Source organism: Sphingopyxis sp. Geo48 (genome assembly GCF_949769155.1).
Classification (GTDB): Bacteria; Pseudomonadota; Alphaproteobacteria; order Sphingomonadales; family Sphingomonadaceae; genus Sphingopyxis.
In genome coordinates, this window is sequence record NZ_CATKPA010000002.1 from 671,968 (window position 1) to 726,053 (window position 54,086).

59 protein-coding genes (2 of these 59 only partly in view) are annotated in these 54,086 nt (G+C 65.7%); 30 read left to right on the forward strand and 29 right to left on the reverse strand.

Annotation, left to right across the window (positions count from 1 at the left end; translation table 11 throughout):
* On the forward strand, window positions 1–4 hold the 3' end of the coding sequence (locus tag QOL79_RS10000) for an anthranilate synthase component II (protein ID WP_204992970.1). It extends 587 nt beyond the left edge of the window; 4 of the gene's 591 nt are visible here — the last part of the coding sequence; its start codon lies beyond the left edge, outside the window; its stop codon occupies window positions 2–4.
* A complete protein-coding gene (gene trpD, locus QOL79_RS10005; RefSeq protein WP_283419508.1) occupies window positions 1–999 on the forward strand; it encodes an anthranilate phosphoribosyltransferase in 999 nt (332 codons plus the stop codon). The genes QOL79_RS10000 and trpD overlap by 4 nt, the downstream gene beginning before the upstream one ends.
* On the forward strand, window positions 996–1,781 hold the full coding sequence (trpC, locus tag QOL79_RS10010) for an indole-3-glycerol phosphate synthase TrpC (protein ID WP_283419509.1): 786 nt from the start codon (window positions 996–998) through the stop codon (window positions 1,779–1,781). The genes trpD and trpC overlap by 4 nt, the downstream gene beginning before the upstream one ends.
* A gap of 329 nt (window positions 1,782–2,110) precedes the next feature.
* Complete coding sequence (gene moaC / locus QOL79_RS10015) at window positions 2,111–2,584, forward strand: cyclic pyranopterin monophosphate synthase MoaC (protein ID WP_283419510.1); 474 nt, start codon at window positions 2,111–2,113, stop codon at window positions 2,582–2,584.
* Entirely contained in the window at window positions 2,581–3,771 is a 1,191-nt protein-coding gene (locus QOL79_RS10020; protein WP_283419511.1) for a molybdopterin molybdotransferase MoeA, read from the forward strand. Before moaC ends, QOL79_RS10020 begins: the two co-directional genes overlap by 4 nt.
* 65 nt (window positions 3,772–3,836) lie before the next feature.
* Window positions 3,837–4,514 (forward strand): transcriptional repressor LexA, encoded by a 678-nt coding sequence (gene lexA / locus QOL79_RS10025; protein ID WP_058456071.1) that lies wholly within the window; start codon window positions 3,837–3,839, stop codon window positions 4,512–4,514.
* Here the strand turns inward: lexA and QOL79_RS10030 are convergent.
* Complete coding sequence (locus QOL79_RS10030) at window positions 4,468–6,570, reverse strand: ComEC/Rec2 family competence protein (RefSeq protein WP_283419512.1); 2,103 nt, start codon at window positions 6,568–6,570, stop codon at window positions 4,468–4,470. The two genes, lexA and QOL79_RS10030, sit on opposite strands and share 47 nt — an antisense overlap.
* Before the next feature lie 105 nt (window positions 6,571–6,675).
* Here QOL79_RS10030 and gltX point away from each other — a divergent pair, with 105 nt between their 5' ends.
* Window positions 6,676–8,130, forward strand: a complete 1,455-nt coding sequence (gltX, locus tag QOL79_RS10035; RefSeq protein WP_283419513.1) for a glutamate--tRNA ligase — start codon at window positions 6,676–6,678, stop codon at window positions 8,128–8,130.
* A gap of 35 nt (window positions 8,131–8,165) precedes the next feature.
* Window positions 8,166–9,449, forward strand: coding sequence for a citrate synthase (locus QOL79_RS10040; RefSeq protein WP_058456069.1), 1,284 nt, complete (start codon window positions 8,166–8,168; stop codon window positions 9,447–9,449).
* Between the two features lie 137 nt (window positions 9,450–9,586).
* Here QOL79_RS10040 and QOL79_RS10045 read toward each other — a convergent pair whose 3' ends face one another.
* Window positions 9,587–10,492, reverse strand: a complete 906-nt coding sequence (locus QOL79_RS10045; protein WP_058456068.1) for a hydrogen peroxide-inducible genes activator — start codon at window positions 10,490–10,492, stop codon at window positions 9,587–9,589.
* A 131-nt stretch (window positions 10,493–10,623) separates the two neighbouring features.
* On the opposite strand from QOL79_RS10045, the gene QOL79_RS10050 reads away from it, so the two are divergent.
* On the forward strand, window positions 10,624–11,094 hold the full coding sequence (locus QOL79_RS10050) for an EF-hand domain-containing protein (RefSeq protein ID WP_283419514.1): 471 nt from the start codon (window positions 10,624–10,626) through the stop codon (window positions 11,092–11,094).
* 238 nt (window positions 11,095–11,332) lie between these two features.
* Here QOL79_RS10050 and trmFO read toward each other — a convergent pair whose 3' ends face one another.
* Window positions 11,333–12,679: a methylenetetrahydrofolate--tRNA-(uracil(54)-C(5))-methyltransferase (FADH(2)-oxidizing) TrmFO gene (gene trmFO, locus QOL79_RS10055; protein WP_283419515.1), complete on the reverse strand. Its 1,347-nt coding sequence runs from the start codon at window positions 12,677–12,679 to the stop codon at window positions 11,333–11,335.
* A 74-nt stretch (window positions 12,680–12,753) separates the two neighbouring features.
* On the opposite strand from trmFO, the gene QOL79_RS10060 reads away from it, so the two are divergent.
* Window positions 12,754–13,410 (forward strand): lysoplasmalogenase, encoded by a 657-nt coding sequence (locus QOL79_RS10060; RefSeq protein WP_058456065.1) that lies wholly within the window; start codon window positions 12,754–12,756, stop codon window positions 13,408–13,410.
* A 2-nt stretch (window positions 13,411–13,412) separates the two neighbouring features.
* Here the strand turns inward: QOL79_RS10060 and QOL79_RS10065 are convergent, their stop codons facing one another.
* Complete coding sequence (locus QOL79_RS10065; protein WP_058456064.1) at window positions 13,413–13,874, reverse strand: host attachment family protein; 462 nt, start codon at window positions 13,872–13,874, stop codon at window positions 13,413–13,415.
* A 292-nt stretch (window positions 13,875–14,166) separates the two neighbouring features.
* Between QOL79_RS10065 and QOL79_RS10070 the strand changes: the two genes are divergently transcribed.
* Window positions 14,167–14,343 (forward strand): hypothetical protein, encoded by a 177-nt coding sequence (locus tag QOL79_RS10070; protein ID WP_283419516.1) that lies wholly within the window; start codon window positions 14,167–14,169, stop codon window positions 14,341–14,343.
* Between the two features lie 57 nt (window positions 14,344–14,400).
* Here the strand turns inward: QOL79_RS10070 and QOL79_RS10075 are convergent, their stop codons facing one another.
* On the reverse strand, window positions 14,401–15,270 hold the full coding sequence (locus QOL79_RS10075; protein ID WP_058456197.1) for a TauD/TfdA dioxygenase family protein: 870 nt from the start codon (window positions 15,268–15,270) through the stop codon (window positions 14,401–14,403).
* Between the two features lie 185 nt (window positions 15,271–15,455).
* Between QOL79_RS10075 and QOL79_RS10080 the strand changes: the two genes are divergently transcribed.
* Complete coding sequence (locus QOL79_RS10080) at window positions 15,456–15,806, forward strand: glycine zipper 2TM domain-containing protein (RefSeq protein WP_167541765.1); 351 nt, start codon at window positions 15,456–15,458, stop codon at window positions 15,804–15,806.
* A 159-nt stretch (window positions 15,807–15,965) separates the two neighbouring features.
* Window positions 15,966–16,526 carry a peroxiredoxin gene (locus tag QOL79_RS10085; RefSeq protein WP_283419517.1) on the forward strand — a complete coding sequence of 187 codons (561 nt, stop codon included), beginning with the start codon at window positions 15,966–15,968 and terminating at the stop codon, window positions 16,524–16,526.
* A gap of 367 nt (window positions 16,527–16,893) precedes the next feature.
* Here the strand turns inward: QOL79_RS10085 and QOL79_RS10090 are convergent, their stop codons facing one another.
* The 3 genes from QOL79_RS10090 to QOL79_RS10100 are packed head-to-tail and all read right to left on the reverse strand — an operon-like array spanning window position 16,894 to window position 20,429.
* Window positions 16,894–18,267 (reverse strand): sensor histidine kinase, encoded by a 1,374-nt coding sequence (locus QOL79_RS10090; protein WP_283419518.1) that lies wholly within the window; start codon window positions 18,265–18,267, stop codon window positions 16,894–16,896.
* Entirely contained in the window at window positions 18,264–19,157 is an 894-nt protein-coding gene (locus tag QOL79_RS10095; protein ID WP_283419519.1) for a hypothetical protein, read from the reverse strand. The genes QOL79_RS10090 and QOL79_RS10095 overlap by 4 nt, the downstream gene beginning before the upstream one ends.
* 57 nt (window positions 19,158–19,214) lie before the next feature.
* On the reverse strand, window positions 19,215–20,429 hold the full coding sequence (locus QOL79_RS10100; protein ID WP_283419520.1) for a hypothetical protein: 1,215 nt from the start codon (window positions 20,427–20,429) through the stop codon (window positions 19,215–19,217).
* A gap of 370 nt (window positions 20,430–20,799) precedes the next feature.
* Between QOL79_RS10100 and gyrA the strand changes: the two genes are divergently transcribed.
* Both gyrA and QOL79_RS10110 read left to right on the forward strand, forming a co-directional pair.
* Complete coding sequence (gene gyrA / locus QOL79_RS10105) at window positions 20,800–23,499, forward strand: DNA gyrase subunit A (protein WP_283419521.1); 2,700 nt, start codon at window positions 20,800–20,802, stop codon at window positions 23,497–23,499.
* On the forward strand, window positions 23,496–23,807 hold the full coding sequence (locus QOL79_RS10110; RefSeq protein WP_058456057.1) for a DUF952 domain-containing protein: 312 nt from the start codon (window positions 23,496–23,498) through the stop codon (window positions 23,805–23,807). The genes gyrA and QOL79_RS10110 overlap by 4 nt, the downstream gene beginning before the upstream one ends.
* A 261-nt stretch (window positions 23,808–24,068) precedes the next feature.
* Here the strand turns inward: QOL79_RS10110 and QOL79_RS10115 are convergent, their stop codons facing one another.
* Genes QOL79_RS10115 through pgsA form a run of 3 tightly spaced genes read right to left on the reverse strand, consistent with a single transcriptional unit; the run spans window position 24,069 to window position 25,334 of the window.
* A complete protein-coding gene (locus tag QOL79_RS10115) occupies window positions 24,069–24,509 on the reverse strand; it encodes a molybdenum cofactor biosynthesis protein MoaE (RefSeq protein WP_058456056.1) in 441 nt (146 codons plus the stop codon).
* The gene (locus QOL79_RS10120) at window positions 24,506–24,757 is read right to left on the reverse strand and encodes a MoaD/ThiS family protein (RefSeq protein WP_197410137.1); all 252 of its coding nucleotides are present in this window, start codon (window positions 24,755–24,757) and stop codon (window positions 24,506–24,508) included. Before QOL79_RS10120 ends, QOL79_RS10115 begins: the two co-directional genes overlap by 4 nt.
* Window positions 24,758–24,761: 4 nt before the next feature.
* Window positions 24,762–25,334, reverse strand: a complete 573-nt coding sequence (pgsA, locus tag QOL79_RS10125; protein ID WP_283419522.1) for a CDP-diacylglycerol--glycerol-3-phosphate 3-phosphatidyltransferase — start codon at window positions 25,332–25,334, stop codon at window positions 24,762–24,764.
* Window positions 25,335–25,493: 159 nt separating this feature from the next.
* On the opposite strand from pgsA, the gene QOL79_RS10130 reads away from it, so the two are divergent.
* On the forward strand, window positions 25,494–26,789 hold the full coding sequence (locus QOL79_RS10130) for an MFS transporter (RefSeq protein ID WP_283419523.1): 1,296 nt from the start codon (window positions 25,494–25,496) through the stop codon (window positions 26,787–26,789).
* On the opposite strand, the gene QOL79_RS10135 is transcribed toward QOL79_RS10130, so the two are convergent.
* The 3 genes from QOL79_RS10135 to nadC form a co-directional block, all read right to left on the reverse strand.
* Window positions 26,786–27,013 (reverse strand): hypothetical protein, encoded by a 228-nt coding sequence (locus QOL79_RS10135; protein WP_058456053.1) that lies wholly within the window; start codon window positions 27,011–27,013, stop codon window positions 26,786–26,788. The two genes, QOL79_RS10130 and QOL79_RS10135, sit on opposite strands and share 4 nt — an antisense overlap.
* A gap of 95 nt (window positions 27,014–27,108) precedes the next feature.
* Window positions 27,109–27,825 carry a ribonuclease T2 family protein gene (locus QOL79_RS10140; RefSeq protein WP_283419524.1) on the reverse strand — a complete coding sequence of 239 codons (717 nt, stop codon included), beginning with the start codon at window positions 27,823–27,825 and terminating at the stop codon, window positions 27,109–27,111.
* Window positions 27,812–28,660: a carboxylating nicotinate-nucleotide diphosphorylase gene (gene nadC, locus QOL79_RS10145; protein ID WP_283419525.1), complete on the reverse strand. Its 849-nt coding sequence runs from the start codon at window positions 28,658–28,660 to the stop codon at window positions 27,812–27,814. The genes QOL79_RS10140 and nadC overlap by 14 nt, the downstream gene beginning before the upstream one ends.
* A gap of 96 nt (window positions 28,661–28,756) precedes the next feature.
* On the opposite strand from nadC, the gene QOL79_RS10150 reads away from it, so the two are divergent.
* Entirely contained in the window at window positions 28,757–29,887 is a 1,131-nt protein-coding gene (locus QOL79_RS10150; protein WP_283419526.1) for an NAD(P)H-dependent flavin oxidoreductase, read from the forward strand.
* A gap of 162 nt (window positions 29,888–30,049) precedes the next feature.
* Here QOL79_RS10150 and QOL79_RS10155 read toward each other — a convergent pair whose 3' ends face one another.
* Window positions 30,050–30,499 (reverse strand): peptidylprolyl isomerase, encoded by a 450-nt coding sequence (locus tag QOL79_RS10155; protein WP_204992993.1) that lies wholly within the window; start codon window positions 30,497–30,499, stop codon window positions 30,050–30,052.
* A gap of 152 nt (window positions 30,500–30,651) precedes the next feature.
* On the opposite strand from QOL79_RS10155, the gene mgtE reads away from it, so the two are divergent.
* Window positions 30,652–32,109, forward strand: coding sequence for a magnesium transporter (mgtE, locus tag QOL79_RS10160; RefSeq protein WP_204992994.1), 1,458 nt, complete (start codon window positions 30,652–30,654; stop codon window positions 32,107–32,109).
* A gap of 227 nt (window positions 32,110–32,336) precedes the next feature.
* Window positions 32,337–32,465 carry an entericidin A/B family lipoprotein gene (locus QOL79_RS10165; RefSeq protein ID WP_058456656.1) on the forward strand — a complete coding sequence of 43 codons (129 nt, stop codon included), beginning with the start codon at window positions 32,337–32,339 and terminating at the stop codon, window positions 32,463–32,465.
* A 17-nt stretch (window positions 32,466–32,482) separates the two neighbouring features.
* On the opposite strand, the gene tatC is transcribed toward QOL79_RS10165, so the two are convergent.
* The 9 genes from tatC to QOL79_RS10210 form a co-directional block, all read right to left on the reverse strand.
* The gene (gene tatC / locus QOL79_RS10170; protein WP_204992995.1) at window positions 32,483–33,289 is read right to left on the reverse strand and encodes a twin-arginine translocase subunit TatC; all 807 of its coding nucleotides are present in this window, start codon (window positions 33,287–33,289) and stop codon (window positions 32,483–32,485) included.
* Window positions 33,286–33,666 carry a Sec-independent protein translocase protein TatB gene (gene tatB, locus QOL79_RS10175; protein WP_204992996.1) on the reverse strand — a complete coding sequence of 127 codons (381 nt, stop codon included), beginning with the start codon at window positions 33,664–33,666 and terminating at the stop codon, window positions 33,286–33,288. Before tatB ends, tatC begins: the two co-directional genes overlap by 4 nt.
* 35 nt (window positions 33,667–33,701) lie before the next feature.
* Window positions 33,702–33,929 carry a twin-arginine translocase TatA/TatE family subunit gene (locus tag QOL79_RS10180; RefSeq protein WP_058456653.1) on the reverse strand — a complete coding sequence of 76 codons (228 nt, stop codon included), beginning with the start codon at window positions 33,927–33,929 and terminating at the stop codon, window positions 33,702–33,704.
* A 25-nt stretch (window positions 33,930–33,954) separates the two neighbouring features.
* Complete coding sequence (gene scpB, locus QOL79_RS10185; protein ID WP_283419527.1) at window positions 33,955–34,548, reverse strand: SMC-Scp complex subunit ScpB; 594 nt, start codon at window positions 34,546–34,548, stop codon at window positions 33,955–33,957.
* Window positions 34,545–35,315 (reverse strand): segregation and condensation protein A, encoded by a 771-nt coding sequence (locus QOL79_RS10190; protein WP_283419528.1) that lies wholly within the window; start codon window positions 35,313–35,315, stop codon window positions 34,545–34,547. The genes scpB and QOL79_RS10190 overlap by 4 nt, the downstream gene beginning before the upstream one ends.
* A gap of 8 nt (window positions 35,316–35,323) precedes the next feature.
* Window positions 35,324–36,331 (reverse strand): beta-N-acetylhexosaminidase, encoded by a 1,008-nt coding sequence (gene nagZ / locus QOL79_RS10195; protein ID WP_283419529.1) that lies wholly within the window; start codon window positions 36,329–36,331, stop codon window positions 35,324–35,326.
* Between the two features lie 106 nt (window positions 36,332–36,437).
* The gene (locus QOL79_RS10200) at window positions 36,438–37,214 is read right to left on the reverse strand and encodes an SPOR domain-containing protein (RefSeq protein ID WP_283419530.1); all 777 of its coding nucleotides are present in this window, start codon (window positions 37,212–37,214) and stop codon (window positions 36,438–36,440) included.
* Complete coding sequence (gene argS / locus QOL79_RS10205; RefSeq protein ID WP_283419531.1) at window positions 37,214–38,941, reverse strand: arginine--tRNA ligase; 1,728 nt, start codon at window positions 38,939–38,941, stop codon at window positions 37,214–37,216. The genes QOL79_RS10200 and argS overlap by 1 nt, the downstream gene beginning before the upstream one ends.
* A gap of 136 nt (window positions 38,942–39,077) precedes the next feature.
* Window positions 39,078–39,749 carry a hypothetical protein gene (locus QOL79_RS10210; protein ID WP_058456647.1) on the reverse strand — a complete coding sequence of 224 codons (672 nt, stop codon included), beginning with the start codon at window positions 39,747–39,749 and terminating at the stop codon, window positions 39,078–39,080.
* Window positions 39,750–39,898: 149 nt separating this feature from the next.
* Here QOL79_RS10210 and ispH point away from each other — a divergent pair, with 149 nt between their 5' ends.
* From ispH to rnhA, 3 genes are read left to right on the forward strand one after another with little or no spacing between them, the layout of a single operon-like run.
* On the forward strand, window positions 39,899–40,885 hold the full coding sequence (gene ispH, locus QOL79_RS10215; protein ID WP_204993003.1) for a 4-hydroxy-3-methylbut-2-enyl diphosphate reductase: 987 nt from the start codon (window positions 39,899–39,901) through the stop codon (window positions 40,883–40,885).
* Window positions 40,885–41,844: a homoserine kinase gene (gene thrB / locus QOL79_RS10220; protein WP_283419532.1), complete on the forward strand. Its 960-nt coding sequence runs from the start codon at window positions 40,885–40,887 to the stop codon at window positions 41,842–41,844. Before ispH ends, thrB begins: the two co-directional genes overlap by 1 nt.
* Window positions 41,841–42,293, forward strand: coding sequence for a ribonuclease HI (gene rnhA, locus QOL79_RS10225; RefSeq protein ID WP_058456644.1), 453 nt, complete (start codon window positions 41,841–41,843; stop codon window positions 42,291–42,293). Before thrB ends, rnhA begins: the two co-directional genes overlap by 4 nt.
* Before the next feature lie 18 nt (window positions 42,294–42,311).
* On the opposite strand, the gene QOL79_RS10230 is transcribed toward rnhA, so the two are convergent.
* Entirely contained in the window at window positions 42,312–42,488 is a 177-nt protein-coding gene (locus QOL79_RS10230) for a YegP family protein (protein ID WP_082657774.1), read from the reverse strand.
* Window positions 42,489–42,577: 89 nt separating this feature from the next.
* Window positions 42,578–43,708 carry an NAD(P)/FAD-dependent oxidoreductase gene (locus QOL79_RS10235; RefSeq protein WP_283419533.1) on the reverse strand — a complete coding sequence of 377 codons (1,131 nt, stop codon included), beginning with the start codon at window positions 43,706–43,708 and terminating at the stop codon, window positions 42,578–42,580.
* Window positions 43,709–43,802: 94 nt separating this feature from the next.
* Here QOL79_RS10235 and QOL79_RS10240 point away from each other — a divergent pair, with 94 nt between their 5' ends.
* The 7 genes from QOL79_RS10240 (at window position 43,803) to QOL79_RS10270 (ending at window position 50,921) form a co-directional block, all read left to right on the forward strand.
* Window positions 43,803–44,291 carry an A24 family peptidase gene (locus tag QOL79_RS10240; RefSeq protein WP_283419534.1) on the forward strand — a complete coding sequence of 163 codons (489 nt, stop codon included), beginning with the start codon at window positions 43,803–43,805 and terminating at the stop codon, window positions 44,289–44,291.
* 47 nt (window positions 44,292–44,338) lie between these two features.
* Window positions 44,339–45,370, forward strand: a complete 1,032-nt coding sequence (gene cpaB, locus QOL79_RS10245; RefSeq protein WP_058456641.1) for a Flp pilus assembly protein CpaB — start codon at window positions 44,339–44,341, stop codon at window positions 45,368–45,370.
* Window position 45,371: 1 nt separating this feature from the next.
* A complete protein-coding gene (locus QOL79_RS10250; RefSeq protein ID WP_204993009.1) occupies window positions 45,372–46,868 on the forward strand; it encodes a type II and III secretion system protein family protein in 1,497 nt (498 codons plus the stop codon).
* 25 nt (window positions 46,869–46,893) lie between these two features.
* The gene (locus QOL79_RS10255) at window positions 46,894–47,541 is read left to right on the forward strand and encodes a CpaD family pilus assembly protein (RefSeq protein WP_058456639.1); all 648 of its coding nucleotides are present in this window, start codon (window positions 46,894–46,896) and stop codon (window positions 47,539–47,541) included.
* A complete protein-coding gene (locus QOL79_RS10260) occupies window positions 47,538–48,818 on the forward strand; it encodes a pilus assembly protein CpaE (protein WP_283419535.1) in 1,281 nt (426 codons plus the stop codon). Before QOL79_RS10255 ends, QOL79_RS10260 begins: the two co-directional genes overlap by 4 nt.
* Before the next feature lie 71 nt (window positions 48,819–48,889).
* A complete protein-coding gene (locus QOL79_RS10265) occupies window positions 48,890–49,858 on the forward strand; it encodes a type II secretion system F family protein (protein WP_058456637.1) in 969 nt (322 codons plus the stop codon).
* Window positions 49,859–49,871: 13 nt separating this feature from the next.
* Window positions 49,872–50,921 (forward strand): type II secretion system F family protein, encoded by a 1,050-nt coding sequence (locus tag QOL79_RS10270; RefSeq protein ID WP_502957484.1) that lies wholly within the window; start codon window positions 49,872–49,874, stop codon window positions 50,919–50,921.
* 57 nt (window positions 50,922–50,978) lie between these two features.
* Here the strand turns inward: QOL79_RS10270 and QOL79_RS10275 are convergent, their stop codons facing one another.
* Together QOL79_RS10275 and QOL79_RS10280 are read right to left on the reverse strand one after the other, a co-directional pair.
* The gene (locus tag QOL79_RS10275; protein ID WP_283419536.1) at window positions 50,979–51,980 is read right to left on the reverse strand and encodes a fumarylacetoacetate hydrolase family protein; all 1,002 of its coding nucleotides are present in this window, start codon (window positions 51,978–51,980) and stop codon (window positions 50,979–50,981) included.
* A 52-nt stretch (window positions 51,981–52,032) separates the two neighbouring features.
* Window positions 52,033–52,446, reverse strand: coding sequence for a hypothetical protein (locus QOL79_RS10280; RefSeq protein WP_283419537.1), 414 nt, complete (start codon window positions 52,444–52,446; stop codon window positions 52,033–52,035).
* A 150-nt stretch (window positions 52,447–52,596) separates the two neighbouring features.
* Between QOL79_RS10280 and QOL79_RS10285 the strand changes: the two genes are divergently transcribed.
* The gene (locus tag QOL79_RS10285; protein WP_283419538.1) at window positions 52,597–53,820 is read left to right on the forward strand and encodes a sensor histidine kinase; all 1,224 of its coding nucleotides are present in this window, start codon (window positions 52,597–52,599) and stop codon (window positions 53,818–53,820) included.
* Here QOL79_RS10285 and aptA read toward each other — a convergent pair.
* Window positions 53,817–54,086, reverse strand: the 3' portion of a protein-coding gene (aptA, locus tag QOL79_RS10290) for an omega-aminotransferase AptA (RefSeq protein ID WP_283419539.1). 1,044 nt of this gene lie beyond the right edge of the window; only the last 270 of its 1,314 coding nucleotides appear in the window; its start codon lies beyond the right edge, outside the window — the gene reads right to left on this strand; the stop codon is at window positions 53,817–53,819. The genes QOL79_RS10285 and aptA overlap by 4 nt on opposite strands.

Sequence of the window (54,086 nt, forward strand, 5' to 3'; positions counted from 1 at the left end):
ATGAGCCGCTTCGGCCCGCTTCCCGATCCCGCCGAACTGCTGGATCATGACGAGGCGGCGGACGCTTTCGCCGCCATTCTCGACAGCACCGCCAGCGACGAGGCGATCACCGAATTCCTGATCGCGCTGGCCGAGCGCGGCGAAACGATGGTCGAAATCGCCGCCGCGGCGCAGGCGATGCGCGACCGGATGATCCCGATCGATGCGCCGGCCGGGGCGATCGACGTCTGCGGCACCGGCGGTGACGGTCACCACACGCTGAATGTCTCGACCGCGGTCGCGATCGTCGTGGCGGCGTGCGAAGTTCCCGTGGCAAAGCACGGAAATCGTGCGGCTTCTTCCAAATCCGGCGCCGCCGACACGCTCGAAGCCCTCGGCCTCGACATGGAACGCGCCGCGCAGATGGCGGAGGCGCAGCTTGCCGACCTCGGCATCTGTTTTCTGTTCGCCGCGCACCACCATCCGGCGATGAAGCACATCATGCCGATCCGCAAGGCGATCGGCCGCCGTACCATCTTCAACCTGATGGGCCCGCTCGCCAACCCGGCGCGCGTCACCCGCCAGCTCGTCGGCATCGCGCGCCCCGCCTATGTCCCCGTCTATGCAGAGGCGCTGCACCGGCTGGGGACGGATCATTCGCGGGTGATTTCCGGCGACGAAGGGCTCGACGAACTCTCGCTCGCCGGCGGCAACGAGGTCGCGATCGTCACGCGCGAGAATGTCCGTATGCAGCGCAGCGTTGCGGCCGACGCGGGGCTTCCCGGCCATCCCATTTCGGCGATCCGCGGCGGCGATGCGCGAGAAAATGCCCGCGCGCTGCGCAGCCTACTGCAAGGCGAACGGAACGCCTATCGCGACGCCGTGCTTTATAATGCCGCCGAGGCGCTCATCGTCGCCGGAGCGGTCGAAAACCGGATCGACGGGGTCGAGGAAGCCGCAGAAGCCATCGACAAGGGGCTTGCCAACGCGCTCCTCAATAGCTGGATCGCCTACAGATGAACAAGCTCACCCAGATTCTCGCCACCAAGGCGGATGAGGTCGCGACCCGGCGGCAGGCCTATTCGATGGCTGACCTCGACCGTGTCGACGCGGGCGCTCCGCGCGGCTTTCAAGCCGCCCTGCAGGCAAGGATCGATGCGGGCGGCTACGCCCTGATCGCCGAAATCAAGAAAGCATCGCCTTCCAAGGGATTGATTCGTAACAATTTCAATCCCGCCGATCATGCCCGCGCCTATGCCGCCGGCGGCGCGGCCTGCCTCTCGGTGCTCACCGACGCCCCTTATTTTCAGGGGCATGAAGAGTTCCTCATCGCCGCGCGCACCGCGTGCGATCTGCCCGTCCTGCGCAAGGATTTCATGATCGACCCCTGGCAGGTCGCCGAGGCGCGCTCGATCGGCGCCGATGCGATCCTGATCATCGTCGCGGCACTCGACGACGGCGCTATGCGCGACATCGAGGCGGCAGCGGTCGAGCGCGGCATGGACGTGCTCGTCGAAGTCCACGACGAAGCCGAACTCGACCGGGCGCTGGCCAAGCTCCAGTCGCGCCTGATCGGCGTCAACAACCGTGACCTGCGCACCTTCGAAACCGATCTCGCCGTCACCGAGCGCCTTGCGAAGCGCGTTCCGGCGGGCACGTTGCTCGTCGGCGAAAGCGGCATCGCGACCCATGCAGACTGCCAACGCCTCGCGGAAAGCGGCGTAAAAACCTTTCTCGTCGGCGAAAGCCTGATGCGCCAGGACGACGTCACCGCGGCAACGAAAGCGCTGCTCGAAGGCTGACGGCCGCTTTGGGGTGTGAAGCGGACGCCACGTTATTCGTCGTCCCGGGCTTGACCCGGGATCCACGGCGGCGGCGAAGTCATGGACCCCGGATCAAGTCCGGGGTGACGAAGAGGGAACCATCCTCCCTGTCGCGAAGCGATGGGGAGGGGGACCGTCGCCGCAGGCGATGGTGGAGGGGCCACGACGTCGCGCCATAAGCCCCTCCGTCAGCCCTTCGGGCTGCCACCTCCCCATCGCTGCGCGACAGGGAGGAGCGAATGGCCGCAACCGGTCGTTTCCTGCCATTCCCCTTGCCTTTCCAGCCCTGCCTTGCTTCGGTCCCGACGATGAAACCCAAACCGACTCATCTCGACGACACCGGCGCCGCGCATATGGTCGATGTCGGGACCAAGCCCGCCACCGGGCGCCGCGCCGTCGCGGGCGGCCGGATCACGATGTCAGCCGATGCGCTCGACGCGATCCGCAGCGGCAACGCGCCCAAGGGCGACGTCCTCTCGACCGCGCGTATCGCCGGGATCATGGCCGCCAAGCGCACGGCCGATCTCATTCCGCTCTGCCACCCGCTCGCGCTCACCAAAGTGTCGGTCGAGTTCGCGTGGGAAAGCAACGGCATCGCCGTGCGCGCAACCGCCGCGACGACCGGCCCGACCGGCGTCGAAATGGAGGCGCTCACGGCTGCATCGGTCGCGCTCCTGACGCTTTACGACATGGCGAAGGCGCTCGACCGCGCGATGATCCTCGGCGATATCCGCCTGCTCGAAAAGAGCGGCGGTCGCTCGGGCGACTGGCGCGCCGAATGAGCGGCCTGCTCCCGGTCGAGGAGGCGCAGGCCCGGCTGCTGGCCCTGCGAGGGCCGCTCTGTAGCGAGAATGTCATCTATTCCCAGTCGCTTGGACGATATCTCTCGCAGGATATCCTCGCCCAGCGGGACCAGCCTTCGGGCGACCTGTCGGCGATGGATGGCTACGCGATCCGTGCCGCCGACCTGTTTGGCCCGTGGGCAGTGACCGGCGAAATCGCGGCGGGCAGCGTGCCGTCCCAGCGTGTCGGCCCCGGCGAGGCGATGCGCATCTTCACCGGCGCGATGCTTCCCGAGGGCGCCGACACGATCGTGATCCAGGAGAATGCCATTGCCGAGGGCACGCATTTGCGCCTCGCCACCGCTGACGAGATCCGGCCGGGCCAGCACGTCCGGTCGCGCGCGAGCGACTTTCCGGCGGGCGCGCGCCTTCTCGCCGCCGGAACCCGCGTCACGCCCGGCGTCATTGCCGCCGCGATCATGAGCGGCGCCGCGCAGTTGACGGTAGGCACCCGTCCGCGCGTCGCGATCATCACCACCGGCGACGAGCTCGTCCAGCCGGGCCACGTGCTCGCGCCCGGCCAGATCCCGGACAGCAACGGCACGATGCTCGCGGCGATGCTCGGGACCGAGCCCGCCGACGTCTCGCTGCCTTTGCACATTCGCGATGACCGGCTGATGATATCGCGTGTTCTCAGGGACCTGGCGCGACGTCACGACGTCATCGTGACCGTCGGCGGCGCCTCGGTCGGCGATCATGATCATGTCCGCGGCGCGCTTGAGGACGCTGGCGGCTCTCTCGATTTCTGGAAGATCGCGATGCGCCCGGGCAAGCCCCTGATTGCCGGCCGTATCGGCGACGCCATATTGCTCGGCCTGCCCGGCAATCCCTCGTCCGCCTTTGTCACCGCGACGCTGTTCCTCCTCCCGCTCGTTCGCCACCTCGCCGGGGCGCACGCGCCGTTACCCGAGGTTCGGCAAGCCCCACTCGCCGCCGCGCTCGGCCCCGGTGGGAAGCGGCGCGACTATCTCCGCGCACGGCTGGAGGGCGGCTTGCTCTCGGTCTTCGACGGACAGGATAGCGGCCGCACCGTGCCGCTCGCCGAAGCGAACGCGCTGGTGATCCGCGACATCGCTGCGCCGGCGCGCTTGGTGGGTGAACAAGCGGACTATATCGCTATCGCTTGACAAGTTCCGGTTTGTTCCACTATCGTTCTCCCTATGTCCGGAACTGACCTCATGGAGAACAAGCGATGTTGACCGCGAAGCAGCACGAACTGCTCCACTTCATCCAGCAGCGCCTTGACGCGAGCGGCATTTCGCCGTCGTTCGAGGAAATGAAGGAAGCGCTGGGCCTGAAGTCGAAATCGGGTATCCATCGCCTGATAAGCGCCTTGGAAGAAAGGGGTTTTCTCCGCCGCCTGCCCAACCGCGCCCGCGCGCTCGAGGTGCTGAAGGTGCCCGAGGCGGCCAAGACGCCCGTGCGCAACGATAATGTGGTTCCGCTCCGCAAGCCCGCCCCCTCGCTCAAACCGATTGCCGCGAACGATATCGTCGAAGTGCCGCTGCACGGAAAGATCGCGGCCGGCGTCCCGATCGAGGCGTTCGAGGATCACAACCAGCTAGCGGTTCCCGCCGCGCTGCTCGGCGCCGGCGAACATTACGCGCTCGAGGTTTCGGGCGATTCGATGGTCGAGGCGGGGATTTTCGACGGCGACTATGCGCTGATTCAGAAGGTCAGCACCGCTCGCGAGGGCGATATCGTCGTCGCGCTCGTCGACGGACAGGATGCGACGCTCAAATTCTTCCGCCGCGAAGGCAAGATGATCCGGCTCGATCCTGCAAACAGTTCGTACGAACCCCAGCGCTACGAAGCTGGGCGCGTCATTGTGCAAGGGCGGCTTTCGGGACTGCTTCGTCGTTACCACTGACCTGCGGCGCATTGCGCCACGGATGGCCGTCGCCCGCCGTCAGCGCGGCGACGGCTTTCGGCTTTTCGCCAAGGTAGATGGCAAGCCCGCCGCTTTCCGCCAGACTGTCGCGGTCGATCGTCAGCCAGCGCCCGACGCATTCGCGCGGTAGCCAACGGTCGCTGATCACCACATCGGCGGCGGCACAGGCGGGCGCCATCACGCTTCCCTCGATCCGGTCGTGGCCGCGGGAGGCGAGGACGATGCGGCCCTCCTGTACCCAGCGGCAGAAATCGACATTGCACTCGACATGGTCGAGCATGGCCAGCGCGCCCAGCGGCGCGTCGCTGCCGGCCGCTTCGTTCATCGTGTCGCGGACGAAGTCGCCCGCGCGATCGCGCAGCAGCGCATAACCGCCGCCGGGCACGGCAGCGGCGATGTTTCGACCATCGGCAGTGATCAGCAAATCGGGGCGCGGCTGCAGGACGAGCACCGCCATGCCCGCGACGAGCGGAGCGAGTCCCCACCAGCGCCATGATCGCTGCCAGACGAGAATCCACAAGCCGCCAGCGACCGCCAGCGCAAACGCCCATGCCGGAAACCGCGGTAGCGTAGCGACTGCACCCGGCGCGTCGGCGACCTGATGCGCGAGCGCAATCAGGACTCGCAGGGCCTGCTCGGCAACCCACCAGAAGGGTGCTCCGAGCCCCAGGCTGTCGAACAGCAACGCGAGCGCCTCGAACGGCATGACAACGAATGTCGTCAGCGGAATCGCGACGACATTTGCCAGCGCGCCGTAAAGTCCGGCCTTGTGAAAATGGAACAACGCGATCGGCGCCAGCGCGACCTCGACCACCAGACCGGTGACCAGCAGGCCGGCGATCCCGCGCGCCCAGCGTCGCACCAGTCCTTCGTCGCGCCACGCCATGAAGCGCTGCATGGCGGGGCTTTCGTGCAGCACGACGATCGCCGTCACCGCCGCGAAGCTCAGCTGAAAGCTCGGCCCGACGAGCGACTCGGGCCGCCAGACGAGGACGATCAAGGCGCCCGCCGCGACCAACCGCAAGGTCAGCGCCTCGCGCCCCATCAGCAAGGCGACGAGCACCAGCAGCGCCGCGATCAGCGATCGCAATGTCGGCACCTCGGCGCCCGCTAGCCACGTATAGCCCGCCCCCGCCAGCGCCCCGGCGGCCGCCGCGACCGGCAGCACATATCCGCCCAGTGCCAGGCGCGGGCTCAGGGCGAACAGCCGCCGCGCAAACAGCATGGCAAACCCGATCACCGCGGTGACGTGCAACCCGCTGATCGACAGCAGGTGCGCCAGCCCGCTTCGTCGCATCGCCTCCTCGTCTTCGGCGGAGATCGCCCCCCGGTCGCCGGTGACCAGCGCCGCCGCGATCCCGCCCGGCGAACCCTCGATCTGGCGGTGGATATGCTCGCTCAGCCGGGCGCGCAGCGGTTGCCCGCCCTGCCCCGCGCCCGGCGCGCGCGAAACATCGCCCAATACAGTTCCCACCGCGCCGATCCGGTCGAACCACGCCCGCTGCGCAAAATCATAGCTTCCGGGCAGGCTTGCCGCGGGCGGCGGCATCAACCGCGCGCGCAGCCCGATCCGCTCGCCCGGCATGATCGTGCCGCGCGCTTCGCCCCGCAGCGTGACGCGAACCCGCGGTGGCAGGTCGTCGCGTCCGCGCGGGCGCAGGATCAGTCGCGTCTCGCCCCGCGCCGGCAGCGGTTCTACGGCCTCGACCTCGGCCGAAAAAGCCGTCGTCGCGGGCTGCGCCAACACCGGCGCACCGACCGATGTCGCGCGCGCCCATATCAGCAGCACCCCGATCGCGATGATGCCGCAGCCCACCATAACCATGCGGCCGATCCGGCTCGACCATCCGATGAGCAACCCGGCCAGCCCGCCGCTCGCGAGCATGAACAGCAAGCCGGTCCAGTGCGCCGCCGCAGGCAAGGCGAACCATGCCGCGATGCCCGTGCCGAGCGCCACGGGCAGCCACAACCCCGTCCGTTCCCGCTCGCTGTCGAGTCGCGCTTCGATGTCGGCCAAAAGCCGGCGCAACGGCACCGCAAAGCGCAGGCCAATGGGCGTTTGAAGCCGCCTTGTCGCCATGCTAGGGGCTGCCCCGACCTCCGACCCTCAAGGGCGGCAGAATGAAAGAAAGAGGCCAAGGTGGCAACCGAAACCCCAACCGATCTGGCAGAAGCGACCGGCGCTGACGTCGTGACGCGCTTCGCCCCCTCACCGACCGGCTATCTCCATATCGGCGGCGCGCGCACGGCGCTGTTCAACTGGCTGTTCGCGCGCCACCACGGCGGCAAATTCCTGCTCCGCATCGAGGATACCGACCGCGCACGCTCGACCGACGCCGCGATCGACGCGATCCTCGATGGGATGCGGTGGCTCGACCTCGATTGGGACGGCGAGACCGTCTATCAATTCGCGCGCGCGCCGCGTCATGCCGAGGTTGCGCACGATCTGCTTGCGAGGGGCGAGGCCTATCGCTGCTACCTGACGCAGGACGAACTCGCCGCGATGCGGGCCGAGGCGCAGGAGAAGCGCATTCCTTTCCGTGTCCGCAGCCCATGGCGCGACCGCGAGGACGGCGATCCGGCGGTCCCGCACGTCATCCGGCTGCGCGCACCACAGGAGGGAGAGGTGACGATCCACGACCGCGTGCAGGGCGCGGTTACCGTCCAGAATGCCGAGCTCGACGACTTCATCCTGCTCCGCAGCGACGGCACGCCGACCTACATGCTCAGCGTCGTCGTCGATGACAATGACATGGGGATCACCCACGTCATCCGCGGCGACGACCATCTCAACAATGCCTTCCGCCAGCTCGCGCTGCTCCGCGCGATGAACTGGCGCGAGCCGATCTATGCCCATGTGCCGCTGATCCACGGCGCCGACGGCGCGAAGCTGTCGAAGCGCCACGGCGCGCTTGGCGTCGACGCCTATCGCGACGAGCTTGGCTATCTGCCCGAGGCTATCAACAACTATCTCCTCCGCCTCGGCTGGGGGCATGGCGACGCCGAGATCATCAGCCGGGAGCAGGCGGTCGAATGGTTCGACCTCGCCAATGTCGGCCGCTCGCCGTCGCGTTTCGACTTCAAGAAGCTCGAAAATCTCAACGGCCACTATATCCGCGAAGCCGATGACGCCCGCCTCGCCGGCCTTGTTGCGCCGCGTGTCGAAACGCTCGTCGGCCGTGCGCTCGGCGATGCCGACCTTGCGCTGCTCACCCGCGCGATGGAGTCGCTGAAGCCGCGCGCGAAGACCCTCGACGAAGTCGCCGAAGGCGCGCTTTTCCTTTTTGAAAACCTGCCGCTGGCGGTGGACGAAAAGGCGGCGCAGGTGCTAAGGGACGCTCCGGAGGGAGTGCTCGCGAGCGTCACCGAAAAGCTGCGCGGCCTGAACGGCTGGACTGGCGAAGATATCGAGGCGGCGGTTCGCGCGACAAGCGAGTCGGCCGGAGTCGGGCTCGGCAAACTCGCGCAGCCGCTGCGCGCCGCGCTCACCGGGCGAACGGTGTCGCCGGGGATTTTTGACGTCTTGCTCCTGCTCGGCCGTGATGCGAGCCTGGCGCGACTTGACGCAGCGCACAATTATCCGGCAGGGGCGTAACGCAACGTCTCCCGCCCTAGCATCAGGGGAAGAAAATGACCGATACTGCAAAGATCACCCTGGGCGACACCACCGTCGAGAATCCCGTGCTCAAGGGCACGGTCGGCCCCGATGTCGTCGATATCCGCAAATTCTACGCCCAGACCGGCGCCTTCACCTATGATCCGGGCTTTACCTCGACCGCGAGTTGCGAGTCGCAGATCACCTACATCGACGGCGACGAGGGCGTGCTCCTCCACCGCGGCTATGCGATCGGCGACCTCGCCGAAAATTCCAGCTTCATGGAAGTCTGCTACCTGCTGCTCAACGGCGAGTTGCCGAACGCGCAGGAACTCAGCGATTTCGACAATACGATCACGCGCCACACGATGCTGCACGAGCAGCTCGCGACCTTCTACCGCGGCTTCCGTCGCGACGCGCACCCGATGGCCGTCATGTGCGGCGTCGTTGGCGCGCTCTCGGCCTTCTATCACGACTCGACCGAGATTCACGACCCGTACCAGCGCATGGTCGCGAGCCACCGGCTGATCGCGAAGATGCCGACGATCGCGGCGATGGCGTATAAATATTCGATCGGTCAGCCCTTCGTCTATCCGCGCAACGACCTCAGCTACACCGGCAATTTCCTCCGCATGACCTTCGGCGTTCCCGCCGAGGAATATGAGGTGGTTCCCGCCGTCGAGCGGGCGCTCGACCGCATCTTCATCCTTCATGCCGATCACGAACAGAACGCGTCGACCTCGACCGTCCGCCTCGCGGGCTCGTCGGGCGCCAATCCCTTCGCGTGCATCGCGGCGGGCATTGCTTGCCTGTGGGGCCCCGCGCATGGCGGCGCGAACGAAGCGGCGCTCAACATGCTGCGCGAAATCGGTCGTCCGGAACGCATTCCCGAATATATCGCGCGCGCGAAGGACAAGGATGATCCGTTTCGCCTGATGGGCTTCGGCCACCGCGTGTACAAAAACTACGACCCGCGTGCGACCGTGATGCAAAAGACGGTGCGCGAGGTATTCGACGCGCTCAAGGTCAACGACCCGGTGTTCGAGGTCGCGCTGCAGCTCGAGGAAATGGCGCTCAACGACAGCTATTTCGTCGAGAAGAAGCTGTTCCCGAACGTCGACTTCTATTCGGGGGTGATCCTCTCGGCGATCGGCTTCCCGACGACGATGTTCACTGCGCTGTTCGCGCTCGCCCGCACCGTCGGCTGGGTCGCGCAGTGGAACGAGATGATCTCGGACCCAGCGCAGAAGATCGGCCGTCCCCGTCAGCTCTACACCGGCCCGACGCACCGTCCGTACGTGCCGGTCGACCAGCGCTAGGCGCGGTCAGGTCAACGGCAATAGCAAAAGGGGCCGTTTTGCGGCCCCTTTTTCGTAAGCGAATAGCGGGCAACGGTCGGTTGCGGTCGTTCGCCGACTCTCCCCTTCATGCCGGATTTGGTCCGGCGTCGATGGGGCTAGTTCGCCTGGTGCTTGCGAAAGATGTCCGCGAGCATCCGGAACTCATCGGCGCGCGGACTGCCCTTGCGCCAGACGAGCGCGATGGTGCGCCAGTCGTGATCCGAATCGAGCGGGCGCGTGTCGATGTCGGTGTGATCGAGGATCCCCGCCTCGATCGCCATCTGCGGCAGCATCGTGATGCCGAGGCCGTTGTCGACCATCTGGACGAGCGTGTGGAGCGATGTGCCCATCATGCGGGCGCCGGCGCGCAGTTCGGGGCGGTTGCACGCGGCGAGCGCGTGATCCTTCAGGCAATGGCCGTCCTCGAGCATCAGCATCTGCGCGGGGTCGAGCTGGTCGGCGCTGACCATCGCTGGGAGATCCTCGGCCTGGTCGCCCGGGAAGGCGACGAACAGCGCGTCGTCGAACAATTTCTCGCTCTCGACGTCGCCGCAGGCATAGGGGAGCGCGAGGAGGACGCAATCGACCATGCCGTGGTGGAGCGACTCGCACGCCTGCGCGCTAGGTTCCTCGCGGAGAAACAGCTTGAGCGAAGGGCGTTCCTTGCGAAGGCGCGGAAGCAGGCCGGGAAGCAGAAAGGGCGCGATCGTGGGGATCACGCTCATGCGCAGCTCGCCGACCAGCGGGGCAGCGGCAGCCGCCGCCATATCGGCCAGTTCCTCGGCCTCGCGCAGCACGCGATGCGCCTTGTCGACGATCGCATTGCCGAGCGTGGTGAAGCGGACGACGCGGCGGGTGCGCTCGACGAGCGTCTGACCGAGAAGGGTCTCAAGCTCGCGTATCCCCGCCGACAGCGTCGACTGCGTCACGTTACACGCGTCAGCGGCACGTCCGAAATGGCCGTGCTCATGGAGCGCGACGAGATATTGCATCTGCTTCAGCGAGGGGAGGTAGTTGTGCATTGATCGGATATAGCCATGGATTTTTCATTTTTGAACAGTTTGCTCGATATATATATTCGCGACCGTATTGGTGGCGTTTTCCGCTGGCGCGCGACGTCCTGTGCTAGCTAAGTCGCAGGACGGAGGGCTTTATGGCGGTTTCGCGATTCCTGATCGGCGGCGTGGCAAGCGCGCTGCTGCTGACCGGCGGGCTCTTCTTGTGGAAGGGCTACAGCCAGATCGCCGAGGAGGAGGAGGAGCTGCCTGAACCGCCGCCAGCCTTGCCTGCGATCCCGGTCGCGGGAGCAGGTGCGCCGAAGCGCGGACCAGCACCGCCCGAACTGCCCGCCGCGAAAGAGGCGTCGCGCGAAGAGCGGCGCTTCAACCGCTTCGATCGCGACCGGAACAACAGGATCAGTCGCGTCGAACTGATGTCGGCGCGCACGGCAGGATTTCGCAAGCTCGACCAGGATGGCAACAATCTGCTGACCTTCGAGGAATGGGCGGCGGCGACGGGCGAGCGCTTCGCGGGGGCCGATGCCGACAAGTCCGGCGACCTGACACGCGCCGAGTTCGCAACGACCGCGCCGAAGCGGGCCCCGAAGGCGAAGTGCAGCTGCTGAGAAGATAGGGCTCGGGCGTAGTGTCTGGAGTCGACCGAAAGCTGCCCTATCCTGCATCGTCTCTTTCATCGTCACCCTGAACTTGTTTCAGGGTCCATGGTCTGCCGTTTCCTTCGGCGCGGCGCCGGATGCAAGGCCCGGCCATGGATGCTGAAACAAGTTCAGCATGACGAGAATTGAAAGGCTGGAAACCACCCCAAAGCCGCCATTCCGACGTCTCAGCCGCCGCAGCCCGCGCCTAGGCCGCAACGCCGTCCGCGACCTTCATCCACTCCGCCAGCGCCTCGCCCGCGCGCCGGGTGTAGCCAAGTTTTCGGTCTTTCTTGCGGACATCCTCGGCGAGCGGCGGGAAAAGGCCGAAATTGACGTTCATGGGCTGGTAGGATGCGGCGTCGGCGCCGCCGGTGATGTGGCCGAGCAGCGCCCCGAGCGCGGTTTCGGGTGGCGGCGCCGCAAGCGTGCGGCCGCCAAGCTCGGCGATGGCGAAGCGCGCGGCGACGAGGCCGATCGCGGCGCTTTCGACATAGCCTTCGCAGCCGGTAATCTGCCCGGCAAAGCGGATGTGCGGCGCCGATTTCAGGCGAAGCTGGCCGTCGAGCAATTCGGGCGATCGGATGAAGCTGTTGCGATGCAGGCCGCCGAGGCGCGCGAACTCGGCCTTTTCGAGGCCGGGGATGGTGCGGAACAGCTCGACCTGCGCGCCATGCTTGAGCTTGGTCTGGAAGCCGACCATGTTCCAGAGCGTGCCGAGCGCATTGTCCTGCCGCAACTGGACCACCGCATAGGGCCATCGCCCGGTGCGCGGATTGTCGAGGCCGACGCCCTTCATCGGGCCGAAGCGCAGCGTTTCGACGCCGCGCTCGGCCATCACCTCGATCGGCATGCAGCCTTCAAAGTAAGGCGTGTCCTTCTCCCAATCCTTGAAGTCGGTCTTGTCGCCGTCGATCAGCCCCTGGACGAAGGCGTGATACTGGTCCTTGTCCATCGGGCAGTTGATATAGTCCTTGCCGTCGCCGATTGGCCCTACCTTGTCCCAGCGGCTCGCCATCCATGCGACGTCCATGTCGATGCTGTCGCGGTAGACGATCGGCGCGATGGCGTCGAAGAAGGCGAGCGCATCCTTGCCCGTCGCGGCGCCGATGCTTTCCGCGAGGCCAGCCGCGGTGAGCGGGCCGGTGGCGACGATCGTCAGACCTTCGCTCGGCAGCGTGTCGATGCGTTCGCGGACGATGGCGATATTGGGATGTTCGGAAAGCGCCCTGGTGACGCCGCCCGAGAAGAGGTCGCGGTCGACCGCGAGCGCCGACCCCGCAGGCACCTTGGTGGCGTCGGCCTCGCGCATGATGATCGAGCCGAGCGTGCGCATCTCGCGGTGGAGCAGGCCGACGGCGTTGCTGTCGCCGTCATCGCTGCGGAAGCTGTTCGAGCAGACCATCTCGGCGAACGTGTCGCCCTGATGCGCCGGGGTCATGTCGCCGCCCCCGCGCATTTCGGAAAGGCGTACGCGATAGCCCGCCTCGGCAAGCTGCCAGGCGGCTTCGGAGCCCGCGAGGCCGCCGCCGATGATGTGAATGTCGTGAGCCATTTACGCTATCCGTTGACTTGTACTTGATGCGCCGCGCACTAGGCCGGTTGCGGGCAAGATGCAAAGGGGACGGGATGAGCGGGCAGCACGGTCGGGATCGGGCGCGGTGGCTTTGGTGGCTGGCGTTGGCCGGCGGCATCAGTTTCATGATAGCGGTGGTGCAGCGGCTCGAGGGTCCCCCGATCTGGGCGTGGAAAACGACAGGGGTCGCATTTCTGGCGCTGTGGGCGGCGGCGAATGCGCGCGAGCGCAGCGGCTGGCTGATCGCGGCGGCGCTTGGCTTCGGCGCGCTCGGCGACTGGATGCTCGATGCCAGGGGGCTGATCGCGGGAGCGGCAGCATTCGCCGTCGGGCATCTGATCGCGATCATCCTGTATCTGACCAATAGGCGGGCGCGGACCACGCCGTCGCAGCGGCTGCTCGGTTGGCTGACGATCCCCGCCACACTGACGATCGTTTGGGCGATGCTGAGCCCTGCGCCGGGCTGGTGGCACGCCGCCGCCTATTCGCTGTTCGTCGCCGCAATGGCGGCGGCGGCCTGGACGAGCCGCTTTCCGCGGTATCGTACCGGGATCGGCGCGATGATGTTCCTCGCGAGCGACCTGTTCATCTTCGCGGGCGAAGGCGAAGTGCTGCCAAAAGACGTCACTATGTGGCTCGTCTGGCCGCTCTATTTTGCGGGGCAGGCGCTGATTGCTTGGGGCGTGGTGCGCACGCTGGGCAAGGAATAGGATCAGGAAGGCGGCGCGGCATCACCGACGAGCAGCGCCTCGATATCCGAAATCGGGCGGTCGGTCATTTCCTTGACATGCTCGCCCGCGATCCGGCTCCGCACCTCCTTGTGCCACAGCGGTCGAAGCTCGCCCATCGTGCGCGCTGGCGCGACGACGACGAGATCGTGGAATTCGCCCGCAAGGGCCATCGCGTTGACCTTTTCGCTGAGGTCGCGCGCGAAGCGGTCCTCTTCCTGCTGATGGAAATCGGGCTCCTCCATCGTGTCCTGAGACGCTCCGGCGCCCGAGGGGCGGGCCGAGCGGCCCGCGGCATCGGTCTTGATGTCGCCGTCCTTGCGATCCGCGCGCTCGCGATGCGATGCGGTGCGCAGGTCGATCTGCTGCTCGTCGCCGCGATTGCGCAGAAACAACGCCTTGCGGCCGTCGGCGACGAGGACGAGCGTGTCGTGGGGGACTGTCATGCCAAGGCTCCTTTTCGGAAAGTCCAACACATGGAACCGAGACTAAGTTTCGCCAATCGGTGATGTTCCTTAGGCGCGTGAACGGCGCGGCGCCGCGCAACGACGTCATCCTGCGGTTCGGCCGGTCGCTCGGTTCAGGAGGTTGGCGATTTTGCAACCGGGCTGCTTCGTAATTGGCTCTGCAATCGATGCGCCGGAGGATAGGCTCTTGAACGTAAGATCCTTTTTCGTGCTGGGGGCCGTTATGACGGCGAGCTCGTCGGCTTATGCCATCCCGTCCAGGCCGCCCTTTATGACGCCCAAGAAAGCGAGCGCCGAGCAGAGCAACTACACCTACCGACAGAGGCTGGAGGCGCTGCGCAGCAAGGTGATCGCAACGCAGGCCCGCGACGCCGGTGTGTTTACCGACGCGCATCGCGCGGTGCTGCAGGACAGGCTCCACCGGATTCACACCGATTTTCGGCGCTAGGTGCGCGACGTCGATATGCATTCGGTGTCCGCGGACGGCCGACGCCTTCCGTAATCTTCACGTCTTGCCGGACGCCCCGTCCCACGCCGCGATCGTCGTGCGATGAAGCAGGCGGTCGTGGCCGTCGTAGCCGCCGGTCGCGCGGTGGAGGACCGAGCGATTGTCCCACATGACAAGCATATCGGGCTCCCATTCGTGGGAGTAGCGAAACTCCTCGCGCCCTTGCCACTGGATGAGCTCGTAGAGCAGAGGAAGCCCCTCGCTGTCGTCGAGCCCGTCGAAACCGATGATGTAGCCCGCGCAGCCGAACAGGCCGAGGCGGCCGGTTTCGGGATGCGTGCGGACGAAGGGATGGAGTTGGGTCTCCAGCGCCGCGTCGTCCGAGCGGATGTCCATGCTGCGGCCCCCCGGGCCCTTTGGGTCGTTCGCGCCGTACATGCCGGTCGGCGCATAGCCGTTGCGTGCGCTGTGGATGGCCTGCAGCCCCTCGACGCGCGCGCGCAATTCGGCCGGCATCGCGTCGAGCGCGGCGTGCTGGTTCGAAAATTCGGTGTTGCCGCCGACGGGCGGAATGGTGATGCCGTAAAGGCAGGTGCCCGCGGGTGGGCGCTCCTGGAAACTCCAGTCGCTATGCCAGTTTTCGGCGAAGAGCGGCGCGGTCTCGTCGGCACGGCGCTTTACCGCGATGATATGATCGTGGCCGGGGATCGGGCGGATGAAAGGATCGTCGCCGAAGCCGCCGAAATAGCCCGTAAAGCGCTCGAGATCCTCCGCACTCAACTTCTGGTCGGGGAAGGACAGGACATGATGGTCGAGCCATGCGGCGCGAATTTCGGCCACGGTTCCGGCATCGAGCGGCTTCGTCAGGTCGACGCCGGTCACGCGGGCACCGCACGCCTGACCGCTGGGGGCGATGGTCAAGGTCATGCGCCGATGCTGCGCCGAATGGCGCGCGGGGTCAATCGGGCGCGGCAGGATGCCCCGAAAGTTCGTCGAGCCGATTCTCGCAGGCGCGCGGGGCGTCGGCAATTCATCCACGCGCCATCTTCGCCGCTCTACCTTGACGGCGTCGGGGGACAGGATGGAGAAAACAGATGTTCGGGTTCAGGAATATGGCGTTGGCTGCGCTCATTGGCGCCAGTGCCTTTCCCGCGTTGCCCGCCGAAGCGGACGCGCACGACCGGCACCACCGCCACGGCTATCACGGCCACCGCGACCATGATCGCTATGGCGATTACCGGCGCGACTACCGCAGGGATTATCGCCGCAACGACTATCGCGACCGCCGCTATTATTGCCGGCGCGGCAGCGGCACGACAGGCCTGATCGTCGGTGGCGCCGCGGGCGCCTTGCTCGGCCGCGAGGTCGATCGCTATGGCGACCGCGTTCCCGGCACGATCATCGGCGGTGCCGCCGGTGCGCTGATCGGACGCGAGATCGATCGCGGCGATCGCCGCTGCTGATCGAGGGTGAGGTCCGGCTGGCACTTGCGCCGCTTAACCGAGGTTGCAGCGGTCCAAGTGTCGGCGGATCGGCACCGGCGTGATTGCGGTCGGCAAATAACGCGGTAGAGTGATCACCCCGGTGGGGCATGATCCCGCAGTTGAAGGTGGAGACCGCAAATGAAAATCGCGACGAAACTGGCGTTTGCGGCCAGCCTCGGCCTTGCTGCCCTGATCCTTCCCGGGCAGGGCATCGCGGCGCTGCAGCAGGGCGCGAAAGCGCCCGATTTTACGCTGAATGCGGCGCAGGCGGGCAAGGAATTCCGCCTGTCGCTGAGACAGACGCTGCGGAACGGGCCGGTCGTGCTCTATTTCTTTCCCGCCGCCTTCACCCCCGGCTGCACGGTTGAGGCGCATCTGTTTGCGGAAGCGAACAGCCAGTTCAACCAGCTGGGCGCGCGGGTGATCGGCGTGACTGCGGGCAATATTCACCGCGTCGCCGAGTTTTCGCGGTCGGAGTGCCGCGACAAATTTGCCATCGCGGCCGACCCCGGCGCGAAGGTCGCGGCGCAATATGATGCAACGATGCAGGGCGCCGACGGGAAGCCGCTCTCCAATCGCACATCCTATGTGATCGCGCCGAACGGGACGATCCTGCTGAGCTACAGCGACAGCAAGCCGCAGGCGCATATCGAAAAGACGATGGCTGCCGTTCGCGCGTGGAATGCGAAGCGCAACTGAACCTGCTGCGACCGGGTTTCGACAACAGTCGCCTTCGGCGGATCGCTGCCATGGCGGATGTGATCCCCGGCTTTCTCAGGCGATCGCGCAGGAAATTGTCCGCCTTCACCCCGAAGCTGTCATCGCCTTCAAAAAGGCCTTTCCTACATTATTCCGCTGTGCCAGCCTTCACCCGGTCGGACAAATGCGGCCGCGGCCCGGTTTGCGGGTGCGGCTGCCATGCGGCGTGCGCGAAGCGTTCGGCAATTTTCCCGGTCCCGGCGGGCGATGCAATGGGCTGAACTTTCCTGAACTTTGAAAGTCCGCCCCGCAACGATCGAGGAAGACATCTGAGCTCCCCGCCACGACATCGCCAATCGCGGCGCCTTCAATCCCGCGCCGGCAAACTCAGCGTAAATCTGGCCCCCTGCCCGGGCGCGCTGTCGACGGTCAGGTCGCCATCCATCGCGCGCGCCAGGCGGCGCGCAATATAAAGGCCGAGCCCCGACCCCCCGCTATCGGTGCGCCCCAATCGTTCGAACTTCTCGAACACGACATCCTGCTGTTCGGCCGAAATGCCCTGCCCCTGATCGGCTACGGTCACCATCGCGCGGTTGCCCTCGCGATCGACGCGGATCCATATCTGCGAATTGTCGGGCGAATAGCGGATCGCGTTGCCAAGCAGGTTCAACAGTACTTGCAGCACGCGCCGGAATTCGCCGGTCGCCGGCATCTTGTCGTCGACGCGCGGCGCGTCGATGCGAATGCCCTTTTCTTCCGCCTTCATGCCGAGCAGGCCGACGGCGCGGCGCGCCAGGTCGCCAAGGTCGATCTGGTCGGCGGCCGCCTTGAACCCCGGACGCTCGATATTCTGGAGGTCGGCCAGATCATCGACGAGCCCGAGCAGGTGCCGTCCCGCGTGCGCGATATCGCCGGCATAGCGCGCATAGTCGGCGCGGATCGGCCCGTCGAACTGCCCATGGATCGTCTCGGCGGTCGCAATGATGCGGCTCAACGGACCGCGCAGCGCACCATCGATCCGCCGTCCGAATTGCGGATCGGACAGTGGCAGCGATCCAAAGGCCGGATCGGGCGGTGGCGCCGGATATTCGCCGGCGTCCGTATCGGCCGGCCCCCTCACCGCGACGCCGCGAAAGCCGGTCAGCCGCCCTGTTGCGTCGAACAGGGGTTCGGCCGCCAGCGTCATCGTAACCGTGCCTTGTTCGGCCTCGACACGCACGCGTTGCCCGTCGAACCGGGTCTGCCCCGCGAGCGCGCGCAGCACCGGGAACCGGCCTTGCTCGTCGGGCTGGAGCTCGAACAACTCGGACAGCGACCGTCCCTCCCAGTCGGCCGGGATCGGCAGCGCATCGCCGTCGGCGTGCAAGGTCAGCAGGCGAAGCCGCTGATCGCATTCCCATGTCCACCCGTCGGCCGACGCCATGCCCGCGCCGTCAGCCGGCGCCTCGGGAAGCAGGATCGGCCGCGTACGCCAGTCGCTGATTTCAAGATTTGCGCCCTCCCCATCGGGCAGGACGCGAACGAGCGCATGAATGTCGCTATGATCGTCAGCGGCATAGAGCGGCCGCGAAATGTCGCGCTGCAGCCGCTGCGCCAGCGCAACGAGCCGCGCGAGATTGGGCAGCGCAAGCGGCTGGCCGATCGCCGCCCCCGCGCGCTGTTGCAGGCGCAGCAGCGGCGCGTCGGCGCTCACCAACCTGCCCGCGCTATCGACGCGGCCGCGAACGATCCGCTCGTTCATCCGCGCGTCTCGACCGTGCGCGATGGCAGCGCGGCGAGCGATGCTTCAAGCGGGGCAAGCGATGCGCGGTCCAGGCTAAGCGGAGCCAGAAGCGCTGGCAAAGCGGCCGCCTCCGCGCTCGTCAACGCAAGCGCCATGTCGGCAAAGGATCGGCGGCTCGCGGCCGCCGCCAGCGCGACGAGCGCCAGCCAGTCGTGGCGATCGATCGCACTCGCCGCGGCCCCTTCGATCGCTGCCCCCTCGCCCAGCGCGGCCAGATATTGCCGCGCCGCTACGTCGATCCCCGGGATCGCCGCACGATATTCGACGACCTTGCGCACCGCTTCACCCAGGCCAGCCGCCAATTGGCCATCTTTCCCTGCCTGCACCATCCGCCAGGCAGCGATGTCGAGCAGCAGCGCACGCAGGAGTTCGGGCTCGACGTCTTCAAGCGCAATCCGGGGACTTCCACGGCCGTCGGCACGCCGGCGGTCGGCAATCCGCAGCGCCAGATAGGCGCGGTCGGCCTCGGGCGTCGTGTCGATCGTCTCGGGCGCGGGCGGCCCGTCACCGTCCACCGGAACCACGACGGGGGCAGCGATCCGCCGCGCCGAATGCTCGCGCCAGCGATGTTCCTCGGCGCGTGCGAAACAGGCAGCGGCGAGTCGCGGGGCAGTCGGCAAGCCGCTTTCCAGCCAGTCGCGCCACAGCGCGCCGACGTCGATGTCCGCCGACAGTTCGCGCGCCGCATCCTCGACCAGCCGGCGCGCGATGCCGAGGGACAGCGCTCGCTGCTCCTCGGTCAGCCGCCCCGCGGCGGGCGCCGCCAGGAAATCGGCCAGCTCGCGCAGGCGCGCCGACAGCGTCGGCGACGGCGGGTCGATGCCGGGCGAGGGAAAGAAGTCAGCCATGCACGCTCGCGATAGCAGCATGTCGTTAATAGGCCTTAAACCTTGGCGAGCTTGGCTTTACCGCGCTTCCGGCCGCCGTGCGAGCCGCATCCACAGCATGATCTGGAACAGGGCGAGCAAGGGCAGGATTGCGAACATCAGCGGCGCGAAACCGAAGATCAGCGCGGGCACCAGCATGATCCACGCTTGGTCGGCGTCGGGGAGCAACCAGTGGAAGCGGCGTTTGTCACCCGAATCCTCATACAAGGTCCGCGCGAGCATGATGATCGCGGCGAGGCAGGGTGCGAGCGCGGCTTGCGAAAAGGGCGGCATCCGATGCTCCGGGCCTGCCAAGGCGAGCAGCCAGGGAAACAGCCCCAGCAGGACGAGCGCAAAGGTGCGGATGGCATTGCGCACGCGGTCCTGCGTCACGCTCTGCGCGCGAAAGGCGGCGAGGAACCGCATCGTGGCGAGGCCAAGCCCGCCGAACAGCGCGACCAGCGCGCCCGCGGCCGCGAGACCATTCGCCGCAAGCAGCCCGACGGAGACCCACAAAAGCGCCGTGATATAAGGCATATAGCGTGCGACTTTCGCGGATCGCACGAGTAGCGGCCCGGCCAGCCGCACGATCGGCATCATGATCGCCGATCGCCCCAGCCCCATCCCGCCATATTCGACCTGCTGCAGGCTCGATTGCTCGATCAGCGCCGCGGTCGGGCGGTCAATAACGACCGCGATCTCGCCCTGCTCGAACAGCGCGGGCTCGCAGTAGAGCCGCCGCGATCCCGCCTGCACTGCGAGCCGCAGCAGCGTCAGCATCATGTCCCACTCGCCCGGCATCGCCGCGAGTTCGGCAACCATCGGCTGCGAGATGGCGGCCAGCCCGCCCCAGCGCCGCGTCGCGTCGATCCGCTCGAACGCCTGCGTCAGCACCGTGTCGCCGGTGACGAGGATCGCCGGCGAACCGGGCTTGGCGATCGCGGCATAATGGGTCCCGCTCGCGCGCAGTCCGTCGGCGACGAGGATGATCCGGTCGTCGCTCTCGACGATCGCGACCAGATCCGCAGCTGCGCGCACAGGCGTCACCTTGATTCCGCGCCGCTGGATGCGGTCGCACGTCGCGATAAGGTCCGCAGGCACCGCCGCGACCACGACAGCGATATGCGTCACCCCGACATCGGCGAGCCGCGCCGCCTGCCGCTCGATCAGCGTCTCGCCAGCCACGGTGACGAGCGCCCGCAAGCCGCCGTCGGGCAGCATTTCGCTCGCGCCGACCAGCGCGATCAGGGCCACCGACACCCCCCTGGCAGTCTCATGGTCATCGGCCCGCAGCTTTAGGGGAGGACGCGCGATTGGCAAGCCTGCAGCGAGGCCGATTCCTCTGCTCGCCCATCCTTCAGAAGGCCCGGTTCTGGGCGGCGGTGCCGGACGGAGAGGCGACATCCCGGCCGTCGCCGGCATAACTGGAGTTCGGATGGCATGACGTCATTCTAGAATAAAGAAAACGCTCCACTTTCCCGGTTCCCGTCCACGCCCGAAGCCCAGCAAAAAATATCCCGAAAAATGACCGAATCGCTGGCCTTTCCTGCCCCCATCGGCTAGTCCGATTTTATCTCCCGATAAGCAGAAAAAAGGCCGGGCTTTGACCGAAGAAAATACGCCTATGCAACCGTCGGACGACGGTGTTTCGCCGATCAACATCGTCGACGAAATGAAGACTTCCTACCTCGATTACGCGATGAGCGTGATCGTCAGCCGGGCGCTTCCCGATGTACGCGACGGCCTGAAGCCGGTCCACCGCCGTATCCTCTACGCGGCGCAGGAAGGCGGCTTTGTTCCCGGCCGCCCGTACAAGAAATCGGCGAAGATCGTCGGCGACGTCATGGGTAACTATCACCCGCACGGTGACAGCGCGATTTACGACGCGCTCGCGCGCATGACGCAGGACTGGTCGCTGCGCGTGCCGTTGATCGACGGTCAGGGCAATTTCGGTTCGATGGACCCCGATCCGCCGGCGTCGATGCGTTATACGGAAGCACGGCTGGCCAAGACCGCTATGGTGCTGCTGAACGACCTCGACAAGGACACGGTCGACTTCCAGCCCAACTATGACGCAAGCCGCGAAGAGCCGACGGTCCTTCCCGCGCGCTTCCCGAACCTGCTCGTCAATGGCGCGGGCGGCATCGCGGTCGGTATGGCGACGAACATTCCGCCGCACAATCTCGGCGAAGTCATCGACGCGACGCTTGCAACGATCGACAACCCCTCGATCTCACTCGAGGATCTGATGGCGATCGTTCCCGGCCCCGACTTTCCGACCGGCGCGCTGATGCTCGGCCAGGGCGGCGCCCGCAACGCCTATTTGACCGGTCGCGGCTCGATCATGATGCGCTCGACGCACATCATTGAGGAAGGCAGGAACGATCGCCAATCGATAGTATTGACTTCGATTCCGTACCAGGTCGGCAAGTCGGGTCTCGTCGAGAAAATTGCCGAAGCCGCACGCGACAAGCGGATCGAGGGCGTCGCCGATATTCGCGACGAATCGAACCGCGAGGGCGTCCGCGTCGTCATCGAACTGAAGCGCGATGCCACCGCCGACGTCGTGCTCAACCAGCTTTGGCGCCACACCCCGGCACAGTCGAGCTTCCCAGCGAACATGCTCGCGATCCGTGGCGGCCGTCCCGAAATGCTCGGGCTCAAGGACATTCTCTCGGCCTTCATCACCTTCCGCGAGGAAGTGATCACGCGCCGCTGCAAGTTCGAACTCGCCAAGGCGCGCGACCGTGCACATATCTTGCTGGGGCTCGTCGTCGCGGTCAGCAATCTCGACGAAGTCGTCCGCATAATCCGCGGCTCGCCCTCGCCCGCTGCCGCCCGCGAGGCGTTGCTAGCGCGCGAATGGCCGATCGGCGAGATCGCACCCTACATCCGACTCGTCGAAGCGATCGAGGGCGAGATGGAGGAGAGCGCCACCTATCGACTGTCGGAGACACAGGTGAAGGCGATCCTCGACCTCCGCCTCCATCGCCTGACCGCGCTCGGACGCGACGAAATCGGCAAGGAACTTGGCGAGTTGGCGACCGAGATTGAGGAACTTCTTTCGATCCTCGCGGACCGCGAAAAGCTCTATGCGGTGATGCGCGAAGAACTCGTCGCGGTGCGCGACGAATTCGCGACGCCGCGCAAGACGCTGGTCGCCCCCGCCGCCGACGGCATCGACGATGAAGATCTGATCGAGCGCGAGGAGATGGTCGTGACCGTCACCCTCGACGGCTATATCAAGCGCACCCCGCTCGAGACCTTCCGCGCCCAGCGCCGCGGCGGCAAGGGCCGCGCCGGCATGGCGACGAAGGACGAGGATGTCGTCACCAACCTGTTCGTCACCTCGACGCACACGCCGGTGCTCTTCTTCTCGACCGCAGGCAAGGTCTACCGCATGAAAGTGTGGCGCCTGCCCGAGGGCGGACCCGCAACGCGCGGCCGCCCGATGATCAACCTGCTGCCGCTCGCGCAGGGCGAGACGATCTCGACCGTGCTCCCGCTGCCCGAGGATGAGGGCGAATGGGGCAAGCTGCACGTCATGTTCGCAACCGCGAAGGGCAATGTGCGCCGCAACAGCATGGACGCCTTCACCAACGTGCCATCGAACGGCAAGATCGCGATGAAGTTCGAGGGCGAGGACGAAGACGACCGGCTTATCGGTGTCGCGCTGCTCGACGAGAGCGACGACGTGTTGCTCGCGACGCGCCAGGGCAAGGCGATCCGGTTTGCCGGTGACGATGTGCGCGAATTCCAGAGCCGCAATTCGACCGGCGTGCGCGGTATGCGTCTCGCCGATGGCGATGAAGTCATCTCGCTCTCGATCCTGCACAAGGTCGGGACGACCAGCGAGGAACGCGAAGCCTATCTCCGCGCCGCGCCGTGGAAGGACAATGAGAACGAACCGACGCTCGATGGCGAACGGATGGCCGAACTCGCCAGCCGCGAGGAGTTCATCCTCACCGTCTGCGCCAATGGCTATGGCAAGCTGTCGTCGGCCTATGAATATCGTCGCACCGGCCGCGGTGGCCAGGGAATCACCAACATCGACAATATCGGCCGCAACGGCCCGGTCGTCGCCAGCTTCCCCGCGACGCAGGCGCACCAGCTGATGCTCGTGACCGATCAGGCGAAGCTCATCCGCATGGGCCTCGACAGCCTGCGCGTCATCGGCCGCGGCAGCGCCGGCGTGCGGCTGTTCGACGTCGCGGCCAACGAACATGTCGTCTCGGCCGCGCTGATCGAGGACAGCGACGAGGAAGAAAGCGAAGGCGTGGAAACCGCCGCCGAAGCCCCGGCCAGCGAAGCCCCCTCAGAATGACGACGCCCGCGACGGCCTTCAAAGTGCTCACCGCGCAGCAATGGACCGATTTCGAGCGCGAGCGGGTATTTCGCGGCGCGCCAGTGGATATCGCCGACGGCTATATCCATCTGTCGACTGCGGAGCAGCTCGAGGCGACGATCGAGAAATATTTCGCCGGCCAAAGCGGCCTCATGATCGCCGAGGTGGACCTCCTCCTCCTCGGCGACGCCGTTCGCTGGGAACCGGCGCGCGGCGGCGACCTGTTCCCGCACATCTACGCCGAACTGCCGATCCACGCGGTCGTGAGCCTGCAGAGGCGGGACTAGATTCCGCCGCTGGTCGCGCGCCCGTCGCGACGAGGCTGGTTTTGGATGTCCGCTTTGGGATAGAGAGCGGACATCAAAAAGCCGTCATGCTGGCTGCGGCGACGGCCTCGCTGTTCCAGCATCCATGGGTTGAGCTCTCATCGGGCGCTAAGCGCTCGGCCTCTCCGTCAGCGCAGCGGGCTTGCAGCCCCGATCGCAGTCGATGGGGAGGATCATGAGATCAGCTCCCTACCCAAAAGCAGTCTTTAGCCTACCGTGGCGCTAATCCCACCGTTCCGCGCGGCCATGATCGCCATCGCGCGGCTCGACCCACGCAACGCGCCCGTCGGCAAACGTCTCGCGCTTCCACAGCATCACATCAGTCTTCAGCCGGTCGATCAGAAACTCGGTGGCGGCCAGCGCCTCTGCACGATGCGCGCTGCTCGCCAGCACCAGCACGATCGTCTCGCCCGTTGCCATTCCGCCGACGCGGTGGACCAGCGTCAGCGCGGATAGCGACCAGCGATCGGCCGCGACATGCGCGAGCTCAGCCAGCCCGGCTTCTGTGAGCGCGGGATGATGTTCGAGGAAAAGTTCGGCAAGCCCGTCGTCGCCGCGCACGCGTCCAACGAAGATCGCGCTTGCCCCATGTCCCCCCGCATCGTGAATATCGAGCTCGGCCGCGACATTGATCGCGTCGGTTTGGACCGCTACGCGGATCATCCTCCGGTCACCGGCGGAAATAGCGCGATCTCGTCGCCGATTGCCGCTTCCGGGCCGACCATCGTACCGCCAACCGCCGCACGAATGCGCCCTGGCTCGGCAAAGGCCAGCGCGCCGCGATCGTCGCGCGCGGCGAGCCAGCCGACCAGATCGGCGATGGTCGTGACATCGGCGGGAGGGTCGATCACTTCCCCGGCAACCCCCATCCGCTCGCGCACCCAGGCGAAGTAGCTGATAGTCAGCGTCACGCGCCTAGTCCATATGCTTCAGGCCGACGCGCAGATAATCCCAGCCGGTGATCAGCGTCAGCACCGCCGCACCCCACAGCGAGGCAAGTCCGACGATCTTGATCCACGCCATCGCGGGTAGCGCCCCGGCCAGAATCAGCGCACCGAAGGCAACGAGCTGAAATGTCGTCTTCCATTTCGCCAGCTGGGTGACCGGCATCGACACCTGCAGCGTCGCGAGAAATTCACGCAATCCAGACACGATGATCTCGCGCAGCAGGATCATCAGCGCCGCGATGACGTGATAACCGTCGATGTCGCGCGTAAAGACCAGCAGCAGGATAACGGCCGCGATCATGATCTTGTCGGCGATCGGATCGAGGAATGCGCCCAGTCGCGAGACGATCCCGCGCGAGCGCGCAACATAGCCGTCAAAATAATCGGTAATGCCCATCAGGCAATAGAGCCCGAAGGCCAGCGCATAGTCGATCGGCTTCGGCTGCAACGACCCCTCGACCACGCCCGGCCACAGGAGAAAAAGCAGGATGGGAACCGCCAGAATGCGCGACAGTGTCAGGATGTTGGGAAGGCTTAGCATGATCCCTGTCGGCGCGTCCGTTCTAGCTTTGCGGCCCAATTGGGCTTTGACCCCGCCTGCCCTAACCGATAAGCCCCCCGTGCGACAACAGCATTGCCCCAAAAGAGACCATCGCGGGTTGGCGCTGTCGCAATGTCGGGCTGTCAAACTGGATTTTCAATGACCGGATCCTTTGCGCTGCTGAAACAACGCAGGTTCCTGCCGCTTTTCGTCACCCAGCTCCTCGGCGCCTTCAACGACAATCTGTTCAAGAATGCGATGGTGCTGTTCGTCGTTTACGGCGTTTTCAACGACGAAGCATCCGAGACTTTGTTCAGCGCGGTCGCGACCGCCCTGTTTATCATCCCCTTCTTCCTCCTGTCCGCGCTCGCCGGCCAACTCGCCGACACGCGGGACAAGGCGCGGATCATCCGCATCGTCAAATTCTGCGAGATACTGATCATGCTTGTCGGCGGCGCAGGCCTCGTGCTCGCGTGGATGGGTTGGGCGGTGCATCTCGTCGCGATACCGCTGATGATGCTCGCGCTCTTCGCGATGGGCATCCACTCCACCTTCTTCGGGCCGATCAAATATGCGATCCTGCCGCAGCACCTGAAAAGCGACGAGGTGCTGGGCGGTACCGGGCTCGTCGAGGCCGGCACCTATATCGCAATTCTCGCGGGCACGATCCTCGCCGGGGTGATCGAGGTCGAATGGGCCGCCCTCGGCGTCGTCCTCGTCGCGATGATCGGCTACTGGACCGGTCGCAAGGTCCCGCCCGCCCCGCCCGAGCATGAGGAAACGGGAATCGACTGGCATATTGTCCGCTCGTCGGTGACGCTCGTGCGCGGCACGATGCACATCCCGCGCCTCTATCTCGCGATCCTCTCGATCAGCTTCTTCTGGACGATCGGCGCGGTCCTGTTCATCCAGTTCCCGCCGCTGGTGAAGAATATCCTCCACGCCGACAAAAGCGTCGCCAGCCTGTTCCTCGCGATCTTCTCGATCGGCATCGCGATCGGTTCGGTCGCCGTGAATCGGCTGCTCAAGGGGCAGGTTTCGGCGCGCTACAGCCCGGCCAGCGTCATCGTCATGGGCGCGTTCGTCGTCGCCTTTTACTGGGTGTGCCGCAATTGGGAGCACGATCCCTCGGGTGTCATGTACGGGATCGACGGCTTCCTGGGCCATGCCGACGTCATTCCCCTGCTCGCCAGCCTGCTCGGCATCGCGATCAGCGGGGGCATGTTCGTCGTTCCGCTGTATGCCTTCCTGACCACCACCGTGCCGAAGGATCAGACCGCACGCACCGTCGCCGCGAACAACATCGTCAATTCGGGGGCGATGGTCGCTGGTTCACTGCTCGCGATGGGATTGGGCTTTGCCGGCGTCGGCGTCGTCGACCAGCTTTTGATGAGCGCCGCGATGTGCCTGATCTCCGCCTGGCTGGCGGTCAAGCTTCACCGCGCCTGCGACTAGATCAAGAACATCATCGTCGCGACGAAGAAGATCGCAAAACTCTCAAGAAACAGCCGCGTATCGCTTCCTCGCGCCCACGGCGACGGGATTGCCCGCTGCGCCGCCAGCGTTTCGCGAAGCTCGTCCTGCCAGTTCGCCGGCGCGCTCATTCGCGCGATGACAAGCTGCCGGGCCGCATAGCCGCGCAGGCGATCGCGGATGTCGATCTGTTCGTCCGAGTCCATGCATGCGAAGCTACGCCCGCGTTAACGAGTCGGTAAGGTTAAAAAAGAGTTAACGGCCCGGCCGTCCCGGCGCGGGACGCCATTGCGCCTGATCGTTAACTGCCGGGCATTGGCGTGATGCGCACCGGCTTGCCGTCGGGAGCGCCGACCTGGAACGGCTTGCATGCCCGCGGACGCATTCGCGGACCGAGGCACAGCCGCACTTCGTCCAGCCACCCGTCACGATTGGTCGACACTGCGACCATCGCGGCGGTCACGCCCTTGTTGCGCGCCGCGAAGGCGCGGCGGATGCTCCCCGCCGTCTGCGGCTCGGCGGCGAGTGCCTTCATGTCGGGAAAGCGGACCGCCCGGAACAGCTTCGACGCCGCCGCAAAATAGGCGGCCGGATGCGGGCTCATGCACGTGCCGTGCTTCGCCCATTCATGCTGCAGCAGCTGCGCCGAGGGTGTCATGCACATATGTTTCTTCAGCACCGGCTGCGGCACGATCTTCGCCGGGCGGCACCATTGCGGATAATCTCTGGTGTCGGTCTCGGGCCACAAACCGTGCAGCACCCAGCCGAAGCGGCCGTTTTCGCCCGAACATTGGAAACGGTCGCGGACATCCTTCGGGTTCCGGACGTCGGCGCAATGCTGCGGCGACCAGCTCATGCTGAGCAAATAGCCTGTCGTCGGCGGCTTGCGCACCGGCTCGTCGCGCGCCGGGCGTTCGAGTCGCGGCACGGAAACGCGGTCAGGCACCGAACAGGAGAGCGCCTGCGCCTGCGCCGTGACCGGCATCAGCGCCAGCGCGACAGCGCTAAGCCAGCGCAAAGTCGAGCCCGATATCGGCTGCGGGCGCCGACTGGGTGAGCCGTCCGACCGACACATAGGTCACTCCGGTCGCGCCGATGTCATGAATGGTGTCTAGTCGAACGCCGCCCGATGCTTCGGTCGGCACCTTGCCGTCGACCAGCGCGACACATTGGCGCAGTTCGTCGAGGCTCATATTGTCGAGCAACAGATGCGTCGCGCCCGCCGCCAGCGCGGGCCTGACCTGCGCGACCCGGTCGACCTCGACGATGATCCGTTCGATCCCGGCATCGACCGCGCGGCGGACGGCTTCCTCGACCGATCCCGCGACCGCGACATGATTGTCCTTGATCATCGCCGCGTCCCACAGGCCCATGCGATGGTTCGTCGCTCCGCCGGTCCGCGTCGCATATTTCTCGAGCACACGCAGGCCAGGAATCGTCTTGCGCGTGTCGAGCAAAGTCGCCCCCGTCCCCGCAAGCGCATCGACATACTGCCGCGTCATCGTCGCGATCCCCGACAGATGTTGCACCGTATTCAGCGCCGAGCGCTCGGCGGTGAGCATCGCGCGCGCGTTGCCCGTCAGCCGCATCAGGTCGCTGCCCGCCGCGACCTGTTCGCCTTCGTCCGCCAGTATCTCGATCTCCATCGCCGGATCGAGCGCGCGGAAGAACATCGCGGCGATCGGCAGACCGGCGACGGTGATCGCGTCGCGGCTGTCCATCACTCCCGAAAAGCGCGCGCCGGCCGGGATCGTCGCCATCGACGTGATATCGCCCCCCGACGCCATATCCTCGGCCAAGGTGCTGCGCACAAAGGCGCCAAGGTCGAAACCGGAAAGGGAAAAATCGCTCATGCGACGAGCGATAGAGGGGCGCCCGCGCAAATCAACTTGACGTTTACGTCAACTAACGCTGACATGGCTGCAAATAGAGAAATGGAGAGAGGCCCCATGCAATCCCCGATCTGCGCGATGCTCGGCATCGAATTTCCTTTGCTCGCCTTCTCGCACTGCCGCGACGTCATCGTCGCAGTGTCGAAGGCCGGCGGCATGGGCGTCTTTGGCGCCGCGTCGCTGCCGCCCGAGCGGCTCGAGGAAGAACTGGCGTGGATCGACGCGCATATCGGCGGCCTGCCCTATGGCGTCGACCTGATCGTCCCGAACAGCTTCGCAGGCAAAGGCGAAGCCCGGAGCGAACTGCCGCCGATCCCCGCCGAGCATAAGGCCTTCGTCGCCGACCTGCTCGTCAAGCACGGCGTCGACGACGGAAATCTGGCGCTTCCCAGCATCGGCGGCGGTCTCGGCGAAAATATGACCGACGATGGTGCCGCGAAACTGCTCGAAGTCGCCTTCCGTCATCCGATCAAGCTGATTGCCAATGCGCTTGGCGTTCCGCCGCCGCTGATGCTCGAACTCGGCAAGCGGCATGGCGTACCGGTGGCCGCGCTGGTCGGCACCCGCGACCATGCGCTGGCGCAGGTTCGCGCGGGCGTCGACATCCTTGTCGTCGCGGGCGGCGAAGCCGGCGGCCACTGCGGCGAAGTTGCGACGATGGTGCTCGTTCCCGAGGTCGCGGCTGCCGTCGAAGCCGTCGGCGCGACGACGCCGATCCTTGCCGCCGGCGGTATCGTCACCGGGCGCCAGATGGCCGCCGCGATGGCGATGGGCGCGCATGGCGCCTGGTGCGGATCGGTCTGGCTGACGACCGCGGAGGCCGAAACCAACCCGGTGGTGAAGGAAAAGATGCTCGCCGCCTCGTCGCGCGATACCGTCCGTTCGAAGAGCCGTACCGGCAAGCCGTCGCGCCAGCTCCGCTCGCCCTGGACCGACGCCTGGGAGGCCGAGGGCGCGCCGAAGCCGCTACCGATGCCGCTCCAGTCGCTGGTCAGCGAACCGGCGTTGCGCAAGGTCGATAAGCTCTCGGAGGGCGGTCACGAAGGTGCGAAAGCGCTCGCGACCTATTGGGTCGGCCAGGGGGTAGGCCTGATGAACGAAGCGATGGGTGCCGGACAGGTCGTGCAGGAATTCAAGGCCGACTGGATCGCTGCCTGCGAGCGATTGAACGGCTTTATCGAGGACTGAGATTTCCGGATCCTCCCTGTCGCGAAGCGATGGGGAGGTGGCAGCCTGCAGGCTGGCGGAGGGGCCGAGCGCAGAGCGCTCACTACGCTCGCCGCCCCACCACCATGCTTCGCATGGTCCCCCTCCCCATGCCTGGGCCACGGGGAGGATTCGTTACGTGACTTACGCCACCGTCGCCTTGACGATCTTGCCGGGTTCGCGCGGCGGCTCGCCCTTGGGGAGGGCGTCGACATTGTCCATGCCTTCGATCACTTCGCCCCAGACGGTGTACTGCTTGTCGAGAAAGCGCGCGTCGTCGAAGCAGATGAAGAACTGGCTGTTCGCGCTGTTCGGGTTCTGCGCGCGCGCCATCGAGCAGACGCCGCGGACATGCGGCTCGGCGCTGAATTCCTGCGGCAGGTCGGGAAGCTTGCTGCCGCCCATGCCGGTGCCCGTCGGGTCGCCGCCCTGCGCCATGAAGCCCGGGATCACGCGGTGGAAGACGACGCCGTCGTAAAAGCCTTCCTTGGCGAGCGACGTGATGCGCTCGACGTGTTGCGGCGCAAGGTCGGGGCGCAGGCGGATGACGACATCGCCGGTCGACAGCGAAAGGGTGAGCGTCTGGTCGGACATGATTTGCTCCTTCATTGGGGATTTGGCGGTGCCATAGCGGGGCCGCGCGGCAATGCACGCACTAAATACGCAAATGGACGGCGCGGCGTTGCCATCGTGTGCCCGCGGGACTAGGGGAGGCTCGGACGCCGCATGATCCAGGGAGGACCGCGATGGACAAACGCGAAGAACCCCTGCCGGACGAAGGCGCCATCCTCACCGACGATCGCGATGCCGGCCGTGACCAGCCTGCGCGCGAAACCGAAACCGAACTCGACGAGGATGATCGCCTGCGTCCTCGCTTCGTCCGCGAGGTCATCGACCTTGCCGAGGAAGGCGAAGGCGAGGCCGCGCGCGAGCGCATAGGCCGTCTCCATCCGGCCGACATCGCCGACCTTTTTGAACTCGCAAGCTCCGACGAGCGCCCGGTCCTTGCCGCCGTGCTGGGCGACATGCTCTCCGCCGACGTGCTGGCGGAAATGAACGATTATGTGCGCGAGGAGCTGATCGACCTCCTCGCGCCAGAGCAGGTCGCCGAACTCGCCTCCGAACTCGATACCGACGATGCCGTCGCGATCATCGAGGATATGGAGGAGGACGATCAGCAGGCCGTTCTCGAGGCGATGGAGCCCGAGGATCGCGCCGCGATCGAGGACGCGCTTTCCTACCCGGAGGAATCCGCCGGACGCCTCATGCAGCGCGAATATGTCGCGGTGCCCGAGCATGTGACCGTCGGCGACGTCATCGACCGGCTGCGCGAGGATGTCGACCTCGCGACCGATTTCTGGGAAATCTTCGTCGTCGATCCGCTGCATCGCCCGGTCGGAACCTGCCAGCTGAGCTGGATTCTCCGCACGCCGCGCGACATTGCCGTCAGCGACGTGATGAAGCGCGAGCAGACGCTGATCCCCGTCGACATGGATCAGGAAGAGGTCGCGCTCCGCTTTCAGAAATATGCGCTGATCTCGGCGGCGGTCGTCGACAAGGCGGGGCGCCTCGTCGGGATGATCACGGTCGATGACGTCGTCCATATCATCCAGGAAGAAGCAGGCGAAGACATCCTCCGCCTCTCGGGCGCCGGCGACGGCGACATCAACGAGCCGATCCGCGAAACCTATGCGGCTCGCGTCCGCTGGCTGATCGCCAACCTTGGCACCGCGCTGGTCGCGTCGAGCATCGTCGGCATCTTCGGCGGCGCGATCGAGCATATGGTCGCGCTCGCGGCGCTGATGCCAATCGTCGCCGGCGTCGGCGGCAATGCGGGAACGCAGACGCTTGCGGTCACCGTCCGCGCGCTCGCGATGAACCAGCTCACCGATTCGAACAGCTATCGCGCCGTGTGGCGCGAAATAAAGATCGCGCTGCTCAATGGCGGTACGATCGCGCTGATCGCCGGGACCGCTACCGCGCTCTGGTTCGGCAATCCGCAATTGGGCGCGGTCATCGCCGCGGCGATGATCGTGAACATATTCGTCGCTGGCGTAGCCGGGGTAGCGATCCCGCTGCTACTGGACCGGCTCGATCAGGACCCTGCCGTTGCGAGCTCGATTTTCGTCACGATGACGACGGATTCGATGGGATTTCTCGCCTTTCTGGGGCTCGCGGTGGCCAGCGGACTGACGTCGCTCTAGGTCAACGCTCTGAAATCCAAGCGATTCAAATGCGCCGCGAAAAAATTTCACCTGTGTGATTTTTTTCGGGAACTTTTGACGGGCACCGTCCGTTTCCCCTTCGAGCAGCGGTCATCGCCCCCCCCGCAGCGCTGCTCAGCAACATTGGCCCGGCCCGCATTCCCTCCCCCCCCTCGAAGCGTGCCGGGCCATTTTGCGTCCAAGAAGACCCGTGAGAGGTGAATCAAATGACGAGTATCCGTGTAATCCTCCTCACCCTGCTTGCTAGCTTTCTGGTCGCTGGCTGCAACACGGTGAAGGGCGTTGGCCGCGACATCGAGTCGGTCGGCCAGGCGGGTAGCGACGCCATTCACTAATCGGCGGGAAGCTTACCCTAAGCCTCTTCGAGAGGCTCGACAGGCGCCGCTTCGGCGCCTGTCTTGCGTTTGCGGCCCGTAAACCAGATCGCAAAGATCGACAGCTCGTAGAGAAAGACGAGCGGAATCGCGAGCAGGAGCTGGCTGAGGATATCGGGCGGCGTGAACACCGCAGCGATCGCAAACGCCGCAACGATCATATAGCGCCGCGCAGAAATGAGCTGCTCGCGCGTCACGAGGCCCGCGCGTTCGATCAGCATCAACAGGATCGGCAACAAGAAGGCGATGCCGAACGCCATGATGAACTGCATCACGAAGCTCAGATAATTGCCGACCGAGGGCAGCGCCTCCTGCGTCACTCCGCCGACTTCGCCCTGGTATCCGAGCAGGAATTTGAGGGCGATCGGGATCGTAATGAAATAAGCGAAGCACGCGCCGACCGTGAAGAGCACCGGCGTCGCGAACAGGAAGGGCAGCAGCGCGCGCTTTTCCTTGCGGTACAGGCCGGGAGCGACGAATTTCCAGAGCTGGTTGGCGATCACAGGGAACGCGATCATCATGGCCGAGAACAGCGCGACCTTGATCTCGACGAAGAAGGCCTCGAACAGCTGGGTGTAGATCAGCTTACCCTGCCCCGCGACGACCAGAGGATGCACGAGAATGCCGAAGATCGGCCGCGCGAAATAGAGGCAGACTCCGAAAGCCAGCCCGACCGCGAGCAGCGATTTCAGGAGCCGCGAGCGCAGTTCGATCAGATGGTCGAGCAATGGCATCTTGCCGCCGGCGCCATCCTCGTCGGCCGTTACGGGGGTTTCGGCAGTCATGGCAGCGGCCCATCACGAGGCGGCACTTCGTGCGTCTCGGGCTTGGTGGCCGCGGCGGCATGATCGGGATTTTCGGGCGGTGCCTCGCCGCTGTCGGTCGCGGCAAGAATCGGCGGCGTCCCTGCCGCAGCGTCATCGATCCGCGGAAATTCGCGCATGATCGCGTCATTCTGCTCGCGCCACTGCTTTTCGAGCTCTTCCAGTTCGGCCTCGCGCATCATCGTGTCGAGGCCCGACCGGAAATGGCGCGCCATGCCGCGCGCCTTACCGACCCATTTGCCGACAAAGCGCATCGCCTTGGGCAGATCCTTGGGCCCGATGACCACCAGGGCCACCACCACGACGAGCAGCAACTCGGTGGGCGCGACGTCAAACATGAACTAAAGCTTCCCCCGCAGGCGGCGCGGCGCGATCAGCGGATTTCGGTTTCCGCGGTCGGCGTCGGAGTGGCGGCGTCGGGCGTCCGCTGCCCCTCGATCTGCTTCGGAGCGGGCGGGACATCGTCGTCGGCCATGCCCTTCTTGAAGCTTTTGATGCCCTTGGCGACGTCGCCCATCATGTCGGAGAAGCGGCCCTTGCCGAACAGCAGAAGGACAAGAATACCGACCACGAGCCAGTGCCAGATGCTGAAGCTACCCATCTCAAAATCTCCTTGAAGGGCTCATCTAGGCCTCTTCACCGTCTTTTACTAGGTCCAGTTCGCCCATTGCCTCCTCGAAAGCAAGGTCGACAGGGTCGAGCAGGCCGGCCGCGCGCAAATCCTCGATTCCCGGCAGGTCCTTGCGGCTGGTGAGGCCGAAATGTTGCAGGAAAGCGTCGGTCGTCTTGTAAATAAGCGGCCGCCCCGGAACTTCGCGCCGCCCGGCGGGAGCGATCCATTCAGCTTCCATGAGCACGTCGAGCGTCCCTTTCGAGGTCTGAACCCCGCGGATCGCCTCGATCTCGGCGCGGCTGACGGGTTCGTGATAGGCCACAATCGCCAGGACTTCGGCGGCGGCGCGCGACAATTTGCGCGGATCGTCACGCTCGCGGCGCAGAAGATGCGCCAAGTCGGCGGGGGTTTGAAAATGCCAATGACCGCCGCGCTCGATCAGTTCGATGCCGCTGCCCGCGTGGCGCTGTGCGATAGCTTCGATAATCGCCTTCACCTGCCCCGGCGTCATCTCGTCGCCGAGCCGCGCCGCGACCTGCCGCGGGTCGAGCGGCTCGTCGCTCGCGAACAGCATCGCCTCTATCGCTCGTTCCAGATCGTCGATCATGCTTTTGCGGCTTTCAGATAGAGCGGTTCGAAAGCGGCCTCCTGCTTCAGGTCGACGCGCCCCTGCCGCGCGAGTTCGAGCGCGGCGAGGAAACTCGACGCGATCGCCGAGCGGCGGAGCGATCCCTGATAGTCGGGAGGCAGAAAATCCGAGAGTTCAGCCCAGTCGAGCTGGACCCCGATCAGACGTTCGAGGTGATGAAGCGCAGCGTCGAGGGTGACCACCGGACGCCGGGAAACCATATGAACCACCGGTTCGGTGCGCAGCTTGACCTGCCCATAGGCCGAAAGCAGGTCATAGAGGCTGGCATCCCAGCGCCGCAGTTTCACATCGCGCAGCCCCTCGGGCTTCGCACGGAGAAAGACATCACGGCCGATGCGATCGCGCGCGAGCAAGCGTGCGGCCGCCTCGCGCATCGCCGCGAGGCGCTGGAGGCGGAGTTGCAGGCGCAGCGCCAGTTCGTCGGGCGACGGCTCCTCGAGCGGATCCTTGGGAAGCAGCAGCGCCGATTTGAGATAGGCGAGCCACGCCGCCATCACGAGATAATCAGCCGCGACCTCCAGCTTCGCGCGCATTTCGGCGATGAAGGCCAGATACTGTTCGACAAGTTGCAGGATCGAAATCTGGCGAAGATCGACCTTCTGGCTTCGCGCCAGCGTTAGAAGCAGGTCGAGCGGGCCTTCCCAACTTTCGAGGCTGAGTTGCAGCGCATCCTCGCGCTCAGCTGCCGCCGGAGCCAATTCGAAATCGAGCGGCAGTTCGTCCATCGCCGCCCTCAGGCAAGCGCCAGCAGCGCGTCGCGCTGGTCGACGAGCACATCGAAGGCCCGTTGATCATGGGTGCCGATGATCCGGTCCATCGCACCTTCCAGCCGGGCAAGCGACACGGTGCTGATGGGATCGAGCGCGTTCGCGATACCGATCATATCGTCCATTTTCGCCCAGCAATTAAGCGCGATGTCGCAGCCTGCATCGATCGCTTCGGCCGCGCGCGAGGGCACATCGCCCGACAGCGCCTTCATGTCGAGATCGTCGGTCATGAGCAAGCCATGGAAGCCGACACGCTGGCGGATGATGGTATCGATGACGAGCGGCGATAGGGTTGCGGGCCGATCGGGATCCCACGCCTCAAAAATCACGTGGCAGGTCATCGCCATCGCGGCGTCGCGCAGCGCCGCGAAAGGCGCAAGATCGGTCTGGAGGTCGCGGTCGGCCGCAGTGACGGTCGGCAGCGCCTCGTGCGTGTCGAGCATCGCGCGGCCATGGCCCGGGATATGCTTGACCACACCGACGACCCCGCCGTCCTGTAGTCCGGAAAGAATCGCGCGACCAAGCGCCGCGACGCGCATCGGTTCGCTACCGAGCGCGCGATCGCCGATCACATCGCTGGCGCCGGGTTGACGCACGTCGAGCAACGGCAGGCAATCAACCGTGATGCCGACCTCGGCCAGCATCGACGCGAGTGCCATCGCATTGAGTCGCGCTGCCTCGATCGCACTGGCCGGCGCACGTTCGTAGAGCGCATCGAACGCCGCCCCGCTCGGGAAATCCGGCCATTCGGGCGATTTCATCCGCGCGACGCGCCCCCCTTCCTGATCGATAAGGATCGGCAGATTGGCGCGGCCGTCAAGGTCCCGCAGTTCGTCGGTCAGGCGGCGCAGCTGCTCGCGGTTTTCGATATTGCGCCCGAACAGGATATACCCTGCAGGGCCGCTGTCGCGAAAGAAAGCGCGCTCGTCGTCGGTCAAGGTCAGGCCCGAGAGTCCGAAAATAGCCGGTATCATGCGTCAAACTCCATCGACCGGTACTTCCCGCGCAGCCCGGCCAATGCAAGCATGATGACACGGCATCCTTATCGAACCAACGCTTTCTGCGGCAAAATGCGCGAAATCAGCGGACGACGACGCAATTTTCGCCCGCAACGCGCAATTTTCCGCACAAAGCAGACGCATTTGCCGCCGAACCGCCCGATGCACGCAAACGATAGACGGTATTGTCGCCGACCTTCGCGGGCGACACCGACTTGCCGAGATCGGCGAGATAGGGGAAGCGCTTCGACAGGGTCGTCCACGCCTTGCCCGCTGCGGCTTCGCTGCTGAAGGCGCCGAGCTGGATCGTCGCCGATCCGCCAGAGGCGACCTTGTCGGCTTCCTTGGCGTCGCCCGTCTTGACCGACATGGCTGCCGGCTTTGGCTTGCCCTTGTCAGCGGCAGCGATCCGCGCCGCCTCATCCTTGGCGGCTGCCGATTTGTCAGCATCCGACTTTGTCTTGGCGGCCTTCGCCGCGGCTTCGCGTTCGGCCGGGGTCACCGCCGGTTCCTCGGGCATACGGCTTGCATCGACCTTGCCCGACGGCTCGGCGCCTTCGGTCGCCGCAAAGCTTGCATCGCCCTCGCCCTCGAACGTCTTCGCGCCGTCGCTTTTCGGTGCGACCTTGTAGTCGCCCTTTTGCGCCACGATCAGCTCGCCATCTCCGCGCGCGCCGCCATTTTGCAGCCACCAGAGGCCGCCGAGCACCGCGCCAATGAGGAGCAGGCCGCCGAGCACCATCACGAGCAGCCGGACGGGCGAGACGTCGCCATCTTCGCCCATATCGTCGGCCGCTTCGAGCCAGGGAAGCCGGTCTTCGTCCTCCAGGCCCAGCCCCGCGTCCTTCTCCTCCGCCATCAATTCATCTCCTCGAGCGCCTCTACCCCCATCAGGTGGAGCCCGTTGCGGATAACCTGCCCGATTCCATCGGCGAGATAAAGGCGGGTCGCGGTCAATTCGGGGTCATTTGCCAAAATGATACGGGCGTCGGGACGATCGTTACCCATGTTCCACCACGCATGGAACGCTGCCGCGACCTCTCCGAGGAAGAAGGCGATCCGGTGCGGCTCGCGCGCCGAAGCGGCGGATTCGACGATCCGCGGGAATTGCGCGAGCAGCTTGACCAGCCCCAGCTCATAATCGTCGAGCCGCGCCGTGTTCGGCGTGGCCGGCGCGACGCCGGCGTCGGCCAGCCTGCGCTTCAACGACGCGATCCGGGCATGGGCATATTGGACATAGAAGACCGGATTGTCGCGCGACGCCTCGACCACTTTCGCGAAGTCGAAGTCCATCTGTGCGTCGGCTTTGCGCGTCAGCATGGTGAAGCGCACCGCATCCTTGCCGACCTCGTCGACGATATCGGCGAGCGTCACAAAATTGCCGGCGCGCTTCGACATCTTGAAGGGCTCGCCATTCTTGAGCAGCCGCACCATCTGCACCAGCTTGACGTCGAAACGGGTCTTTCCGCCGGTCAGCGCCGCGACCGCAGCCTTGATCCGCTTGACCGTTCCCGCGTGGTCGGCACCCCAGATGTCGATCAGTTCGTCGGCACCCTGGCTCTTCTGGAAATGATAGGCGAGGTCGGCGCCGAAGTAGGTCCAGCTGCCGTCCGATTTCTTGATCGGCCGGTCCTGGTCATCGCCGAACTGCGTCGAGCGGAACAGCGGGAGCTCGACCGGCTCCCAATCCTCGGGTGTCTCGCCCTTGGGAGCTTCCAGCACGCCATCATAGACAAGATCATGATCGCGCAGCCACTTTTCAGCAGCAGCGGGCTTGCCTTCGGCCTGCAATTCGGCCTCGGACGAGAAGAGATTGTGGTGGATGCCGAGCTTTGCGAGATCGTCGCGGATCATGTCCATCATCGCGGCGACCGCAGCCGTGCGGAACGGAACGAGCCATTCGCTCTCCGGCGCGCCGACGAAACGGTCGCCATATTTGGCCGCGAGGTCAGCCGCGACCGGCTTCAGATAGTCGCCCGGATAGAGCCCTTCCGGAATCGCGCCGATATCCTCGCCAAGCGATTCGCGGTACCGCATGTGCACCGAGCGCGCGAGCACATCGACCTGCGCGCCCGCGTCGTTGACATAATATTCGCGGATCACCTTGTGTCCGGCATATTCGAGCAGCGTGGCAAGCGCATCGCCGACGACCGCGCCGCGGCAATGGCCGACGTGCATCGGTCCAGTGGGGTTCGCAGATACATATTCGACATTTACCGAGCGACCTTCACCCATTTTCGAGCGGCCGTATTCGCCGGCATCGGCATGGATAAGCGCAAGTTCATTGCGCCAGCTGTCATCGACGAGGCGCAGGTTGATGAAACCAGGCCCGGCGACGCTCGCCTCGGTCACTTCATCGAGCGCGCCGAGTTCGGCGACGAGCAGTTCGGCAAGCGTGCGCGGGTTGGTGCCCGCGGGTTTGGCAAGCACCATCGCGGCGTTGGTGGCGACGTCGCCGTGCAAAGGGTCGCGCGGCGGCTCGACGCTGATCGCGCTGCGGTCGAGCCCGGCAGGCAAGGCATCGCGGGCGACAAGCGCATCGAGGGCGGTGCCGATATGGTCGGAGAAACGGCTGAACAGGGTCACGGCGGATCCTAGCTTTGGGTCAAATATCGTCGGGGCGCCCTAGCCTAGGCGGGGCAACGCGAAAAGCCCTGCGCCGCCAAAAAGGCGTCGCAGGGACGAACGAAGCGCAGGGCGCGAACGGGCGCCGCCGCGCGGCTTATCGTCGGACGTTATATTCGAGCTGATCCTGGGTCAGCTGGAAGCCGACGAGCAGTTCGAAACTGGCGCGCTGCACCGCGGTACGCACTTCGGGGATGCTCAGGGGGTCGACCGCTGCGTCTTCCTCGCCTGCCTTCCGCTTGCGCGTGATGCGTTCCTGGATGTCGGCAGGCAGCGTCGCGGCCGCGCGGTCGACATAGGCGGCCGCCTGACCATGGCCCGTCCCGCGCACCTGGCCGTCGGCAAAGCTGACCGTCACCTGGCCGATCCGCTTCGACACCACCGCGGTGCCGCCCTGCACGACGGTCGAGAAATAGGGCAAGGTCACCGTCCGCGCCGGGCCGGCATCGCGGCGCGTCGCGATAACGTCGAAATTGGCGAGCTGATAGACTTTCTCGCCTTCTTCATTGCATTGCGGCGTCAGGTTGGTGATCGTCGCGACGACGTCGATCGCGCTCGCATCGCGGCTCGTCGCGGGGTCGAAGAGGGTGATGTCGCCGGTATAGGTCGGGACCGCGATCGCCGGGCATGCGCTGCGCGTCGAGGTGATGCCGACCCCCGACGAAACGTCGATATCATTGTCCTTTGCGCAGCCCGCCACCGTCGCCAGCGCCGCGGCTCCGCCGAGCAGGGCAACAAATTTACGGGAGGACAACGAAGATGACATCATAAAAACCGGACTTTCCAAACTCGCGCGGAGGCATCGAAGGGCTGCTCGCCCTTCCATGCGCGCCGCTTCTTATCGGTGCGATGAACGAGGCGCAACACGGACGAAGCCGCTTTACCGCGATAGTTGTGCTGCGCTAGAGCGCGCGGACCATGAACGCTCCCGACAATATAGTGCGCCCGCAAGGCAGCGAAAGCGCGATCCTCAATGTATTAATCGCGGCGCCGCGCGGCTTTTGCGCCGGCGTCGACCGCGCGATCCGCATCGTCGAACTGGCGCTGCTGCGCTATGGAGCGCCGGTCTATGTCCGTCACGAAATCGTGCACAACCGCTACGTCGTTGAATCGCTGAAGGCCGAGGGCGCGATTTTCGTCGAATCGCTCGACCAGGTCCCCGACGGCGTCCCGGTCGTGTTCAGCGCGCACGGCGTGCCCAAGGCAGTGCCCGCCAAGGCCGAAGCGCGCGGGCTCGACTATATCGACGCGACCTGCCCGCTGGTGTCAAAAGTGCATCGTCAGGCCGAGCGTGCGCATGAGGCCGGACGCCACATCGTCTTTGTCGGCCATTCGGGCCATCCCGAGGTCATCGGCACGCTCGGCCAGTTGCCACAAGGAGCGATGACGCTGGTCGAATCGGTCGACGATGTCGCGGCGCTATCGCCGCCCGATCCGGAAAATCTGTCCTTCCTGACGCAGACCACGCTGTCGGTCGACGACACGCGCGACATCATTGCCGCGCTACAACATCGTTTCCCGTCGATCAGTGGCCCGCGCGGCGAAGATATCTGTTACGCGACATCGAACCGGCAGGACGCCGTGAAAGCGATCGCCGGACGGTGCGACCGCATGATTGTGATCGGCGCGCCGAACAGCTCGAACAGCCTGCGCCTCGTCGAAGTCGCCGAGCGGCTGGGCACCCCGGCGCATCTGGTCCAGCGCGGAACCGACATCGATTCAGACTGGCTGCGCGATATCGCGACGCTCGGCATCACCGCAGGCGCGAGCGCCCCCGAGATGCTGGTCCGCGAAGTGATCGACGCCGTCGCGGCGCATCGGCCGATCCGCGAGGAGGTCGTTGTGACGGCCGAAGAAAATATGGTCTTCAAGCTGCCACGCGGGCTCGAACCGGCGGCGAACTGATGGCGGTCTATACGCACGTCGACCCCGACGACCTCGCGGCGCTCGTCGCGCGCTACGACATCGGCACCGTCCTGTCGTGCAAAGGGATCGCCGAGGGCGTCGAGAACAGCAACTTCCTGCTGGAAACGACCGGTGGCCGCTTCATCTTGACGCTCTACGAAAGGCGGGTGAGCGAAGGCGACCTACCCTTCTTCGTCGACTTGCTGAATCATCTCGCGCGTCGCGGCAGCCCCGTGCCCGCGATGATCGAGGATCGCGAAGGCCGCACGATACAGCGCGTCTCCGGGCGCGCCGCCTGCATCATCCAGTTCCTGCCGGGCATTTCGCTGACCCACCCCTCGCCGCGCCAATGCGAGGCGGCGGGCGAAGCGCTGGGCACGATGCATCGCGCGGTCGCCGATTTCGCGGGGGGGCGCGAAAACAGCATGGGGCACCGCCACTGGCGCGGTGTCGCAGCAGCGACGGGCGATCTCGATACGGTAATTCCGGGGCTGCAAGCGGTCGTGGACGACGAACTCGCCTATCTCGACGCCCACTGGCCGTCGGGACTGCCGGCCCATGTGATCCATGCCGACCTGTTTCCCGACAATGTGCTGATGCTCGGCGACACGGTCACGGGGCTCATCGACTTCTATTTCGCGGCCAGCGACTTTCGTGCCTATGACGTCGCGGTCACGCATGCCTCCTGGACCTTTTCGGACGACGGCGCGACCTGCGACACCGGGCGAGCAAGCGCGCTGATGCGGGGTTATGCAAAGGCGGTCGCGCTGTCCGAGGCCGAGACGGCAGCCCTGCCCCTCCTCGCGCGCGGCGCATCGCTGCGCTTCCTGCTGACGCGCGCGCACGACTGGGTCCATACGCCCGCCGACGCGCTGGTCACGCGCAAGGATCCCGCGCCCTTCCTGAACCGTCTGCGCCGCTATCAGGCCGCCGACGCCGCCAGCCTGTTCGCCGCATGACCGAGGGCCGGACGGTGATCGTCGCCACCGATGGCGCGTGCAAGGGCAATCCGGGGCCCGGCGGCTGGGGCGCGGTGCTGCGCTGGGGCGATGTCGTGAAGACGCTTTCGGGCGGCGAAGCCGACACGACCAACAATCGCATGGAATTGATGGGAGCGATCGAGGCGCTCGCGGCACTCAGACGGCCATGCAACGTCGAATTGTCGACCGACAGCGTCTATGTCCGCGACGGCATCACCAAATGGGTTTTCGGCTGGCAGAAGAACGGTTGGAAGACTGCCGCAAAAAAACCGGTCGCCAATGCCGACCTGTGGCAGCGGCTGGTCGCCGAGGCGAAACGGCACAAGATCGAATGGATCTGGGTCAAGGGCCATGCGGGGCATGGCGACAATGAACTGGCCGACAAACTGGCGAGCGATGCGGCGTTGGAGGCGGCGCGGGCGCGCTGAACGCCCGCGCACCGTCGATTATTCGGTCTCGCGCACTTCCGCGCCGGGGCCATTCTTCAAAATCGACTCGATGGCATTCTTCGCGGATGCCTTGCTGCTATAGCCTTCGGTCCAGAAGATAGCTTCGCTATTATACTTGAAATAGGCGACAAATTCGCCGGCCTTGTTCTTCTTGATCTCGAAATAATGGGCCATGCCATCCTCCACAGGTCGGGCCGTGCCGGGGGTGACGCAGCCAAACCCATGCTAATGCGCCTTTTTCTCCGCGCAAGCCGGTAGATTGGTCAGGCAAAGCGCGCGGGCGCGAAAGGCGCAGGATCGACTTCACCGATCGCGCCACCCGGCCGCGGCGCGCCAAGCTCCGCCGCAAGCAGCCCGCCGATCGCCGGCGATGTCTGAATGCCGAACCCGCCCTGCCCCGCACACCAGACGAAGCCGGGGACGTGCGGATCGGCACCAAAGACGGGCAGCCGGTCGGGGGCGAAACTGCGAAGGCCCGCCCATTTGCGTTCGACGGCAGCGATCGGCCAGTCGACGACCTCTTGCAGCCGGTCGATCGCGATCGCGACATCGAGTTCCTCCGGCGCGGCGTCGCAGGGCGCGGACGGCGTCTCATCATGCGGGCTGAGCCACACCCGTCCCTCGCTCTCGCCCTTGAAGTAGAAGCTGCCGCCGACGTGAATCACGAGCGGCAGCGACGCGGGAACCGGGACGCCCAGCCGCAACTGCACGACCGTCCGCCGATAGGGCTGGATGCCGAGCGGACGGGCGCCGCACCGCACCGCGACCGTATCGGCCCACGCCCCCGCCGCGTTGACGATGACATTGGCGTGCAACATGTCCGTCCCGACCTGTACATCCCAGCCGGAGGCCGTCCGCCGGGCGGACGTCAGCGTGGCGCTGGTCGCAAGCTGCGCGCCCGCACGCTTCGCCGTGCGCAGAAAGGCCGCGTGCAAAGCGCCGACATCGATATCGCTGCAGGCCCCCTCATAGGCCGCCTCGCTCCAGTCGGGACGGATGCCGGGCACGATACGCGCCACCTCAACCCCGCTCATGCGCTGGATATCGACGCCCTTCGCCGCGAAGCCCGCGGTAAATTCGTCCACAACCGCGGCCTCGTCGCGCCGTCCCAGATTGAACGCCGCCCGCGGCGACAGGAAGCCGCGCTCGGAAAAATCAGCCGGAGGATCGCGCAGCAGGTCGAACGATGCCTTCGACAGCGGCTGGATGGCCGGGCCGCCATAGGTTTCGTGCCAGAAGGCCGCCGACCGGCCGGTCGCATGATAGCCCGGCATGGCTTCGGCCTCGATCAGCAGCACCCGCCGGTGCGGGGCCAGCGACGCCGCGAGGCTGGCCCCGCCAATACCCGCGCCGACGATCAGGACGTCGATGGAGGAAAGGAGCGAACCGGTCATAGCCGCCGCATATCGGCTGGCGAGCGGAATGCAAGCCGCGCGCGGCCCGATCATGGTTACTTTTTGGTAAGCCATGATCACTAGGGATAGACCGATGCAAAACGGTCCGATCACGCTTGGCCTGATGGCACTTCTCGCGGTGCTGATGATCGTCGCGGCGGTGAGCGACCTGCGCACCCGCACGATATCGAACCGCCTGAATGCCGCGATCGCGCTGCTCGCCATCCCCTTCTGGATCACCAGCGGACTGGCACTTTGGCCCGAAATCCCGCTCCAGTTCGGCGCCGCCTTTGCGGTATTTCTGGTCTTCGCCGGTCTGTTCGCGCTGGGCGCGATGGGCGGCGGCGACGTGAAGATGATCGGCGGCGTTATGCTGTGGATTCCGCTCCCGTTGTTCATTCCGATGCTGACGCTCATGGCAATCGGCGGCGGGATCCTGTCGGCCGTGATGCTGATCCACTCGAAAATTCGCCCTTCGGACAAGATGATAGAGGTTCCCTATGGGGTCGCTATCGCCGCAGCCGGACTTTGGGCGCTTCACCAACACTATCTTAACCAGTTTCAGTTTATCGCTGTGAGTTGAGGGCAAGCGCGACCACCTCTGGTTGGCGCAGGAGGCGAAAAATCGTCATGGATACGCGAAAGATTATGCTGATCGTCGGCGCGCTGGTGATTGCCATCGGCGCGGCGTTCGGGGTCAACCAGATGATGCGGGGCGCAACGGCGCCGCAGGCACGCGCCGCGGCCGCACCGGAAATCAATGGCCCCATGATCCTCGTCGCAACGCGGCAGCTGCCGGCGGGCACGATTATCGGTCCGGACAGCTTCCGTTTCCAGCCCTGGCCGAAGGAACTGGTCGAGAAGGCCTATTTCCTGAAGGAAGAGACCGAAGTCCAGAATCTGGTCGGCACGGTCGTTCGCTATCCGATCACCGCAGGGCAGCCGCTGACGCAGGGCGCGCTCGTCCACCCCGACGATCGCGGCTTCCTCGCCGCGGCGCTTGGCCCGGGGATGCGCGCCGTGACGGTGAAGGTCAGCCAGGAACAAGGTGTCGCGGGCTTCGTCTTCCCCGGCGACCGCGTCGACGTCGTCCTCGCGCAGAAGCTCTCGATCAAGGAAGGCAGCGCCTATCCCGACGATGAGCTTTACACCGCCGAAACGATCGTGCGCAACGTCCGCGTCCTTGCGACCGACCAGCGCTACGACGCCGAAGATGAAACCGGCAAGACGCCCGTCCGCACTTTCGGCTCGGTAACGCTCGAAGCGACGCCGGAAATCGCCGAAAAGATTGCCGTCGCCCAGAATATGGGCCAGCTCTCGCTGGCGCTCCGCCCGCTCGCCGAAAACAGCGGCGACCTTGAGGCGGCCATTGCTTCGGGCGAAGTGAACGTGCCCGCCGGCGGTGGTACCGCCGCCGAAAAGAAGATGCTGGCCGAAGCCGCCGCGCGTCCGACCTCGGCCAAGTCGTCGGCCACGACCGGTGGCGACGTCTCGCGCTTCTGGGTTCCGGTTCGTGGCCGCGTGTCGGCTCCGCGCCAGCCGCAGCAACAGCAGTCGTACAGCGGCGCGCCCGTTTCGATGGGCCCCGCGGCGCCCCAGGGTCCGGTCGTTCGCGTGACCCGCGGTGACAAGGTGACCGAAATTACGGTTGGGGGTAAATAAGATGAACAGCAAAGCCACTTTCAAGGTCGCGGCGCTCGCCCGCACCCTGGCCATCGGCCTGGTCGCAGCGACCCTGGTCTCGGCCCCGGTGCAGCAGGCGGCGGCGCAGGCGACGCAGAACGCCAGCAGCAGTGTCGACCTGTCTGTCGGTCGCGGCCGCCTGATCAGCCTGAGCGCGCCGATGACCGACGTGTTCGTCGCCGACGACAAGGTCGCCGACGTCCAGGTCCGCTCCAGCCGCCAGCTCTATGTCTTCGGCAAGGCGCCCGGCGAAACGAGCATCTATGCGACCGATGCCAGCGGCCGGGTCGTCTATTCGACCGTCGCCCGTGTCGGCAACAACATCGAGACGATCGACCAGATGCTGTCGCTCGCAATGCCCGATGCAAAGATCGCGTCGAACACGATGAACGGCTTCATCCTGCTGACCGGCACCGTGCCTTCGCCCGACGATGCGGCGGAGGCCGAGCGCCTCGTCCAGGCGTTCGTAGGCGACCAGACCAAGGTGCTATCGCGCCTTCGCACTGCAACCCCGCTGCAGGTCAACCTGCAGGTCCGCATCGCCGAAGTGAACCGTACGCTTCTCAAGGAAATCAGCGGAAACCTGCTGACCCGCGACCGCGACGGCCAGTTCGGCAACGGCTTCCTCGGCAGCGTGGTACGGGGCCGCACGGCGGGTACGATCACGTACCCGGGCGAGGGTTCCTCGGGCGCGACCGGGACCACCTATCAGTTCACTACGCCTGCCGGCGTCAACAGCTTCGGCGCCGCCGGCCGCCTCTTCGGCCTCGATGTCATGGCCTCGCTCGACATCGGCGAACGGTCGGGCATGGTCGTCACGCTCGCGCAGCCGAACCTGACCGCGATTTCGGGCGAAACGGCCGACTTCCTGGCCGGCGGCGAATTCCCGGTTCCCATCCCGGGCAATTTCGCAAGCACCACGATCGAGTATCGCAAATATGGCGTCAGCCTGGCCTATACGCCGACCGTTCTTTCGAACGGCCGCATCAGCCTGCGCGTGCGCCCGGAAGTGTCGGAACTGTCGACCGAAGGCGCCATCGAAATGGACGGCTTCCAGGTCCCGGCGCTGACTATCCGCCGCGCCGAGACGACGGTCGAACTCGGTTCGGGCGAAAGCTTCATGATCGCGGGCCTGATGAACAACCGTTCGATCGGCGCGATCGACAAGGTTCCCGGCCTCGGCGACGTTCCGCTTCTCGGCACGCTGTTCAAATCGGACAGCTTCCGCCGTGGCGAGACCGAGCTGGTAATCGTGGTGACGCCCTATCTCGTCCAGCCGGTCACGGCGAACGAGATCAAGCTGCCGACCGATGCCTATCAGGATTCGAACGACCTGCAGCGCCTGCTCCTCAACCAGACGAGCGACGGCGTGACGGGCGGCGACCGGCCGAAACCGAAGCTCGATACGTCGGTCGGCGATGCCGACCGTCCGCGCGCTGCCGGCACGGCCGCGCCGGGTTTCAGCGTCGGCAAGTGACACGCCGGTTTTCAGGAGCAAAGTGATGAAGAAGATCGCAACATGGACCGCCCTGGCACTGGCAACCACGCTCGCCGGATGTACGGGCGCGGCAAATGGCAATCGCGGCCTTGAATCGGTCCACCAGCCGGTGGTCCGGAACACCATCTATCAGTTCGATGTTGCTGCCGGATCGGGCGACATCGCGCCGAGCGAGCAGGGCCGGCTCCAGGGCTGGCTCGACGCGCTGGGCGTGCGCTACGGCGACCGCATCGCCATCGAGGATCCGTCGGTCTATGGCGCCAGCGAGGCGCAGGCGACCGTCCGCGCGATGGTGGAGCGCCGCGGGCTGCTACTCAGCAACGATGTGCCCGTGACCACCGGTGCCGTTCCCCCTGGATCGATCCGCGTCGTCGTGACACGCGCGACTGCGCATGTCCCGGGGTGCCCCGACTGGTCGAGCAAGTCGGCGATCAACTTCACCAATGCCACCTCGTCGAACTATGGCTGCGCGACGAACGGCAACCTCGCCTCGATGGTCGCCGACCCCAACGATCTGATCAAGGGTTCGACCTCGACCGGCAATGATCCGAATGCCGCAACGCGCGCGATCAAGACCTATCGTGAACGGCCGCAGACCGGCGCCGGCGATCTCAAGGCTCAACAGACCACCAACAGCGGAGGCAGCCAGTGAACGCTCCTTTCAAAGCAGCAGGGCTGCGTGACCCCTTCAACGCGTTCGTCTGCGACGACGATACGCTGGAGCTGATCCGCGTCGCGGCCGCCGACTTGGGCTGGCCGACCGAGAAGTGCAACAAGGGCGGGCTGCGCAACGCCGTCCAGTCGCTGTCGGTCTCGGCGAGCCCGAACATCCTTTTCGTCGACATGTCCGAATCGGGCGACCCGATCAACGACATCAACGCGCTGGCCGAGGTTTGCGAACCCGGCACCGTCGTGATCGCGGCGGGTCAGGTGAACGACGTCCGCCTGTACCGCGACCTTCTGTCGAGCGGTATCCAGGACTATCTGCTGAAGCCGCTGTCGCTCGATCAGGTCCGCGAATCGCTGACGATGGCGCAGGCGATGCTGTCGACGCCGAAACATGCCGACATGCACGACGACAAGCCGCATCACATGATGGCGGTGGTCGGCGTGCGCGGCGGCGTCGGCGCGTCGCTGGTTTCGACCTCGCTCGCCTGGGCGATCAGCGAACAGGCCGACCGCCAGACCGCGCTGCTCGATCTCGATGTGCATTTCGGCACCGGCGCCCTGACGCTCGACCTCGAGCCCGGCCGCGGCCTGATCGACGCGATCGACAATCCCAGCCGGATCGACGGCCTGTTCATCGAGCGCGCCATGGTTCGCGCGTCGGACAAGCTCAGCCTGCTGTCGGCCGAAGCGCCGATCCACCAGCCGGTGATGACCGACGGCTCGGCCTTCTTCCAGCTGGAGGAAGAGCTGCGCAACGCGTTCGAGATGACGATCGTCGACATCCCCCGGCACGTTCTGATCCCCTTCCCGCACCTGGTGCAGGAAGTCGGAACGATCCTGCTGGTCAGCGACGTGACGCTCGCCTCGGCGCGCGACACGATCCGTCTGCTGTCCTGGTTCAAGCAGAATGTTCCGGGTGCGCGGGTGATCCTGGTCGCCAACAAGTTCCAGAACGCCGTTGGCGAGCTGTCGCGCAAGGAATTCGAATCGTCGATCGAACGTCCGATCGACTTCACCATTCCGTTCGATCCCAAGCTGGTCAGCCAGTCGGCGAAACTCGGCAAATCCTATGCCGAAATCTGCAAGGGCACGAAGGCCGGTCAGGTCTGGACCAGCCTGATGCGCCTCGTCATCGACGGTGCCGACGAAAGCGCCGAAGAGGCGCCGGTTGCGCCGGCAAAGGCAAAGGCCAAGTCGGGTGGCTCGCTGTTCGACAAGATCGGCGGGCTCGGCACGCTGGTGACGAAAAAGGCCAAGTGAACCGGCCAGAGCGGCTTGCCGGGTGGCAGGTTGCTCGGGCCACCCAGGGATAAGGCGGGCAAAGGGCGAACATGAACCTGCAATTGATCCTCGTCGTTGTTGCCGCCCTCGTCGCGGTCGGAATGCTGGTCATGGCGCTTGCCGGTCCGTCGGTCAGCGGGGTGAAGAAGCGCCGGCTGTCGTCGGTGCGCGACCGTCACGCCGCCTCGACCGAAGCCGTCGTCGCCGCGCAGATGCGCAAGACGATCCAGGCCCGGAGCGGCGGCGCCGCGAGCATCTCCAACCTGATGCCGCGGCGCGAGCTGATGGAAAAACGTCTGCGCCGTACCGGCAAGGGCTGGAATCTCAGCCAGTATATGCTCTGGTGCATGGGGCTGTTCGTTGTCGTGACCGGCGCGCTGCTCGTGTTGCGGACCCCGTTCCTGCTCGCCGCGCTCGTCGGGCTGATGGGCGGCGTCGGCCTGCCGCACATGGTCGTGGGGCACCTGATCAAGAAGCGCGTCAACGCCTTCAATACCCGCTTTCCCGACGCGATCGACCTTCTCGTCCGCGGCCTGAAATCGGGTCTTCCCGTCACCGAAACCTTCCAGGTGGTGAGCCAGGAACTGCCCGGCCCCGTCGGCGACGAATTCAAGGGCGTCGTCGAACGCATCCGCATCGGCAACACGATGGAAGCAGCGCTGCAGGAATCGGCCGAAATGCTTGGCACGCCCGAGTTCCAGTTTTTCTGCATAACCATCCAGATCCAGCGCGAGACGGGTGGCAACCTTGCCGAAACGCTCGCGAATCTGTCCGACGTTCTGCGCAAGCGGGCGCAGATGAAGCTGAAGATCCGCGCGATGTCTTCGGAAGCCAAAGCCTCGGCCTACATCGTCGGCGCGCTGCCCTTTTTCGTCTTTGGCATCGTCTGGTCGATGAACCCCCAATATCTCGCCGGCTTCTTTACCGAGCAACGGCTGATCATCGCGGGTGTCGGCGGGCTCATCTGGATGAGCATCGGTGCCCTCATCATGAAAAAAATGATCAGCTTCGAGATCTGAGGGGCGCGGACCGATGAACAGCAATTTCCTTCTTACCGCCGCCTTCTCCGGAGCCCAGAGCGGCCCCAAGCTGATGGGGGTCGATGTCGTCTGGGCTGCGACGATGCTGGCCGCGGTCGGTGTCGGCGCAGTGCTCTTCGCCATCTATGGCGCGCTGACCGTCCGCAATCCGATGACCAAGCGGGTCAAGGCGCTCAACGAGCGCCGCGAACAGCTCAAGGCGGGCATCACGGCGTCGACCACCAAGCGCCGCGCCAAACTGGTCCGCAAAAACCAGACCGCCGACCGGATGCGTACCTTCCTCGGCAAGCTTCAGGTGCTGCAGGAAGAGCAGATCAAGGACGTTCAGCAGAAGCTGGCGCAGGCGGGCATCCGGTCGAAAGACCTGGCTGTTGCCGTCATCTTCGGCCGCCTCGTGCTGCCGATCCTGTTCGGCGGCATCGCCGCGACGCTGATCTATGGCATGGACATGTGGCCCGACCTGACGACGGTCAAGCGCGCGGGCTTCACGATGGCCGCGCTGATCCTCGGCTACAAGGCGCCTGATCTGTTCGTCGACAACAAGCGTCAGAAGCGCACCGATGCGATCCGCAAGGGACTCCCCGATGCGCTCGACCTGCTCGTCATCTGCGCCGAAGCCGGCCTTACAGTCGACGCCGCCTTCTCGCGCGTGTCGAAGGAACTCGGCCGCGCCTATCCCGAGCTGGGTGAGGAGTTCGCGCTGACGTCGATCGAGCTCGGCTTCCTGACCGAGCGCCGTCAGGCATTCGAAAACCTCGCCTATCGCGTCAATCTCGAGTCGGTGAAGGGCGTCGTGACGACCATGATCCAGACCGAAAAATATGGCACGCCGCTGGCCAGCGCGCTGCGCGTCCTGTCGGCCGAATTCCGCAACGAACGCATGATGCGCGCCGAAGAAAAGGCCGCGCGCCTGCCGGCGATCATGACGGTGCCGCTGATCCTGTTCATCCTGCCGGTGCTGTTCATCGTCATCCTGGGGCCGGCGGCCTGCGCGCTCAGCGATGCGATGTCGGGCGGCGGCTTCGGTCGCGGGGGCGGCTGACCCCTGTTCGCCAGCACGAACGATCGAGGGGCGGGAGTGATCCCGCCCCTTTTCGTATCAGGCGACGGTCTGTTCGATCGCCCCGAAAATGCTGTGATGATGGTCGTCGTCCATCCAGATGCGGACGGTGTCGCCCTTTTGCATGAACGGCGTCTTCGGTTCCCCCTGCAGGATCGTCTCGACCGTGCGGACTTCCGCAAGGCAGCTATAGCCGAGCCCGCCCTCGGCAATCGGCCTGCCCGGGCCGCCGTCGACATCGCGATTGGAAACGGTGCCCGACCCGATGACCGTGCCGGCGCCGAGGTTGCGCGTCTTGGCCGCATGGGCGATCAGTGCGCCGAAATCGAACGTCATGTCGACGCCCGCGTCGGCGCGGCCGAGCGGCTTGCCGTTGAGATCGACCGACAGCACGCCGTGCAGCTTGCCGTCCTTCCACCGCGCGCCCAACGCGTCGGGGGTGACGAAAACCGGCGACATCGCGCTCGACGGCTTCGACTGGAAGAAACCGAAACCCTTGGCGAGTTCGGCCGGGATCAGGCCGCGCAGCGACACATCGTTGGTGAGACCGACGAGCAGGATCTTGCCGCGCGCCGCGACCGCATCGATCCCGGCAGGAACATCGCCCGTCACCACCACGACCTCCGCCTCCATATCGCATCCCCACGCCGGATCGCCCAGCGGAATGGGATCGCGCGGGCCGAGGAAGGCATCGCTGCCGCCCTGGTACATCAGCGGATCGTGCCAGAAACTCTCGGGCATCTCCGCATTGCGCGCCTGCCGGACGAGCGCGACATGGTTCACATAGGCGCTGCCGTCGGCCCACTGATATGCGCGCGGCAGCGGCGAAGCGGCGTCGCGTTCGTGGAAGCGTTCGCGCGGGATGGCTTCGTGGTTGACATCCTCCGCCAGCGCCGCGAGCCGCGGTGCCGCATCCTCCCAATCGTCGAGCGCGGCCTGCAGCGTCGGGGCGATCGCGCCAGCGTCGGCGTACCAGGCGAGGTCGTCGGAGACGACAACGAGCCGGCCGTCGCGGCCGTGCTTGAGCGAAGCGAGTTTCACATCTGTCCCTTTGTCTGCGACGCCGCGCATCGCATGATCGGGGGAGCGATGATCAGCGCGGCATCTGGATCGATGCGAAACAGGTAAAGCCGCTCTGCCCCGCCTGCAAGCGCCGGATATATTGCAGATAGGCCTGCGACTGATTGTAGCTTGTGCCCGGCAGCGTCTGGCCGCGAAAGGCGCGCCTCACTTCCTCGCCGGTGAACGGGCGCGGCGAGCCCGGGAAGGCGCCCTTGGTGCCCGGCGGCACGAGCTTGCCTTGCGCGTCGATATATTTGCCCGCCGCGGTCGGACCGGGCACGGGAATCTGGCAGTTCATCACCGACACGGCGGTCTGGGCAAAGGCCGGACGGATCGTCAGCGCCGCCGAGACGCCGACGGCACCGAGCGCCAGCATCCTGCGCCGCGACGGCTCGGCATCGGCTGGATCGGTGGCATTTTCGGCGGGGATCGAGCTGTCTTCCATCGTGCAGCGCATAAACCAATGAAGCGCCGCGGAAAAGCAAAAGACCGCCTCGCCCCGTCCGCTTCCCTCTTTGGGACATTCGCGCGGCGGGGGTTAATTACCGTGAACATCCTTGCGGCACGCCCGGCTTCGTGCGAGGGCGCGCGAGCGATGTTCGACCGCCTCTCGAGCCTGGTTGCTGCCCTCACCCTGGTCGCCATCGCGGCCATCTTCGCGGCGTTGGCGGGCGGCGATGCGCTTTCGATTGCGATTATCGCCGTGGCCGGAGTCGCCGGCGTCGCGATCGTCTACGGCGCCCTGCCTTCACCGCTTCCCGACCCGCAAGGGCCCGCCACGATCGAAGAGCCGCCGGTTTCGCTGCTCCGCCATCCCGATTTTGCGCTGTGGGTCGACCAGGAGGACGAACCGTTGATCGGCGTTGCCGACAACGTCGTCACGATCGTCAACGACGCCGCGGTGGGCCTGCTCGGCCGCCACATCGTCGGCGCCGACATCCGCACCGCGATTCGCCATCCCGCGGCGACCGAATGGCTGGCGCGCATCGGGGGCGACGCACCGCTGGAAACGCTCAATCTCGTCGACTTCCCCCGCCCCGGCCAGCGCTGGACCATGCGCATCGCCACGCTGTCGGGAAGCGAGCGGATCATCTTCCTCTCCGACCGCTCGGCGATCGACGCGGCGGACCGGATGCGATCCGATTTCGTCGCCAACGCCAGTCACGAGCTGCGCACGCCGCTTGCGGCGATCCTCGGCTATGTCGAAACGCTGCAGGACATGAACGGCGAAGGTGACGCACCGATACGCCACCGTTTCCTGTCGATCATCGAGCGCGAGGCGCGGCGGATGCAGCAACTCGTGATCGACCTCCTCTCGATCTCGCGCGTCGAGGCGGACCGCTTCCGCCGCCCCACCCGTCCGGTCAATCTGGCCGCGATCGTCAAGACGACGATCGCCCAACTGCAGGACAGCGAGGCCTCGCGTCCGAAGGATATCATCGCGCGGCTCGGCCGCGGCGCGCAGCCCGTGCTCGGCGACGAGGCGCAGCTCGGACAACTGACCCACAACATCATTTCCAACGCGATGAAATATGGCCGCCCCGGAACGCCGGTGACGGTCGAACTGGCGCGCGAGGGACAGCGCGTCCGCTTCTCCGTCAGCGACGAGGGCGAGGGCATCGCCCCCGATCATCTGCCGCGCCTGACCGAACGCTTCTACCGCGTCGACGAAGCGCGCAGCCGCTCGGTCGGCGGCACGGGGCTCGGCCTTGCGATCGTCAAACATATCAGCGAGCGCCACCAGGGGCAGCTCGACATCGAAAGCGAGCTCGGAAAGGGCACAAAGGTTTCGGTGACCTTCCCGCTGGCAAGCACCTAGTCGATCGTATCGAGCAGGTCGGCAATACGGCCGAACATCTCGTCGATCTGCGCCTTCTCGACGATCAGCGGCGGCGACAGCGCGATGATGTCGCCGGTCGCGCGGACAAGCAGGCCATCGTCGAAGGCGGCGTGGAACAGCTCCATCGCGCGCGCGGTCGGGGCGCCGGGGCGCGGTTCGAGTTCGATCCCCGCGACAAGACCGATGGTGCGGATGTCGATGACATGGCGGCGCCCCTTCAGGCCGTGCGCCGCATCTTCCCAATA

What these genes read in the sequence shown, in the direction of transcription:
- trpD (WP_283419508.1), top strand. Translation starts at nt 1, where the DNA reads ATGAGCCGCTTCGGCCCGCTTCCCGATCCCGCCGAACTGCTGGATCAT.
- trpC (WP_283419509.1), top strand. Translation starts at nt 996, where the DNA reads ATGAACAAGCTCACCCAGATTCTCGCCACCAAGGCGGATGAGGTCGCG.
- moaC (WP_283419510.1), top strand. Translation starts at nt 2,111, where the DNA reads ATGAAACCCAAACCGACTCATCTCGACGACACCGGCGCCGCGCATATG.
- QOL79_RS10020 (WP_283419511.1), top strand. Translation starts at nt 2,581, where the DNA reads ATGAGCGGCCTGCTCCCGGTCGAGGAGGCGCAGGCCCGGCTGCTGGCC.
- lexA (WP_058456071.1), top strand. Translation starts at nt 3,837, where the DNA reads ATGTTGACCGCGAAGCAGCACGAACTGCTCCACTTCATCCAGCAGCGC.
- QOL79_RS10040 (WP_058456069.1), top strand. Translation starts at nt 8,166, where the DNA reads ATGACCGATACTGCAAAGATCACCCTGGGCGACACCACCGTCGAGAAT.
- QOL79_RS10045 (WP_058456068.1), bottom strand. Translation starts at nt 10,492, where the DNA reads ATGCACAACTACCTCCCCTCGCTGAAGCAGATGCAATATCTCGTCGCG.
- QOL79_RS10050 (WP_283419514.1), top strand. Translation starts at nt 10,624, where the DNA reads ATGGCGGTTTCGCGATTCCTGATCGGCGGCGTGGCAAGCGCGCTGCTG.
- trmFO (WP_283419515.1), bottom strand. Translation starts at nt 12,679, where the DNA reads ATGGCTCACGACATTCACATCATCGGCGGCGGCCTCGCGGGCTCCGAA.
- QOL79_RS10060 (WP_058456065.1), top strand. Translation starts at nt 12,754, where the DNA reads ATGAGCGGGCAGCACGGTCGGGATCGGGCGCGGTGGCTTTGGTGGCTG.
- QOL79_RS10065 (WP_058456064.1), bottom strand. Translation starts at nt 13,874, where the DNA reads ATGACAGTCCCCCACGACACGCTCGTCCTCGTCGCCGACGGCCGCAAG.
- QOL79_RS10070 (WP_283419516.1), top strand. Translation starts at nt 14,167, where the DNA reads ATGACGCCCAAGAAAGCGAGCGCCGAGCAGAGCAACTACACCTACCGA.
- QOL79_RS10075 (WP_058456197.1), bottom strand. Translation starts at nt 15,270, where the DNA reads ATGACCTTGACCATCGCCCCCAGCGGTCAGGCGTGCGGTGCCCGCGTG.
- QOL79_RS10080 (WP_167541765.1), top strand. Translation starts at nt 15,456, where the DNA reads ATGGCGTTGGCTGCGCTCATTGGCGCCAGTGCCTTTCCCGCGTTGCCC.
- QOL79_RS10085 (WP_283419517.1), top strand. Translation starts at nt 15,966, where the DNA reads ATGAAAATCGCGACGAAACTGGCGTTTGCGGCCAGCCTCGGCCTTGCT.
- QOL79_RS10090 (WP_283419518.1), bottom strand. Translation starts at nt 18,267, where the DNA reads ATGAACGAGCGGATCGTTCGCGGCCGCGTCGATAGCGCGGGCAGGTTG.
- QOL79_RS10095 (WP_283419519.1), bottom strand. Translation starts at nt 19,157, where the DNA reads ATGGCTGACTTCTTTCCCTCGCCCGGCATCGACCCGCCGTCGCCGACG.
- gyrA (WP_283419521.1), top strand. Translation starts at nt 20,800, where the DNA reads ATGCAACCGTCGGACGACGGTGTTTCGCCGATCAACATCGTCGACGAA.
- QOL79_RS10110 (WP_058456057.1), top strand. Translation starts at nt 23,496, where the DNA reads ATGACGACGCCCGCGACGGCCTTCAAAGTGCTCACCGCGCAGCAATGG.
- QOL79_RS10115 (WP_058456056.1), bottom strand. Translation starts at nt 24,509, where the DNA reads ATGATCCGCGTAGCGGTCCAAACCGACGCGATCAATGTCGCGGCCGAG.
- pgsA (WP_283419522.1), bottom strand. Translation starts at nt 25,334, where the DNA reads ATGCTAAGCCTTCCCAACATCCTGACACTGTCGCGCATTCTGGCGGTT.
- QOL79_RS10130 (WP_283419523.1), top strand. Translation starts at nt 25,494, where the DNA reads ATGACCGGATCCTTTGCGCTGCTGAAACAACGCAGGTTCCTGCCGCTT.
- QOL79_RS10135 (WP_058456053.1), bottom strand. Translation starts at nt 27,013, where the DNA reads ATGGACTCGGACGAACAGATCGACATCCGCGATCGCCTGCGCGGCTAT.
- nadC (WP_283419525.1), bottom strand. Translation starts at nt 28,660, where the DNA reads ATGAGCGATTTTTCCCTTTCCGGTTTCGACCTTGGCGCCTTTGTGCGC.
- QOL79_RS10150 (WP_283419526.1), top strand. Translation starts at nt 28,757, where the DNA reads ATGCAATCCCCGATCTGCGCGATGCTCGGCATCGAATTTCCTTTGCTC.
- QOL79_RS10155 (WP_204992993.1), bottom strand. Translation starts at nt 30,499, where the DNA reads ATGTCCGACCAGACGCTCACCCTTTCGCTGTCGACCGGCGATGTCGTC.
- mgtE (WP_204992994.1), top strand. Translation starts at nt 30,652, where the DNA reads ATGGACAAACGCGAAGAACCCCTGCCGGACGAAGGCGCCATCCTCACC.
- QOL79_RS10165 (WP_058456656.1), top strand. Translation starts at nt 32,337, where the DNA reads ATGACGAGTATCCGTGTAATCCTCCTCACCCTGCTTGCTAGCTTTCTG.
- tatC (WP_204992995.1), bottom strand. Translation starts at nt 33,289, where the DNA reads ATGACTGCCGAAACCCCCGTAACGGCCGACGAGGATGGCGCCGGCGGC.
- tatB (WP_204992996.1), bottom strand. Translation starts at nt 33,666, where the DNA reads ATGTTTGACGTCGCGCCCACCGAGTTGCTGCTCGTCGTGGTGGTGGCC.
- QOL79_RS10180 (WP_058456653.1), bottom strand. Translation starts at nt 33,929, where the DNA reads ATGGGTAGCTTCAGCATCTGGCACTGGCTCGTGGTCGGTATTCTTGTC.
- scpB (WP_283419527.1), bottom strand. Translation starts at nt 34,548, where the DNA reads ATGATCGACGATCTGGAACGAGCGATAGAGGCGATGCTGTTCGCGAGC.
- QOL79_RS10190 (WP_283419528.1), bottom strand. Translation starts at nt 35,315, where the DNA reads ATGGACGAACTGCCGCTCGATTTCGAATTGGCTCCGGCGGCAGCTGAG.
- nagZ (WP_283419529.1), bottom strand. Translation starts at nt 36,331, where the DNA reads ATGATACCGGCTATTTTCGGACTCTCGGGCCTGACCTTGACCGACGAC.
- QOL79_RS10200 (WP_283419530.1), bottom strand. Translation starts at nt 37,214, where the DNA reads ATGGCGGAGGAGAAGGACGCGGGGCTGGGCCTGGAGGACGAAGACCGG.
- QOL79_RS10210 (WP_058456647.1), bottom strand. Translation starts at nt 39,749, where the DNA reads ATGATGTCATCTTCGTTGTCCTCCCGTAAATTTGTTGCCCTGCTCGGC.
- ispH (WP_204993003.1), top strand. Translation starts at nt 39,899, where the DNA reads ATGAACGCTCCCGACAATATAGTGCGCCCGCAAGGCAGCGAAAGCGCG.
- thrB (WP_283419532.1), top strand. Translation starts at nt 40,885, where the DNA reads ATGGCGGTCTATACGCACGTCGACCCCGACGACCTCGCGGCGCTCGTC.
- rnhA (WP_058456644.1), top strand. Translation starts at nt 41,841, where the DNA reads ATGACCGAGGGCCGGACGGTGATCGTCGCCACCGATGGCGCGTGCAAG.
- QOL79_RS10230 (WP_082657774.1), bottom strand. Translation starts at nt 42,488, where the DNA reads ATGGCCCATTATTTCGAGATCAAGAAGAACAAGGCCGGCGAATTTGTC.
- QOL79_RS10235 (WP_283419533.1), bottom strand. Translation starts at nt 43,708, where the DNA reads ATGACCGGTTCGCTCCTTTCCTCCATCGACGTCCTGATCGTCGGCGCG.
- QOL79_RS10240 (WP_283419534.1), top strand. Translation starts at nt 43,803, where the DNA reads ATGCAAAACGGTCCGATCACGCTTGGCCTGATGGCACTTCTCGCGGTG.
- cpaB (WP_058456641.1), top strand. Translation starts at nt 44,339, where the DNA reads ATGGATACGCGAAAGATTATGCTGATCGTCGGCGCGCTGGTGATTGCC.
- QOL79_RS10250 (WP_204993009.1), top strand. Translation starts at nt 45,372, where the DNA reads ATGAACAGCAAAGCCACTTTCAAGGTCGCGGCGCTCGCCCGCACCCTG.
- QOL79_RS10255 (WP_058456639.1), top strand. Translation starts at nt 46,894, where the DNA reads ATGAAGAAGATCGCAACATGGACCGCCCTGGCACTGGCAACCACGCTC.
- QOL79_RS10265 (WP_058456637.1), top strand. Translation starts at nt 48,890, where the DNA reads ATGAACCTGCAATTGATCCTCGTCGTTGTTGCCGCCCTCGTCGCGGTC.
- QOL79_RS10270 (WP_502957484.1), top strand. Translation starts at nt 49,872, where the DNA reads ATGAACAGCAATTTCCTTCTTACCGCCGCCTTCTCCGGAGCCCAGAGC.
- QOL79_RS10280 (WP_283419537.1), bottom strand. Translation starts at nt 52,446, where the DNA reads ATGGAAGACAGCTCGATCCCCGCCGAAAATGCCACCGATCCAGCCGAT.
- QOL79_RS10285 (WP_283419538.1), top strand. Translation starts at nt 52,597, where the DNA reads ATGTTCGACCGCCTCTCGAGCCTGGTTGCTGCCCTCACCCTGGTCGCC.